Raw genomic sequence first — 57,671 nt, 5'->3', positions numbered from 1 at the left:
TTGCACCTAACAAAGCAGCAGCTTTATCGTAGTTAGCATTAGACTCTTCAATGATTTTTTCCTTCGCTACGTAATTTCCATTTGTCGAGCTTGACGCATTATTAATCAAACCAGCATAGTAAATTGAACCAATACGAGCATAAGCGAATCCTTTCCAAAGGTAAGCCCAAGCTTTTACAGTATTCTTTTTCGTTGCTGCATCACCAGAGAATGTTGTTTTTTCAACTACTTCCAAGATAGAGTTGGCAGCATTATTCAAACCGTACATCAAAGCCCATTCATGGAAACCTGGGTTACCACCTTGTTGAGCATTTACGTTGATATTGCGAAGCAACGTAATTTGCTGGCTTGGAGAGTTAGGGTTTGCCACAACAGTACCATCATCCAACGTAACTGAGTTGGGAGCAGACAAGTTGTTCATGTAAGTGTTCGCAGCTTCAGCAGCTACTACATCACCCATCATTTCGTGAAAACCTACAACGCCATTGTAGAAAGCACCTACAACGCCATCATAGTATTTGTCACCAGATGAAGTGAAACCATTAATATAGATTGCACCTTGAGCCAAACCAATCACACCAGATTCTGTTGCAGCACTGGCAGGTGTTGGTTGGTTAGGGTTTTGAATATCGAGTTGGTCTTTGCACGACATCATCATGCTACTCATGAGTAGCACCGAGAGTGCAGTAATTTTTATCTTTTTCATTCCTTGTGTCGTTTAAACTGAATACTTATTTCTGAAAATGAAGACTAAAAATAGCGTCTTCTATTGGAGAAAATTTGGCTGACTAGAAACCGATATTCAAACCAACTTGGTAAGAACGAAGGTTAGGCATAGTGTTGTGGTCTGTACCTCTATCCCAAGCAGAGCCGTTTGAACCAGAAGAAATCTCTGGATCTAAGCCCGTGTATTTTGTGATAGTAGCCAAGTTACGACCAGTCATTACCAATTGTAGTTTTCTGAAACCTTTAATACCGAATGCTTTTACTAAATCAACAGCAACAGAAAGGTTACGCAAACGAGCGAATGAAGCATCTTCGTAGAAATAGTTTTTCGTACCGTTACGAGAAACTTCAGCATAAACACCACGATAGAATGCAGACCATGCGCCAGTTTGTCCATTGATAGTAATTGGCACTTGGTAATCAGCGTGAATACCGTCACGATACATCCATTCTTTCGTTTGGTTGTACAAGTGTGAGCCATATACCCAGTCAACTTGGAAGTTGAAGTTTACGATACCTTTCCAGCTAAAGTCATTAATAAACGACATATTGAATTTAGGGTTAGGATCACCAAAAGCGAATTGTTTTGTAGAGAAATAAGGAGCTTTTGTTGTTTTGTTTACAACCCAACCATTACTTGCTACTTCAAAATTACCACGGTTTGCTTCTGCAATTGCGAAAGTTCCATCTGGCAATTTTTCATCTAAACTATGGATACCAAAGAAACCATACAACTGACCGATTTTTTCACCAGCTTTCAATACATAACCTGTCGAACCAGCAGCAGAAGTAATAACCACTTCAGCACCACCACGTACAGCTGTAATTTCAGAAGTTTGCTTACCGAAGTTAGTAGTGAAGTTCCATGAGAAATCACTGTTTTTGAAGATAGAAGCGTTCAATGAGAACTGGAAACCTCTAGATGCTAAAGAGAAAGCGTTATCTTTCAAAGTACCCACCCCTGTAGATGGAGCAGCATCAATGTTATAAATCGCATTGTCTGTACTTCTTTTCCAGTAACTAGCATTGATAGACAAATCATTCATCCAAGGTGTACCTTTTGCTAATGATAGACCTATATCTGTACCAATTTCAAGTTCTTTTGAAACCTCTACGTTCAAGCCTGGGTTAGACTGTGACAATGGGAAATAGAATGAGTTACTTGAACCAATTGTTTTAGTATTCAAGGTTACATAACGGTCAAATTGGTTTGGTTGGATACCTGCCTCACCATAAGCTGCACGAAGTTTGAATTCTTCAATAGTGCTTGCCACTTTTGAATCTTTCCAGAAATCAAATGCAGAAAGACGAACATAACCATCACCACGAGGGAAAGTAAATGGTGTTGAAGCAGCACCAAACGCAGAAGAGTAGTCAGTACGGAAACCACCAGAGATACCTGCTACTTCACCGTAATCAACACGTTGGTTAATCAAATAACCATACGTAACAAATGGAATTTTGTAATCGCTAGCAATACGGTTTGTTGGCGTTTGTGACGCGTTGAATGGCGTATATGTTGGCAAACCTAAACCATAAGTAATGTATTCTTTGTAATAGCGATCTCTCCAGTCAAATGATACTTGAGTTGATGTACGAATTGGCAAACTCAAACCGAAGTCTTTTTGGAAATCAGTTTTGAAATAAGCTGATGCCAAGAAGTTTTGGAAGGTTGTATTGTAAGTATAGTTATCTAATTCTCCTGAACCATCTGTACCATAGTTGCTATAGAAATACTGTTGATCTACTGCATTCTTATTGTTATTTTGGTTCAAATAAGTATAAACATTCTCCTGATGTTGATAGTTGATACCATATTTCGCATCCAATTCTACAAATTTCGGAAACTGGTAGTTCAATGAGAAGTTTTGAACTACATCAACTTTATTAATCAATGACGAAGTATATTGGTTTACGAAGTTCGGGTTTGCACCGTTTACCCCAACAGCATCTCCAAAATACACAGGATAGTTTCCATCAGCATCTTTGAAATCGTAGTTAGCAAATGGACGAGAGTTAAATACCGAGTAAATGATACTTCTACCAGTTGCGTCATTAATCGTATTTTTTGTATAAATCAACTGAGTGATTGAACGTAATTTCAAGCCTTTAGCTAATTCAACACCCATGTTTGCAGTAAAGTTTGTTCTACCAAGACCACCCAAGTTTTTGAAGTTAGTTTCTTGTTGAGCGTGTGACAATGACATACTGAAATCACTTTTTGCTGTACCACCTGCAATTGACACCGAATGTTGGTGGTTAGTTGAAGGTTGGAAGAACATCGAGAAGTGATCGTAATACTGCAAGTTTTTGTCGTAAGGCTTGTTGATTTGAACAGTTGGGTCAGTCGAGTTCCAAATAACGTTCTCTGAATAAGAACCGTAAGTAGGATCCAATGTCAATGGTTTACCGGACCCCCCAATAACTTCATTGTTAGCGTTTGTCACAAAACCGTGCATATTAGCTTTTTTCAAACCACCCACGTTCAAATATTCAGAACGGATTACGCTAGAAGATACGTCGATAGTCAATTGACCATTTTTGCCTTTTTTCGTAAACAATTGAATAACACCGTTTGCACCTTGCGCACCATAAATTGTAGCAGCAGCAGCACCTTGAACAACTTCAACACGGTCGATTGTATTCAAATCGATTGAGTTTATGTCTGTAGTACCTAACTGGATACCATCCAATAAAATCATTGGAGTTGTACCACGGTTGATTGTATTGATACCACGCAACAAAATGTTTACTGGCTGACCTGGCATACCATTACCAGAAGTGATTTGAGCACCTGCAATTTTACCAACCAAAGCTTGGTCAATAGAAGCAGATGGAACTGATGGTAGATTTTTGGCACTTACAGATTGTACGTCAATAGCCAATTTTCTTTTGTCTACCGCAGCACCTGTACCCGTTACCACAACTTCAGAAAGTTGTTTTGCATCCACAGCCAATTTTACGTCAATAACCGAACGGTTACCAATCGCTACATCTTGACTTGACATACCTACAAAAGAGAATGAGAGAGTACCACTTGAAGGCACTGCAATAGAGTAAACTCCATTTGCATCAGTTTGGGTACCTTTAGCTGTTCCTTTGAGTTGAACAGTTACTCCAGGAAGACTAGAACCGTCTTCAGCAGATGTCACCTTTCCTGTGACTTTGCGGTCTTGTGCCATGATAAGGACACTAGAAAGCATAGTCAACAAGAAAGTCATTAATAGACTTTTTCTCATGAACTAATTTAGTTAAGGTTGATAATATTTGTTAAGGTTATTTATGCCAAATTATGAAATTATCAAGAAACTCACAATAGGATTTCAAAATGATATTTTGCATTTTCATAAAATTACCTTCATTTTTCCCTTAAAATCTATCAAATAGCCAATTTTATTCCTGTTTATTTTAATGCGTTAGTACCTAATTTTTTCTATATACGATTCAAATTCAAGCATTTTTATAAGTATTAATTACTATAAAATATACCACTTAAGTAGTCTAATAACCGTTTAAAAAAAATTCTAATCAAATATTATTTTTTTTTAAATGTGTAGACCTGTTTATCCATTTTTTGTATCTATATCACGCTAAATCAAATATACATTTCCTCAAAATTGAACATTTCCAATGTGGCATCACTTATTTCAAACGGTCGTTTGTAATAGTCTTTAAAACAAAAAACCGAGCCCAAAATAGGCTCGGTTTTAGGTACAATTCAATTGTCAGTTATTGAATTACGTTTACCTTATAAAAAAATGGTGAACTATAAAAAGCTCCACCTGTAATATTGGGGCCAGTGTTTGTATTAGTATATGATTGGCCATTTGTAAGCTTCATCGTGCCTGTAATCTCAAAACTATCTCCTACTGATATATCGCTTGCCGCAAGTTTGGTTGCAGCCAACGCTTCGGCTGCAGTAATAGCAATCGTTGCACGCGGATACCCAGAAGTAGGGTCTTTCGTAAAACTTGAAGCAGGAATACTCTTCAAGGTTAATTGTGCCGTAGTTTTAGTACCATTAGCAGGCGTCGCATCTACAAATTTGATTACCAAGTCATAAGATGAAAACAAGGCTCCAAAGTTAGGGGTAACAGCCTCTGCCAAAAACTCCATTTTACTAGTCGTTATGGCTGATACTTTGTATGTAAACGAGCTTGAACTTACAGGATACGGAGACACTGTACGAATGTATCCTCCTGTTTCTAAGGCATTCAAGTCGATAGGCTCAATCATTTCGGTTTTGCAAGCTCCTACCAGAAGCCCCCAAACCAACAAAATTGAATATATCTTTAAATGTTTCATTGTATCAATTGTTAAACTTTAAAAAATTATCGCCTATTTGAATAAACTTGCAGGGTTATTGTCCCAAAATACAGGCAAAGTCATATTGGCTTTTTGTTTAGCATTTACGTTTCTACTCACAAACGCCGTTGGATAGTAGAACGAACGAATAAACGGTCCTGGATTAGGGTCAAGTGCTGGTTGCAAGTTGAGTGGCATACCAGTACGACGATATAGGTTATAAGCTTCGATACCATTACCATACAAAGCAAACCAATATTCTGTTGCAATCACGTTGAGTTTAGCCGAGCTTGTTGTAGCACCATCATAGGCAGTAAGTACTGCTTGTACATAGCTATTTACTTGGTCAGCCCACACAATGTTATTGCTAGTTTCAAATGCTGTAATTTTACTTGACTCAGCCGATGCCAACATAAACGCACGCACATCTGCCATTGATTTACGAAGCCCCGATTCTAATAAAGCTCTTGCATCGCCAGTTGTACCTAATGTCAAAGCTGATTCGGCCAACATGAAATCAGTGAAAGACGACATCAATATAGGTTGAATCCCTGCTCCTGCTGCTCCTGCTACTAGGGATACAGGTCTGCCAGCATCGTTATCATATAAACCCCCAGCAGGATATAACCCCCAAGCGGTTCTTTTCAAACCATCGGGTGGAATACCTTCGTTGCTTAGGTGGTCACGTCCCCAATAACCAACATTTGTTGGCAAACAGTAATAATCTGTAGCAGCATAGTGGTTAGGCTTTTGGTTAGTAATACAACGGATTTCATTTACATCTTTTGAATTCACCGTTACCTGACGATAAAAATAGGCTCTAATACGAGGGTCTTTTTTATCATACATCAAGCCCATATAGGCATTTGATTGGTAATCGCCTCCGCCTGTTGGCGAATATTGACCAGCATAACGTGGATGACGGTTGTCGGGGTTCACCTGATTGCTTCCATACTTAAAAGTCAAGTTTTGGGTAGTCGTCGAAATCAATTTATTTCCAGCAATCAACGTATTAATCCCTGTTTTTGAACCTGCTGCATCTATCAATTTTCTATTCAAATAGATTTTCAACTTCAAAGTATTTGCCGCACGAATCCAGTTATCAATTGTTCCTCCATAGTAAAGGTCTACAGTCAAACCTGATTTTGATTTGGCATTGAGGTTTTCGATTGCCTTATCCAAATCTGCTAACGCTACGGTGTACAAGGTTGCCCCACCATCTACTTTTGGGTTAAAGTTAGCGGGATCAAGCGCTTCGGTATAAGGAACATCGCCAAAAATATCTACGAAGTTCATCAATACGGACGCTCGTAAGATGCGTCCTACGCCTGCATGAACAAAAAACTCTCCTTGCTCTGCTAAAGGAATCAGCGTTTTAATATCATTCAAAATACCAGCGTAAGCATTGGTCCAAGTTCCGTCCATACCTCCTGGCGTTACAGCATTATCATAAATGGCTGCACCAGCGTTTAGCATACGAGTAAGGCGCATTCCGGGGTCGCCCACTTGGTTGAAGTGAGTAGCATAACTCACCTGAATTTGACTAGCCAAATAGTTAATATCTGTATTATTGGTAGTCACAGCGTTGGGGTTGTCTAATAAGTCGAGCTTACACGAGCTTATGACTATCGACATCAACGCGAGCCATAAAAAATGTATTTTCTTTATCATCATCTAATCAGATTTAAAGTAATTTCTACACCAAATTTCTGTGTAAGAATATTAGAATGATAGTTTGAGAGAACCACCGATTCTGCGTGCACTTGGTCCTGTCAAGAAATCAAAACCAAGACCATTTCCTACTCCTAATCCAAGGTTATCTGTATCCAAATTCAACCCTGTAGGAATATGGAGCGCTTTATACCAAAGGTTATTTCCTGTTACAGACAAACTTGCACCCTTGATACCAAAACGATTTAAGAAATTCTTAGGTAAGCTATATGAAAGTGCTACTTCTTGTAAACGAATCGTAGAGCCATCGTACATACGACCTTCGTCACCAAAGAAGAATACGTTGTTGAAGTACACGTCAGAACCAGTAATTTGAATATTATTAGGTGTTCCGTCTGCTTTTACCCCTGGAAAAACAAAGGTTTGTGCACGGTCATAACCTGTTTCTGGACCAGTTTCGATAGTCAGACCTCTACCCAACAAAGCTCCTGCCGTAGATGAGTAAATAGCGCCTCCATGACGATACGATACCATGACGTTCAATGAAAACTTCTTGTAATTGAAGGTATTAATCAAACTAGTTACAAAAGCAGGGTTAGGATCTCCCAAAATCACAGGGGTAGTTGTAGCCTGTAAGTTACCCGAAGCATCTATCAACAATCGTCCTTGTGCATCTCTACGGAAACCCGTGCCTTTGATAATGTTAAAAGGCTTACCAACAATCGCATAATTACCCAACGATGAACCAAAACCTGAGATTTGAACCTCTTGAATAGTTCCTCCCAAATCCAATACTTCAGGCGTATTTCTTGAAAAATTGAAAGTTGCATCCCAACTAAAATCACCTTTGGTAAATGGTGTTCCTGACAAGCTCAACTCAATACCTTGGTTACGGATTTTACCTACGTTGATGGTTGTACTGGTATAACCCGTTGCGGCATCCAATGGTGCTGAGGTAATCAGGTTACGGGTATCACGACGATAAACAGTTAGGTCGAAGCTTAGTTTGTTGTTGAATAATTTACCTTCCAAACCAAATTCTGTTTCAGTATGAAGCTCTGGTTTTAGATTAGGGTTACCCAAAGTATTATCTACAGAGTGTGTCTGAATTGGACCTGTTGTAAACCAGCCTCTAGCACTTTGATTCAAGATATTACGTGTTTGGTAAGGATTCGGGAAACCCGCAGAAGTACCAATCCCAGCACGTACTTTCAAGAAATTGATAGTGTTACTGGCAAATCCCTCAAAAGCTGTTGTTGGTACGAAAGACAAACTGGCAGAAGGATAAAAAATTTGTCTGTTTTCTTTCTCTACAGTCGATGTCCAGTCGTTACGTCCAGCTACGTTCAAGAACAAATAGTTGTTGTAATCGGCTGTAATTTCTCCAAATACCCCCAAGCGAGTTTGCTCACTTGTAAAATTACTCGCAACATTATCAATAAAATTAGAGTGACGAAACAAGTTTCTCGCCAATTGATTTTGGCTGGTAATACTATATGACGAAAATCTATCATTACGCATATTACCCCCTATTTTACCTGACATGGTCAATTTATCTGACAATGTCTTGTTGTATGACAAAATCAAAGAGTTATCCCAAATGGTATTCTTAAAATTTAGGGTATTATACAAACCATTCACATAAGACACGCCACCTTTGTTCAACATATATTCTTGCTGTTCGTCGTAAGTATCTAGACCTATTTTGTATAATAAAAGTAAGTCCTTAGCTAAATCGTAGTTGAAGGTCGTAGCTGCAAAAAAACGGTTTACGACACCTGTAGTTTTATAATTTGCCAAAATCCAACGTGGATTGGGTATATCATTACCACTTCTAAAGTAAACTGAACTTCCATCGACTGGGCTTTCGTAAGGCCAACCCATCAAATCTACTTGGCGTGGCGTAAACAATACATTTGCCAACACCGAAGGGAAATCATTGGCATTATTACCTTGTCCAGCACTCAACGGTGGTGCATATTGGTCGGTATTGGCAAAATTAAAGGACGTTGTTGCCGAAAGTTTTTTAGTTAATTGGGCGTTCAAACCTAAACCAATATTCAATCTTTTTAACCCATTTTCTGGAATAAAACCTTGTTCTGCATTATACCCTGCCGATACGTTGTAACTCACTTTTTCGCCTCCTCCTGAAATATTCAGTGAAGTATTCGAAATAAGTCCTGTCCTAAAAAAGTCGCTCACATTATTAGGGAAAATTTCCATTTTATAAGGACTCACCGACGCCACATAATCGGCCATTGCAGCACGAGTTGTTGTATTCGTAAAAAAAGCATAAGGGTGAGTATTTAAAGCAGTATTGGTATTTTGAGAAGGATACAAATACGATTCTGCCAATGATGGTCCCCAGTTACTAAAGAAATAACCTAAATTTTGTTGAAAGCCCCCTACATACTCATTTTGATAACGTGGTAAATGAGCGGTGTTGGTAAACAAAGATTGGGTTACCGAAAACTCTGTTTTACGGGCTTTTTTGGTGCCATTTTTAGTAGTAATCAAAATTACGCCATTGCGTCCTTGGTCACCGTACGTAACTGTTGCAGCTAAACCCTTCAACACTGTTACATTTTCAACATTGTTAGGATCAATATCCAAGAAACGGCTCGAAGAAGACTGTCCACCACCTGTAAAGCCTCCACGAGTGTTGGTATTGGAGTTAAATGGAACGCCATCTACCACAAACAAAGGTTGTACAGAGCCCGTAATAGAAGAATATCCACGAATCGTGATGTTGGTTCCCGTACCAGAGACCCCCGAGGTCGAAGTGATATTTACCCCAGGAATTTTTCCTTGCAGAACCCGACCAACATCGGCTTGGGGTCTGTCTTCCATCACTTTCTTGTCGAGCGTTGTGATAGAGTACCCCAAAGCACGTTTTTCTCGTACAATGCCTTGCGCTGTAACTACAACCTCTGATAGCTGTTTCGTATCACTACTAAGCTGTACATTGATAGTAGTTTGAGTACCAACAGTAACATCTTTGGATTCAAAACCAACGAAAGAAAATCTTAAAACGACATTTGTACCATTAACTGGGAGAGAAAAATTACCCGAAGCATCGGTTTGGGTACCTTTGGTAGTACCTAGTAGTGTAATAGATACACCTGGCAAGGTAGCTCCATCTTCGGCAGACGTCACTTTCCCCACCACCTTACGTTCTTGTGCTTGTAAAAACGCACAGGACAATAAGGTAGCGAGAAAAGTCAAAAGGAGACTTTTCTTCATAAATTGTAGTATTTAGTAAAGGTTAAAAATTTGTATTGCAGACTCAAATTATCACTTTTCTAATAAGACGCAAAACGACTTTTTAAGAAATTTGAATAAGTAGAATGGGGGTTTGAAGAGATTTTGGAAAGAGGTAAAAATCAAAGTGGCAATGTATTGCCGAGGTTTTGAGTAATTACTACCAATTGGCATTTTCTGTAGACGAATAGCCAATATGTGTCCAAGTAATTTCACTCAAAGCGTTTCTTATCATAGTTTTTTTTCAAAAAAAACTATTTTTTTTAGATTTCTCTCATTTATTACCAAATGTTAATTTATGATTAAAAAGCAATAAATTTCACAACAACAAAATATTACACTATTTCAAGTTTATTTAAAACAAATTAAACACCTAATAATCGAGGTAAATCAAGTGTGGTGGCAAAATCATAACCCGCTTTAAAAATCTCTTTTGCTTTTCTCACATCTTGAGGTTCAAAATTTACTAAGGCAGGAGGTTCTATCAGTAAATTACACTGTGCAAGACGAGGCTTAGAATTATTATTAATGGCCAGATAGAGACTTTTTTGTAGTACACTCGGTATAGACTTGATATTCGGATTTTTACCAAAAGGGTTACAGTGACTTCCTATAATAAAATCGCAATATGGCTGAAGCGGCTCAATAGGCATATTGTTTAATACACCCCCATCAACAAGTACTCGACTGTCAAAAGACACAGGTTCAAACAAACCAGGAATACTACAAGACGCCAAGACAGGCTTGATAAGTTCGCCTGAAGAATAAAAAACACTTTCGCCCTGCATGATATCGGTGGCGTTTACAAACAAAGGAATTTTAAGATTTTCAAAAGAATTATGCGGAAGGTATTTCAAATAAATTTCTTCCGCTTTTTGCATACGCAACAGCCCCAAACGACTAAATGCAGGACGAAAAGCTTTGAGGGTATTGGAAGAAACAACAATTTCAAAAATATGGTCTGGCGAGTACCCTGCTGCAAACATTACCCCTGCAATAGAACCCGCACTACATCCTGAAATGTAATCAATAGGTATTTTTTGCTCAACCAGCGCTTTGAGCACACCCAAATGAGCGACTCCTCTCGCTCCTCCTCCAGATAAAACTAATCCAATTTTTCTCATAATTTTCTATCCAATAGACGTTATTTGTGTACCTGTTATTTGTTATTCCTCCTTTTTCCCTATTCTCTTTTTCCCTATCCCCTTTTCCCTATTCCCTTTTCCCTATTCCCTTTTTCCCTATTCCCTTTTTCACTATTCCCTTTTTCACTATTCCCTTTTTCACTATTCCCTCCATAATTTACTCAACTTCTCTTATCTTGCAAATGTTTAACAAGACAAAACACAAGAACAGTTATGAATCTTTATAGTATCGATGCTGGCAACTTCAAATTAGACGGAGGTGCTATGTTTGGGGTTGTTCCCAAAACGTTTTGGAACAAATGGTCACCAGCCGACGAAAACAATCTTTGTACATGGAAAATGCGCTGTCTGCTCATCGAACAGGCTAATCGACTTGTGCTGATAGACACAGGTATGGGAGACAAACAAGATGCAAAGTGGCAATCCTATTATTATCGTCATGGCGAAGCTGACTTAATCAGTTCTATTCATAAAGCTGGTTTTTCAGAAAATGATATAACAGATGTAATCTTAAGTCATTTACATTTTGACCATTGTGGAGGAGCTGTCAAATGGAATCATAATCGAACAGGATACAAAAGTACCTTTTCAAATGCAAAATATTGGACACATTCTGATCATCTAGACTGGGCTCTAAACCCCAATATGCGAGAAAAAGCTACCTTTTTCAAAGAGAACATATTGCCCCTACAAGAAGCAGGACAACTTCATTATATTGATAAAGATTTGCCATCGTTTGAAAACATTGAATTTTTGTTAGCAGATGGGCATACTGAAAAAATGTTGATGCCCAAAATAAATTATCAAGGGCATACTGTTTTATTTGTAGCAGATACCATTCCTTCAGCTGGACATATTCCTGTACCTTATGTAATGGGATATGATGTACGTCCGCTCCAGACTATGGAAGAAAAAGCGCAAATTCTTTCGAAAGCTGTTGAAGAAAAATGGGTACTCTTTTTTGATCATGACCCCAATCATGACTGTGCAACGGTAGTTTCTACAGATAAAGGCTTTAAAATTGAAAATACATTTCCTCTAACAGACTTGTATTTGAGGTAAACAAAAGGCAGATAAATTTTATAAATAGCTTAGGTTAGTGGGCAAAATAAAAATAATTTTACCCGCTTTAAGCTCTAGGCTTTATGCGGTAGGCTAAAAGTTAAATAGTATTTCTCATGAAGTAATAGAAACTTTTTTGCCTAATGCCTACGGCTTACGGCCTAAAGCATATTAATGCAATTGTATTTTGCACGATTACTTAATCTCATTTATCTACCAGAGTGAGTACATTTTGCACCAACTAAATGCTATTTAGAGCCAATTCACGAAAAATTATATTGCATTAATACTTTGGCAAGGTTTTGGTGTTACCATTTACTCAGTTAGCAAAACAATCTGTGCATAACCACTATTTTTTTTTTAGATTAATGTAAAAATTAATATCTTTATAATGGCTAACAGCCATACCCATAAAACTCATTGATATAAATTTCTTACAAAAGTCCGCCCAACAAAAATCTTCGGATATAAGGCAAAATGTGATTGCTAACACCTTTTATTTTGTTACAAGAGCGCTTTCGCCTCATATACCACTGTCAAATTATGATTATCAACATGTTGAAGAAAGTTTTACTTGTAGACGATGATTCTGTCACTTTATCACTTTGTGATATGGTCATCAAACGCTTTACCTTTGCCGAAGAGGTAGATAAAGCGCAAAATGGGCAGGAAGCAATCGATTATTTCAACGATATTGTAGACGATAACTCTAACAATTCGAACGCCAATGTGCCTGCTATCATTTTCTTAGATTTGAATATGCCTGTGATGAATGGTTGGGATTTTCTAGATGAGTTTATCCGTAAAGGATTTAATAAACTTTTTCCAGAAACTCGCATTATTGTTCTGTCATCTAGTATTGACCCTAGAGATATACAAAGAGCTAGCAATTACGATATCATTATCGAGTTTATCAGTAAGCCCCTAACGTTGAAAGTGATTAAAGAAATCAAACAGCACTCTATATTGATGCCACATTTTTCTTAGTTAGGATAGCCAACATTTCACTGATATTACTCTATACAACAGTTTGTTAACTAGTCATAAATTTCAAAATTCGTATTAATTGAAGTATTTTATAGATTTTTTTTGATTTTATTTCCTTCCTGAAGAATTCGGATATTTCAATACTTATTCTATTTTTGTAACCGAGTGCAATGCAATCAAGACATTTCACTCGGTTTTTTTTATCTCTAATCAAAAAATTCAGCTTCGGTTTCCAATACCAAAGTTGATTTATGCCATTTTGTTATAAGTCCTAGAAGCAATTCGACAGACTGGTTTCTAGTGTACTGATACCGCATTTTATCAACCCCATTAAGAAACGCTCTTAGTTACAACTCATTGATTCGATGAAAATGAACCGCCTTTACTGGTCTGCTCAAATTTTGGGTTGGCTAGGTTTTAGTATATGTATTCTGTTGCTTATTCTCCAATCTTCGTTTACGATTTGGGAATGGATGATACTACTCATACCTTTCAATATTATTGGGCATACGATTGGCCATGCGCTACATATTATTCTTGCCAAATTTCAATTCAGCTTACATTTGCTTAATCGCAATATCAAGTATGGCTTTGGTTTTCTTATAATTTCAGCACTATTGTTTGCTCTTGCTTATAAAGGGTGCTTAACGCTTATTTCACCTTCTTTAGCTATTATAACTTGGTTCAAATCATTGGTTATTGGTCTGCTAGGTATTGGCATTTGGCTTTCTTTGTATTTGTCTATCCGTACGGTAAAACAGTTTTATGTCGACCTGCGTACAGAAGCAACGGTTCAAAATCTTATTAGAAGTACCGAATTAGACAGCCTGAAGAGCCAATTGAATCCCCATTTTTTATTCAATTCCTTAAACTCAATCAAGGCCTTAGTGAGAATTGACCCTCCTCTAGCACAAAAATCCATTATTCAGTTGTCAGATATTCTTCGAAAATCGCTCACCATTAGCGAAACGCCTATGATACAGTTGATGGATGAACTACTGATGATGCAACAGTATCTTGATTTAGAAAAAATTAGATTTGACAAAAGACTTACTTATCATTTCAAACTTGAAAATCAATCTCTGAATTTTCGTATTCCTTCAATGTCATTGTATTTGCTAGTCGAGAATGCCATTAAACATGGCGTCAGTAAGTTAAGAAAGGGCGGTGAGCTTTTTATTCACACACGAAGCGAAGAAACTCATTTGTACATTATTGTTAGAAATACAGGAGTTCTTGAAAAGAAGGAAAGCTTTTATGGTACAAGCCTTAAGAATCTTGAAAGAAGGCTCAATCACATGTATAATGGCAAAGCAAAATTAATTTTTAGCGAACAAGATGGCATGGTAATAGCCACTTTATGTATCCCGATTGAGTAAGAAAATTTCAGACATCGGATTTATGATTTGGAATTTCCTACAAAGGATCATTTTAAATTCAAAAATCCGACATCCGATATAATACTCAATTACCATTAATTAAAGTATTTCTTTAATTGGCTACTTTTTTTGAGTTCGTTCAAAATCTCCATCGTGAGCGGTTTGCTAATAAACTCAAGTACAATTTTATACTTCCCAGCCTTAACAAAGTCTTCTGGGTCAATAGTCGAAGAAAGAATACACACTTTGGTATCAGGATATTTGGTGGCAAATTTTTGAAGATAAGCTTTCAAAAAATCCCAACCATCCATTACTGGCATATTCAAATCCAAAAAAATCAGTGTAGGAACAATTCCATCTGGAGATGTACCATCTTCTAATGCAAAAAATACGTCTAGCGCTTCTCTACCATTCTTTACTGTCTGAACCTTCTTCGAAAAGCCACTATTCTTGATGGCAAACTCACAAAGTGAGAGCGCTATCAAATCGTCGTCTACAACGAGTACACTTTCAATCATCATTTTAAATTATAAATTTACGAACCTCAAATAATTAAGTTAGGGTAAAAATGAAGGACTTAACGACATCAACAAAGTATCAACTTTCAATAAGGTATTTGTTTATACTTGTTTATCAAATACGTCCGTTTTTCTACATCAATGAAGCCCTACTACTATTTTGAATTACTAATTAACTAATACTATTTTAGACTTTCATAAAAAATCGTATAAGCGAAGGATTTTCGTGTATAAACCAGATTTTCATTTATTTAAAAATTAAATCTAACGATAAAGAACATTCGCTTGTTTTATCTAATCATATCTATCCTAAGAATATGAGTATTTTACTCTATCAATATCAATTAATTTTTCTTAAAAGAAACAATAAACGTAGTTCCAACTCCCTCTTCACTCTGTACGTCTATCATTCCACCAAGAGCCCTAATCTGAGAATTAATGATATATAAACCCAGTCCTTTGCTGTCGGGATGGTGGTGAAATCGCTGATACAAGCCAAAGATTTTATCACCATGACGTTGTAAATTGATACCAAGTCCATTATCAGCAAAATAAAGTTTCAAAAAGCCTTTTGTTTCTTTGGTAAATATTTTTATTTCAAGATTACGCTCAGGTGCTTGATATTTAAAAGCATTTGTAATTAAATTTTGATACACCGACTCTAGATAAGTAGAATTAAAAATAATTTCTTTCCCGGCTGAAAAATCCATTGTTACAGTCGCTTCATTATCTTGACGCAAATAAGCGAGTCTTTCCAATGACTTATGAAATTCATCCTCTAAATTCAATGACTGCTGCTCAATATTAACATTATTTTTGATAACTAATATGTCCAGTAAATCATTTACCGTATGATTTAAGGCATGAGTAGATTCTTTAAATTTTTCTAACAAAAATAAAGTCATCTCATCTTTGATATTATTAGGATTTATTAAGTCCAATATTGCCAAAAGATTAGACAATGGTGCTCGTAGGTTATGCGAAGTAATATAGGAAAACTGTTTTAAGTCTTTGTTGCTTTCTCTCAATTCCTTGATTAACATTTCACGTTCTTCTTCGCTTGTTTTTCTACGAGTTATATCTCTACCAGAAATAAATATCAACTCCTCTGCTGGAATTTGAGTCACAGTACAATTAATCCACTTAATACTATTGTCTACCGCTACACAACGCAACTCGAATGGTGAACTAACCCTGTCATTACGTAATTCGTCCAAGGCATTTTGTAAAATTGGCCAATCTTCCTGATAAATAAACCGATGAATTGGCTTGGTAGTCAACGTATGTTCATCATAACCTAATATTTTCTTAAAGCCATTATTGACCTGTGTCATAAAACCACGAGTATTGGCCATTCCCATCAAATCTCGGCTAAACTTGAAGATATACTGAAGCTGCTCTTCTGAATTACGTCTTCGGATTTCGTAACCTAACTGGCGACATATACTTTCCACCAAATTGATTAGAGCGACATCTTTACGGCTAAGTTTATCGTTAAAAAAAATCACCCAAGCCACGTAATTATCTTTATAACTAATTGGTACAGAAAATGCCGAGCGTAAACCCAAGTCTTGAGCCAATTGTTTTCGACTAAATAGTTCTTCCGTTTTCAAATCTTCAATCCAATATGTTTTTTGATGTTTAGATTTTCGTCTAAAAACCGTTTGCTCGATAGGGATAGAAGTAAATGCAACAGGGTCTGCAAAAGCCTGTAAATCAGTGGACGCATTGGGCTCAAAATCATACGTAATCATTTTGATACTATCGCATGAAGCATTAGTCAGCCAAATTTCACCATATTGCCACTGAATATATTCCCTTACATATTTAAGAATTGCTTTGAGACCATCCAACAAACTAGACTCTTGCCGAAGCTTCTCTACGACCTCCAACACAAATGTTCTTTCATGACGCGCTCTTAGTTGCTCTGTTATGTCAATCACCATTACTTTGGTTGCCATAACATCTGCCAATTGAATATCAGTAGCAGTTACCTCCACATCTATGATTTCACCATTTTTTTTCTGGTGTCTTACCTGCCAATGCCTTACAGGATTGGCAGATACAATATCTTTCGGAAGATTTTTGAGTTGCACCAAATCTTGTGCTGGTCGAATATCCCTTAAGGTCATTTGAAGAAACTCATCTCGGGTATATCCATACTTTTGGATTGCGGCCGTATTTACCTCCAAAAATGCGTAGCTATCATTATCATAAATCCACATAGGATAAGGATTATGAAAAAAATACGCCCCCAATTGATGATCAAGGAATTGGATTTGCCCCTCCTTTTCCTTTCTGTCATTTATATCAATAATCGCACCAATGATGCGAAAAGGTCTACCAAAGGAATCATTTAATATATAACCTCGTTCGTTGACCCAAGTATAAGTGCCATCAGACTTACGAAAACGATATTCAACTTCCCAATAACGTTTGGTATTATCAGCCAAGGATTCTTGAATCGTACCTACTACTCTTGCGTAATCATTGGGGTGTAATTTTGCATCCCAAAAATCAAATTCTTTATTATATTCATTATCATTATAGCCCAATGATTCATAAAATTGTTTACCTGAGCGTTTGACTTGGTTATGTACCAAATCAATATCCCACACGGCACCAAGAGCAATACCATCTCCTAAAAACTCTCGGTTTTCGAAATATCCTCCTGTAGAATCTACAATAGAGAAACAGTCTTTTATCACTTTCTCGACAGATTGCTCGTCATAATCACCTTTAATCAGGTAATGCTTGGCACCATTAATCAAAGCCAACAAAGTAGTGGTTGGCGAAGCTACTTCGCATAGCGCTACAATTGGCAATTTATGATCAACCCAATCCATGATTTGTAAGAAAAATTCAGCATTATGATGATTTTTAAAATTCAAATCGACGAATACCAAGTCAAATTTCATTTCACCAAGTAAAAAATCCTTGGTTTTAGCAACAGTTTTGGCATGCACAATATGCCCAGTTAGGATACTAGAATTTTGAATACAGTCTAATAAAAGATTGTATTCTTCGTCATGATCCTCGACAACAAGGATATTTAGATTTTTAGTTAGTAAATTCATGGGAATCAGTGGTTATCTCATATCTTTTCATCGAAAGTTAAAGATACTCATCTGAAAAATTATTAATGAGAGTTTTAGTTTATACCAAGATAGTATAAACCTATTTTGCAAGAAGTTTAGGAGTGATAATTATGATGATTGATATACAGATTTTTAAGCATCCGCAAAATAAAAACGAGCTATTAAACATGAAGGCAACCTTGATGTTTATTAGCTCGTTCGCGTGCTATATGAAATACTGACGAAGACGGCGTTTTTTTATTATTAAAGAGCTTTTACGTCAAAATTTCATTTCATACCTCACCATCTCTCCCGATTGGTTTTCTGAAATTTTCTTCACTATCTAGAGCGGCGAGATGTAAACAAATCGCTTGTCTCTATAATCGCTTCGATACATGAAGAAGCAACAATAGCTGAAAGTAAAACAATTACGGTGGTCATTTTATTTAGTGATTATTTAAAATATTATTTAGTGATTACTTACTCTTTTATATATTAAAAATAGCAAAAATTCTTATTGACTCAAATTGTACAAATATTTCATACAATATTACAAAATATTAAGCATTTCATTTTAATCCAACAATATACTTTTAATACTTATTTGATAGTTGCAATATTTCTTATGCTATCGAAGAATATTCTCTATAATACTGGTAATCATGATGATGAATGTGCAAAAAAATCAGTTAACGCCGAATTGTTTAGGAAATTTTATCTACTCAAAACCCAATTACGTCTCTATTTTCTCAGATTAGTATGGACATATTGTTAAAAAACGAAGAAAACTCTATTTTTAGTAAGCATAGCTAAAAATTCTAATTAGCTTCTAATAACTTAACTTATCAAAAAAAATGAGATTTTATTAATTTTGCTCTCTTAATAGTAAATCTAAATTCAAGTGTAAGAAATATTTTCTCTGGTAATAAATTTGAGTTTTTCCACTGAGTTTATCTTATATTTGAGCTCCATACAAACAATTATTATAATGCTGTGTCTTGAGTTGGATTGGCAATCAAATATCCAAGTATTAATGCTAAATTATGAGTTGTGAATATAAATTTTTAATTATCAATATTTTATATTAAAAAAAAGCTACATATAATTTTGCACTAGACAGAGGCTTTTCAAATAGCCTAAAGCCAAGCAGGATTTTTATCAATTAGTTCGCTTATCCAAGTACTCATGCCATGTTATCTGTAAAAGCTAGAAGTATTGTTACTTTTGATTTTACATATCGCCTAAAGGGAGCAAAATAAACATAATCTTGCTCATTTTTTAAACTCTTTCTTTTAATTAATCTTATGTTTTCCTTCTTCAAATCCAAACAAAGTAAACAAAATCGAATTATCGAATTTCTATCAAATCAGGTGGTTGTTGATATCCATTCTCATCTTTTGCCTGGCATTGATGATGGCTCTCCCGATACTGAAACTAGTTTATTATTGATAGAAGAACTTCAAAATATCGGTTTCAAAAAACTTATTACAACGCCACATATTCGTATGGAGGTGTATCCCAATACACCAACTATTATTCGTGAAAAATTGGCTATTGTAAAAGAGGCAGCTTTTCAGAAAGGTCTAAAAATTGAATTAGAAGCGTCTTCAGAATATTATATTGATGATAATTTTACGGAATTGCTTCAAAATGAAGATATTATTCCATTTCCTCAACCACGATATATTCTGGCAGAGTATCCCATGATAGCGCCTTTGATGAACTTTGAACAAAGAGTTTTTGAGATGACAAAAAGAGGCTACACCCCTATCATTGCTCATCCAGAACGATATAGATATTGGCATAAGTCACCTGAAGCTTTTGCAAGATTAAAAGACTTGGGCTGCCTTTTGCAATTGAATATACTTGCTGTCGAAGGATATTATGGTCCCGACATCAAAGACTGTGCAAAGTATCTGTTAAAAAACAACTTATATGATTTTGTAGGAACAGACCTCCATCATGAACGTCATTTAGGAAGATTAAAAAAACTTGCTGAGATGAGCAAAGAAATGCAGCTATTAGAGAAATATGATTTTAAGAACAAAGACTTCTTTTCTAATTCTTAAGTTAGTAGGCAAAATTAAAATACATTTTACCCGCTTTAAGCTCTAGGCTTTATGCGGTAGGCTAAAAGTTAAATAGTATTTCTCATGAAGTAATAGAAACTTTTTTGCCTAATGCCTACGGCTTACAGACTAAAGCATATTAATGCAATTTTATTTTGCATTAATACTTAAGTAGTAAGAAAGATTAAACCAATAGTATATCTAAGGTTTCATTTGATTATAACATTTTGATTACAAACACTTTAAAATAACAGATATACTATTAACCAATAACGTCATCCTACTTAATAGAATTAGCGATTTACTTTTTTAGCTCTACCTGATTAACACTTTAATATTTTATGACAAAAAATTGCTACCCATATTTACTTGATCCTTGTCCACCTGAATTTAAAGACCGCCCTCGCTATGATGTTACAATTCCTTTTGACAATATCATTTACATTCAGGCTAGTGTCAATTATTCAATAATCAAGCAGATAGAACGTCCTGCCGAAATTTTTTCAATTACTCTCAAAAACCTTTTACCACGGCTAGTAGCCAAATCTAACAAGTTTATAAGAGTTCACAAAGCTTTTATTATTAATATCAAGTATGTGTCATCCTACAACAAAACTTCTATTGTTTTATCCGATGGCACCATTGTTCCTATAGCCAAACGACGATGGAAAGAGGTATTGCAGCAACTCCATTAATATTCATTACCTCCGTGGTGGGTGTCCCACTCGACAACTTGCGTCAGCAAAAGAAAGAATATATACCAAAGGTACTGACAGTGAGAGGCTAAACGGAAATGGTCAGTGAGACACTGAACATGGATACGAGTCAGCTACATCCGTGGCGAGTGTCCCACTCGACAACTTGCGTCAGCAAAAGAAAGAATATACCAAAGGTACTGATAGAAAGAGGCTAAACGGAAATGTTCAGTGAGACACTGAACATGGATACTGAACACGAAACTAACAACAAATAGCTCTATGAGTAGTCAAAACACCTATCAACACGGAATTCGTAATTCTTATATGTTCTTAAACGAGGTCTATTTCTGGACTGCAACGATTGTAGATTGGAAAAGATTGCTCAAACAAAATGATTATAAGAAAATTATCATTGATTGCCTTAGATTTCTTGTTGAAAAGGAAAAAGTGATTATTTACGGTTTTGTGATTATGCCTAATCATGTTCATATTCTTTGGGAATTAAAAAATCTAAACGGAAAAGAAAAACCTCACTCTAGCTTTTTGAAATATACTGCTCATCAGTTTTTGAAAGATTTAGAAACTAATCATCCAAAAGTTTTAGAAGTTTTTGAAGTTAACCAAAAAGAAAGAAAACATCAATTTTGGCAAAGAGACCCTCTTGCTATTGAAATGTACAATCGTACTATTTTTCAGCAAAAACTCGAGTACATACATTCAAACCCTCTACAAGAAAAATGGAGTTTGGCTAATAAACCTGAAGATTATTATTGGTCTTCAGCACTATATTATGAAACTGGAATTGATCATTTCGGTTTATTAACCCATTATCATGATAGATTTTGACAACTTCCTGATATTATCTCCGTGGCGAGTGTCCCACTCGACAACTCGCGTCAGCAAAAGAAAGAATACACACCAAAGACACTGACAAGAAGAAGCCAAACGGAAATGGTCAGTGAGACACTGACCATGGATACGAATCAGCTACATCCGTGGCGAGTGTCTCACTCGACAACTCGCGTCAGCAAAAGAAAGAATATATACCAAAGACACTGACAAGAAGAAACCAAACGGAAATAGTCAGTGAGACACTGAACATGGATACTGAACACGAAACTAACAACAAATAGCTCTACATCCGTGGCGAGTGTCCCACTCGACAACTCGCGTCAGCAAAAGAAAGAATATATACCAAAGGCACTGACAAGAAGAAGCCAAACGGAAATGGTCAGTGAGACACTGAACATGGATACGAGTCAGCTACATCCATGGCGAGTGTACCACTCGACAACTCGCGTCAGCAAAAGAAATAATATATACCAAAGGTACTGACAGTGAGAGGCTAAACGGAAATGGTCAGTGAGACACTGAACATGGATACTGATAGCGATCTCCGTGGCGAGTGTCCCACTCGACAACTCGCGTCAGCAAAAGAAAGAATATATACCAAAGACACTGACAGGAAGAAGCCAAACGAAAATGGTCAGTGAGACACTGACCATGGATACGAGTCAGCTACATCCGTGGCGAGTGTCCCACTCGACAACTCGCGTCAGCAAAAGAAAGAATATATACCAAAGGCACTGACAAGAAGAAGCCAAACGGAAATGGTCAGTGAGACACTGAACATGGATACGAGTCAGCTACATCCGTGGCGAGTGTCCCACTCGACAACTCGCGTCAGCAAAAGAAAGAATATATACCAAAGACACTGACAGGAAGAAGCCAAACGGAAATGGTCAGTGAGACACTGACCATGGATACGAATATATACTAATGGTACTGACAGAAAGAGGCTAAACGGAAATGGTCAGTGTGAGACACTGACCATGGAAACAATCTTATCAAAGACATTTATTATATAAAACAGCTATCTTTCTCGCCTGCATCGGCTACAAAGTCTTTTACTTTTTGTTCTTGATCTTTTGGACAAATCATCAAAACGTTGTCGTATTCGGCTACAATAAAGTTTTCCAGACCTTTAATTACAACTAATTTACCTTGTGGAGTTTTGATAATGCTATCTTTTACATCATAAAGCATCGTATTTCCATCTATAACATTGCCCAATTCATCTTTTTCGGATACTTCGTATAACGATTTCCATGTACCCAAATCAGACCAACCAATATCACCTAATACCACATATACATTATCTGATTTTTCCATGATAGCATAGTCGATTGAAATACTTTCACAACTTTGGTAAGCATTATGGACAAACTGCTCTTCGTGTGTAGTAAAATAAGCATCGTTACCAGCCTCAAAAATTTCGTGTAAACGTGGAGCATGTTTTTGAAATGCCTGGCAAATACTTTTGGCCGTCCAGATAAAAATCCCTGCATTCCATACATATTCACCACTAGCCAAAAATTCTTGTGCTACGGTAAGATTAGGCTTTTCTCTAAAAGATTTTACTTTTTTGACCTCCCCTTCATTTTGTACATATTGAATATATCCATATCCTGTATCTGGACGTGTTGGACTAATACCCAATGTCACCAACACATCTTCATTTGAAGAAGCTTCCAATGCAGTCAAAATTTTTGCCTCAAAGGCTTTTTCTTTGAGAATAATATGATCAGCAGGAGCTACAACAATATTTGCATCAGGATTTGTTTTAGCAATTTTATATGAAGCATACGCTACACAAGGAGCTGTATTACGACGGATAGGCTCTGCCAATACTTGCTCTTTACTCAGAAATGGTAACTGTTCCAATACCAAATCTACATAATCTTCACTTGTTACTACATAGATATTCTCTCGAGGACATACATCCTCAAAACGGTCAGCCGTTTGTTGCAACAATGTCCTGCCTGTACCAAGTACATCATGAAACTGTTTTGGATTAGAAATACGACTGAAAGGCCAGAATCTCGTCCCTACTCCACCAGCCATGATGATTACGTAATTGTTGTTGTTCATACTTCAAAAATTTCAATATCTAAGATTAAGAGCATCGTTGAATTACTAATAGGCGTTAGGCTCACCTTTAATCATATTATACGCAGTCATAAAAATGATTTTGATATCCAACCAAAAACTCCAGTTTTCAATATACCAAATATCAAAATGCACTCTTTTGCGCATCAAACTAAAATCTGTTGTTTCGCCACGGTAACCATTGGCTTGTGCTAAACCTGTAATACCAGGCTTTACCCAGTGACGTACAAGATAGTTATCAATTTTTTCCATAGTTTCTAGATTATGTTTGACAGCATGTGGTCTTGGACCAACTACTGACATATCACCCATAATCACATTTAAAAACTGTGGTAATTCATCAAAGTTTGACTTTCTTAAGAATCTCCCTATTTTAGTAATACGTGGATCATCTTGCCCTGCTTGCATAAATTTCCCTGTTTTATCCATATCTGGTGCATCTACACGCATAGAACGAAACTTAAAACATTTAATGGGCTTACTACCTCTCCCCCAACGTTCTTGTATAAAAAAAACAGGTCCTTTTGAGTTTAATTTAATTAGAATAGCTATTATTGGAAATAACCAAGAAAATATCAAGACACACACTAATAAACTAAAAACAATATCAAACCCACGCTTTAAAACTCGCCAATGCAAATAATCCAAAGGTTCATGACGAACAGTAACGATTGGAAACTTTCCAAACATTTCTACACTAAACCTGCTTGAGTTAAAACGAAAATAGTCTGGAATAATACGAGTACGAACAGCCAACTTTTCATTAGTTTTAATGATAGTGTCTAATTGCTCTTGATCAAACTTTTCTAAAGTAATAATTACCTCGTCTGCATCGGTATCATGTAAAACTCGCTCTAATTCCTCAGGTGTACCTTTGTACATCCCATTCAAATGGGCAGGCTTAAAAGTATCCACAAAACCCACTACTTTATACCCATATTGAGAAGAGTTATTAATCATTTCATAAAAAGACATTCCAGTATCACTTGCACCTACTATGACTACTTTGCGTACATTTTTACCATTGACTCTACGGAGCTGCGCTATTTTTTTAGCTAAGTATTTTTTGATAGTTAATATTATAGTACAAATAATTACAAAAAACAAAACTACTTTACGTGCATGCATTCGATCATCCAACATAAAGAAGGCTGTTACCAATACCATCATTTGAACCATAATGTTTGGTAGTATCAACAAGAACTCATCAATAAACTTTACTGTTCGAAAATCCTCATAAAGATTAGTTGCTTTACTCGAAAAATACCATGCTACCATCAAAAATATAACAATCCCCCAGTCTAATTTACTAGGCTCCCGACCACTAATAGTTGCTGCCATTATAAATGACACAACAACAAAAAGTATGTCTGAAAATAACCGATAGTGCCCTAAACTTTTCATAATTTCACTAATTTACCTATGGAACTTAATGGTAATAATAATCACTTTATTTATTTACAAAAACTCTTGTCTTCTATTTTATAGCTTATGTCCGCTTTATCAATAAGCTTACTATTTTCTTTATAAGGCCAAGTAACCCCTCCATCGGTACTGGCTCTAAAATCATAGCGTACATTTTTTAACACCCTGTAAGTACTTGCACTTGTTGATGTTCTGGTAAGTGTTACCAAATCTTTCCAAGTATTGGCACCTACAGCACTAATTTGTATTCTAAATACGGCTGGTAAAGCTGCCAAATCAACCGTTTTTCCTGCAGGACAAACAACATTAAAGGATGCAGAAATAGCTGGTGGAGACGAAAACTTACTTAGATCAATGTTTAGCGTTTTATCTTCACACAACCCAACCGTTGTTGACGTCCCTAAAATTTGGTTTCTATCCCCTCCTGTATAATTGTTCAATGCAGTCACCTTTAGTTGCACTTGTTGAACTTCCATTGGGACATAGCTTACTGTAAATCTAGCGCCGTCATTGATATTGAGATAATACTCTCGAAATACTTTCTGAGTTTGAGCATCTATTAATTGACAATAATAAACCAAATCTACATTTTTTAATTGACTTTTAAATACAAATGTTGGTCCTTTACTACAGATAGTTCTAGGCCATCCTGCTATCCAATACCCCAAGGTATTTACTTCAAATCGAACAAATAATGCTCCAGTTATGGTGTTTTTCTCTACTTTATAGGTTTGGAACAATTTCCATTGTCCAGTATCTATATCATAAGATATAATTGGAATGATATCTCCAACAGCCAAAGCTTTTCCTGTTTGTGGGTTTTGAGTAATATTACTCAAATCCATACTATAGTACAATGATTTTGATAAGGTTTTAGCCGTTTGTCCCAATTCATTTGCCATTTCCAAATACACAAAGCCTGCTATATTTGGTAAATCAAAAGGGTCTCCTAAAACTTTACCCTGAGCATCAACTGGATTTACAGCAACTCCTCCTCCGGGCAAATACCCCCTAGCGCGAGCATCGAAATAATGGGCAACCAAACTCCATGTTCCTGTTACAATATTTTGCCATGCATCTTTTACTATCGTTTCTGCAGCAAGGGTTATTTGGTTACTTGTAGATCTGCCTACAATTAGGGAACTAAACGTTTGGTTTGCTTTAAAATTCAAACCTTCCCATTCAGTTGCTGAAACACCCGTTGGTGCTGTACTTTCGCTGAATAATGGAATACTCAAACTTTTATTGGCTTGACTAGTATATACCAGACTTCTCACTACTTTGGTATAACCTGGGGCTTCTACAATGACAGAGAACTTAATAGGATTTTCTGTACTAGGAATCACCTCTGGATTTACTGCCACTATCATGACTCCCTCTGCACTTAATTTAAACTTTTTGGTATTGAGATTAGTCACTACCAAACTCGAATCTACCCCTCCAAATCGTACTCTTAAGCCTGTAGGTAGTGCTCCGTTTGTATTATATACTCGAATATCTAACTTAGCTTTATCAATCGGCTCTTTAAATCTAAGTGCAAATCCTTCGAGAGGATTATCGCAAGCCCAAATAAGCATAAAGCCTAAGAGTATGATAAAATAAATTTTACGTATCATAGTTTTAGTTTTTGGCATAAAGCGCTTAAAATTTCCAACCCAGTCCCATTGCCAAATAAGGATAATAAGAATAGTTACGTAAATTATGTTCTATTTTAGGAATTTCTTCATCAAGTGTCGTGGTTTCTAAAAAACCCTCATAAGTAATATCCAGACGAGGACTTCCCATATAATAGCTTCCCAAATCTACACTCAACCAAAGCTTATTTTTGTAGAGATTAGCCAAATATCCTACACCAATATAAGGCATTAGTGTATTCCAGCGCACTCCGCCTTGAATAATTCCAAAATCATTGGCTTCTATGACAATTCCTCCTAAAGACAGTCCTGTTTCAGTACTTGCTTCAAAACGATACCTTTGTTCAAGATTATAAGCTAGCCCAGCCGTCAAATGCCAAAATTTTCGTTTAAAAGGGAAATAGTCGACTAATAACTGTGTTACCTTTTTTTCTAAATTTGGCCTTAAATCAATGCTTTTTCCTTTGTCCATTCCAAACTGCTGTGCTTTATTAAAGCCAACGTGAGTATAAGTTCCTCTGATTCGCCAAGAATTCCAAGGGCTTGTATTGAACTGATAGCTTAATTCTGCTCCAATTCCTGTAGTAGAAGCATGTCCTCCCACTCGTAAGCCATTTAACGAATTTTGTGCAACTACAGGCAAAGCAAAAAGGACTAAATAAATCACCACCAATTTTGTAAACATGAATCTCTATAGGTTTTTCGTTTAAGGTTTACACATCCATACATTAAAGCAACCCAACAACGTAAATCTTAGAAAGAGAATTTTCTTTATAACTTAATCGAGGAGCACCTCTAAGGTAGAGTAATTACCTGCTTTTAAGTTAGAGAACGGAAATATATTCAGTAGCAAGGCGAATTGATGTCTTTGTTACTATTCAAAAGACAAATCAAACTTAGCCTTTTTCTATGAAAAATACAATTACAGTCTTTTCATTTTAGCTTATTTATGGCTAAAATTTATTGAACGGTAATTTTATTATTTTGATAAAAACAATCTTTATATTCGAAATTAAGCCTAAAAATCATAATAGGGTCTATTAGCATGCTAATAGACCCTATTATAACTAACAAAAAAATCTTAAAATACTACTATTTTATCTTTTACTATATACTGGTTTTCGACAATAAAATTACCCTACTTTTATGATACTGTAAAAATTACAACAATTCTATAGCTTTGATACATTGTTTAAGGCTTTCTCGCCAATATGGTATTGTAATAGCTAGATTTGCTTTAATTTTTGCTTTATCCATCACCGAAAATGCAGGACGACGCGCCTTAGTTGGATATTCTGTAGTTTTGAGAGGTTTTACGTGCGTGGACAAGCCCGCTAATTCAAAAATAGCTACAGCAAAATCGTACCAAGATGTAACCCCTTCGTTACTGTAATGATATAGGCCATAAGCTGTACTTTTTGTTTCGATAATATGTAAAATCACAGATGCTAAATCAACCGCATAAGTTGGAGAACCTACTTGATCTACAATAACACCTAATTCTGTTCGCTCTTTTCCTAAGCGAATCATCGTCTTAACAAAATTATTGGCAAACTCAGAATACAACCAACTGGTACGAAGTGTAAAATACTTTTGTGTTAATGTCGTAATATCTTGTTCTCCTTCTAGTTTTGTCAATCCATAAATTCCAACAGGATTAGCTTCGTCAGTTTCTGTTAGTAATTGAGGCACATTACCTTCAAACACAAAATCTGTAGAAATATGAATAAGAGTAGCGTCAAACTCGGCACAAAATTTGGCTAGGTTAGCTGCTCCCTCCTTGTTGACCTTACGAGCCAAATCTACTTCATCTTCTGCTTTATCTACAGCTGTATAAGCAGCACAATTGATTACATAAGCAGGCTGGAACTCTTGAAACAAACTTTTTAGCAAATCGGTATCTAAGATATTTCCTTGCTTTTCATCTAAATAAATGAAGCCTTGGATAGACTTTTGTTCTGCAATTTTTTGTATACATTGTCCTAATTGGCCAACGCCTCCAAATACTAGTATATTCATCAATTTTGTTTATTGTTTTTACAAATATACATTATTGTTATTCCTACAATGATGTTTTATACTAAAAAAGAGAAACTACAAAATAGTTTCTCTTTTTTATATTATTTTGAAAACAACTTAACATCAGCCTGCATCATATCTTTCACTAATGCAGGTAAGTCATATTTAGGCTCCCAACCCAATTTAGTTTTGGATTTAGTTGGATCACCAATCAATAACTCTACTTCTGTTGGACGGAAATAACGAGGATCTACCTCAACTACTACTTTGCCTATCTCAACTTGATAAAGTGGGTTAGTACAAGCTACTACTATACCTTTCTCTTCAACGCCTTCTCCTGAAAATGCAACCTCAATGCCTACTTCAGCAAATGCCATTTTCACAAAATCACGCACGCGAGTTGTAATACCTGTGGCAATGACAAAATCCTCAGGTGTTTCTTGTTGCAAAATCAACCACATTGCCTCAACATAATCTTTGGCATGCCCCCAGTCACGTTGAGCATCCAGATTTCCCAAATATAACTTTTGTTGTTGACCTAAAGCAATTTGGGCAACCGCACGAGTGATTTTACGAGTCACAAAAGTTTCACCACGTAGAGGAGACTCATGGTTAAATAAAATACCGTTAACTGCAAACATATTGTAAGCCTCACGATAATTTACCGTAATCCAAAAACCATACATTTTGGCTACTGCATACGGTGATCGAGGATAGAATGGAGTAGTTTCTGACTGTGGCACTTCCTGAACTAAACCATATAATTCAGAAGTAGAGGCTTGATAAATTTTTGTTTTCTCTATTAGCCCTAAGAGTCTTACCGCTTCTAATATACGTAAAGTACCGATACCATCTACTTGAGCAGTATATTCAGGCTCATCAAAAGAGACTTTTACATGAGACATAGCGCCCAAGTTATAAATCTCATCTGGTTGAACTTCCTGAATAATACGAATGATATTGGTAGAGTCTGAAAGATCTCCGTAATGCATAATAAAGTTTACACCTTCTTCATGTAAATCTTCATAAAGGTGATCTATACGTGCAGTATTAATTAAAGAGCTACGACGTTTGATACCATGTACTTGGTAACCTTTAGCTAATAAAAATTCTGCTAGGTAGGCACCATCCTGACCTGTAATACCAGTAATAAGGGCTTTTTTCATATTATATTAAAATTAATTCTCTATACAATAAACCATGTATTAAGAATAGCAAGAAATGAAGAATTATAATCTTAAGGAGCTATGATTTACAAGGAAATCATTATAAGCTAACGCAATACCTTCTTTTAAATCAATCGTATGTCTCCAGCCTGCGTTATGGAGTTTTGATACATCCATTAACTTACGTGGAGTTCCGTCAGGTTTAGTAGTATCCCATACGATATCACCCTCAAACCCTACAATTTCCCTGACTGTTTCCGCCAGTTCTTTAATAGTAACATCAACACCTGTTCCTACATTTACTAATTCAGATTCACTATAATTCTCCATCAAATACAAACACGCTGCAGCTAAGTCGTCTGCATGCAAAAACTCCCGCATCGGAGAACCTGTTCCCCAAAGTATAACATTCGGTAAACATTGATTTTTTGCCTCATGGAACTTACGAATCATGGCAGGTAATACATGTGACTTCTCAAGGTCATAATTATCATTAGGCCCATACAAATTAGTAGGCATGACAGAGATAAAATCACATCCATATTGAGCTCTATATGCCTCACACATTTTAATACCAGCGATTTTGGCGATGGCATAAGGCTCATTCGTATGCTCTAACGTTCCAGTTAATAGATACTCTTCCTTCAAAGGTTGAGGAGCTAATTTAGGATAGATACAAGACGATCCCAAAAACATCAACTTCTTCACTCCACTTAGATACGCATTATGGATAATATTATTTTGAATAGCCAAATTTTCATAAATAAAATCAGCTCGATAAGTATTGTTTGCGACAATTCCACCAACCTTTGCCGCAGCTAAAAATACATAGTCAGGCTTTTCTGCCTCAAAAAAGTCTCTAACTGCTAACTGATTTCTCAAATCAAGATCTTTTGAAGTTCTGGTTAGAATATTCATAAAACCAGACTTTTCCAAATTTCTCATAATTGCAGAGCCCACCATACCACGATGTCCCGCTATATATATTTTACTTTCCTGATTCATTATCTATTATTAATAGCTTTATTAATTACATCTTGTATTTCAACCTTAAATCTAGCAACTGAAAATCTTTCTGCATTCTTCCTAATTGTATAGGGATCAAATACTAACTTTTCAAACTCCACGACAGCATCACATATGGACACAACACTTTGCTCATGAAATAAATATCCTGTTTCTTTATGCTGAACAGTTTCTGCTGTACCGCCTTGTCCAAGACAAATGACAGGAGTTCCACAAGCCTGAGCTTCAACTGGAGCTATTCCAAAATCTTCAAGCGCAGCAAAAACAAAGCCTTTTGCTTTACTAATAACTTCAGCAACTTCATCACTAGGTAAGAAACCTGTAAATTCAATATTGGAAGAAGCCATTAGTCTCAATTCAGTATTCAATTCACCATCTCCAATAACAATTAATCGTTTACCAAGATGATTGAAAGCTTTAATTATTAAATCAAATCTTTTCTTGATAGCGAATCGACCTACAGTTACATAGTAATCCTCTTTGATTGCATTGAATTGAAATCCTTCAATATCTACAGGTGGGTAAACTAAATAGGATTCTCTATTATATCTTTTCTTAAGCCAATTTTGAACAAATCTAGAGTTCGCTATCATAAAATCTGGATTTTGAGCTAGCTGATAATCTTTTTTTTCAATCAACTTAAGAGCTGGTCTTAATAAAAATGCTAATTTTTTAAAAAATAGCTTACGTTCGTAATCCTCCCATACATACATTAAATTCCTTTGTTGAATATAACATATATGTATTTGGGAATCTGAAGTTTTATTAATTCCTTTAGTTGCTGTGTGTGAAGAACTAACTATAATCTCAGATTTAGAATCGACTTTTATCTGTTCCAGAAAGAATGGAAATAAAGGAAAAATAAATCTAAATCGTTTACCAAAAATTCGAAGAGAAGTTTGTTTTATTGTAACATTTGGAGTACCAAACAACCTGTTTTTTTCAGATTGACTCATAATATCAATCAAGCACCAAATTTCTTCAAACTTAAGCTCTTCGTATAACACAGCTATTACTTTTTCAGCTCCACCATACAAATCTAGCCAATCTACTACTAATGTTTTTCTCATATGTAATTTCTAAAAAACGCTTATCAAAATCATTAATTCTTGTAAATTAGCTATTTACTGTTTCTATAATTTTAAGCAATTGTAGTGTACTTTCTTTCCAAGAAAAACGTTTTATATTCACATTTCCAGATTCTATTAGACGCTCTCTTTGTTCGATATTTAATATTTTTAGCATCGAACTTGCGATATCTTCGATACTGTGTGGATTACAATAAAGTGCACTATTGAGAAAAATTTCTGGCAATGAAGTTTCCTTTGAAACAATGACTGGGCAGCCACAAGCTTGTGCTTCTAACGGAGGTATTCCAAAACCTTCATAAAAAGATGGAAAAACAAAAGCTAATGCCCCAGAATAATATTCAATAATCTTTTGATCTGAAACCCTTCCGATAAATCGAATATCTTTTCTGTTAATAAATTCCGAAATATCTAATTGAGCAAAGCTATTCGTCGAAAGGTCTCCAATTATTAATAGCTCTAAATTATCAACTGTTTCTTTAACCAAATTAAAGGCCTTAAATAGAGATATTAAATTTTTACGTTCGCTCAATGATGATAAAGCCAAAAAATATGGTTTTTCATTAATGATTCCTGTATAACTATGGCATTGAAACTCCTCGTTTACAGCATTATAAAGAACACTAATTCTTTTTAAATCGGTAGAATAATATTTGTTAATTTCCTTCTTAGAAAATTCACTTACTGTAAATACATGTTTCGCCTTAGAAAGGAGTTTTGGAACCATAAACTTGTACCAAAGTAGAAATTTTTTTGAGTAGGCGTTAGGGTATACTAGGTAAGCTACATCATGAATTGTAACAATATTGTTATTATATAAAAGCGGAGCAGTGTTTGTTAAATTTAACAATATTGGATTGTTTAAAGAATCTAGAAATATTGGTAATTCAAACTGCTCCCAAATTTGTCCTTTAAACCTACCTATAATCTTAATTGCTAATAATTCAGCAACCTCAGGGTGTATTATATCGAAAGGTGCAACAAAAAGCACATTAGGATATATGGATTTCAACTGTTTGCAAATTTCAATTGCAAACCGTTGAACTCCGGTGATTTTTTGAGATAAAAACCTACAATTTACTACGATCATTACTTTCTGAGAAATAGATTGATACCTAATTTTTTAAACTTATTTTTAATAAAAGTTTTTGTAAACTGTAGTATAAAATAATAATTTGCAATTAATGGATGAAGTTTTCCAGTTTTTATGCACGCTTTCCGATGTTCCAAAAATATTTTAGGTTCGTAACTTGCTCCACCTTCAGTCATTAACACGCTAACAGAATTAAAATACAGACCATTTAAACTTTGACCCGGTCTCAATAAAAGCTCATAATCACCACAAACCTTATAAGATGTATCGAATAGTCCATACTTTTCAAATATTTTTTTTGAATGTAATGCCCCTGGATGAGCAAGCATATTGATTTTTTGAAATTTACTCCACTTCCATGCCCAACCTATAGTACGTAGATAATTTCCTTGCGCATCTATTAATTCCAATTTTGAAGATATTAATAAGGAATTTTGAGTATTATGCGAATTAATAAAATTTACATAATCAACTAAACAATTTGAAGTCAAATAATCATCTGAACCTAAAAACAAAATCCAATCCCCAGTAGCCTTCTTCACGCCTTTATTCCAAGCATCATAAATCCCTTTATCTGGCTCGCTTAACCAATAGGTTATTTTGTCTTCGTATTTTTCTATTATACTTAAGGTATTGTCTTTTGACCCTCCATCTATAATTACATATTCAAAGTTTGAATACCCTTGATTTATAACACTTAAAATTGATTTTTCTAGTGTTCTCCCTGAATTAAAGGTTGCTGTTATTATTGAAATTTTGGGATTCTTATCCATAAAATTAATTTTAAGTTTATATATGTGAATTATAGACTTTTTTTTCTTTCAATATTGATAAAACCTGGAAAAATGCTACAATTACAAAGAAGAAGTACATCAAAAAATTCGGAAAATAGAACCCGATTAAGCTTTCTGTACTTCCTACTATACTACAGAATAAAACAATACCTCCAACAATAAATGCAACTTCTCTAAGTACTGGAAAATATTTTCTAACTTTTGAGGTAATTTCAAAATTCAATTTTATAAAGATAATAAGTCCAATATAGCCCATATCAAACAAAATTGAAAAAACTGAATTATGTGTTGTAATTAAATTATTGTTAGTCCAAGATGTAAAAATACTTGCCCACTGCTTAGAGGCATTTGAACCATAATGACCAAATTCTCCATATCCTATAAGATGATAAATATCGAAAGCAGCAAATACCTTCAGTGAAATTGCCCAGATGGTAAACCTAATGAATTCAGAATCATCTTCTCTTTGTACATCAGCAATATTTCCAGTTAGGAGTGGGAATATTGAAACAAGCATTATTGGAAATATAAAATAAATATATGGAACCGTAGAATATAAATTACAAATAAAGGGTGAGCTAATTTTCTTAAAAATGAATGTCAAACATATTATAATTAGAGGAACAAATATTGATACCCTAGAGTCAATTGGTACAAGAGTGCATAATAAGACGGTACAACAAAATATTTTTACTAATGAAAAAGGGTTAAATATTGTTATCAAAACTTGCAATAAAAATACTAGCCCAACTAATGCGGCAAAAGTATTATATCCAGTCACTAAAGGAAATTTTACTCGAAGCATCTCTATCCCAAATTTTGATAGTAATAAGGCAGGTCCAGCTTCTTGATAACTTGTAACTTCTGAATCATCAATTTTTATTTGTAAGAAATACAAAGCTAAATTGATTAAGCAGAATAAAATAAAAGGATAAATTGCTACTTTCTGTAACAACATTTGAACTTCTTCATATCTACCATACATAATGTAACGAGAACATATTGCAATCACATACAAAAAAACAAGAAATGTCGTAAGTAACTTGTAACCAATATTTACTATATCGGTATTGGGGTTGGTTGTACGTAATAACGATATAATGAAGAGTACCATTAAATACACAATTGTTCTATTTCCTTTGTATTTAATAAAACTTACTATTTTCGTTGATTCACCCAAAACTCTGTAAATCAAACATGTATTCATTATAACCTTTAAGATTATCAATTTCCCCAAAGATGAGCTATGGAGTAATATTAGGAAAACAGTAAGTGCATCGAAAACCATATATTTTATTATTTTTGTCTTTACTTGAGTACTTCGAGGATGATTAAATCTAGTTCTTACCAGATTTATCAAATGATTGGAGCGATGCTTTCTCCAAGATTATAAATAAGTTCGTGATTTCTTACACCAATTTTTTTTGCAGGGACGCCACCTACGATTGTAAATGGCTCAACATCAGATGAAACTACAGCACCAGCAGCGACAACAGCCCCTTTCCCTATTTTAACTCCTGGAAGTATTATTGCCCTAGAGCATATCCACACATAGTCTTCTATAATAACAGGTGCACCAACTTCTCTAAAGTCTAAACTTTGAACGTCATGGTGAAGTGTCCAAATTATTGCCTGAGAACTAATATTTACATTTTCATGAATAGTTAAACCTTTTCTCGCATCTAGAATACAGTCATGACCAATTATTGAACTATTACCAATTATAAGTTTGTTTGGGCTTCTTACTTCAAAGCCTCTATACAGACCTACATTATTACCTATCTTAGCTCCTAATATTCGTAATAATGTAATTCGTAAAGTATGAAAAGGTAATTTAGAAATAAACCTTACTATTATATATAAGAAAACAAATTTCATATGAAAAGTAGTTAGTCTTTTAGAAATTCTTTCAAACTCTTTCTTTCGAAAATCTCAAGTAATCCACCATCTGTTGAATTAAATATTTTTCTTCCTGCATTCATGTATGTTTCTCTAGCTACCTGATAATGATACTCCGAGCTTAATAAATCTGGAAGTTGCCAATTATCTTTTGTGGAAAAATAATTTGGATCAAAATGGTTATTATCGTGAGACTCAAGTTTAATTGTTTTATTTGGAGTTCCTTTAGTTGCAAAACTATGATCACATCCAACTAATGTAACTTCATGAAAACCAAAATGAAAAGCAAGTTGCAGAGCTACATAAGTTACTGTAGAACCTTGACAGATAGAAGATGAAATATCTCCTGCAAATCTTCCATGTAAGGTGGAGCTATGTAGTAAATGTAATTGAGAATTTTTATTAAAATCCTTATATTTAATTCCCGCTTGTTTAAATGCAGCAAAATCTAAAAAAAGGGGTATGGAGGTAGTACTAAAAAAATCCTTGTTTTGTTCTAATACGAAAGGATTTACACAAGCTATGTAATCTGGTCTAAAGGTAGTTCTTTCAAACAGTAAGTTAATTTTATTAAGTCCGATTGTTATAACATTAGAATCTTTTAAAATTTCAAAATCTACATTATTTAATGAAGGACCGTTACAAAGTATTACACATTTTTTTCCTTTATGTATATCTTTTAATTTTTTGATTTTTTGAAAGTTTCCAAAATATTGATTTATCAACAAATCAAATTTTAGTTTACCTAAAATAAGTCTCAATCCCTCTTTGTAATGATTGATTGTTGAAACTGTTAAATATTTTTCATACAATTGTTCCATACTATCACGAAATTTGGTTAATAAGTAATATTAAAAGTACTAAAAGAGAAGGCAAAAATCCTGAATATTCATATTTTATAAATTGCGTATTCATTAATTGATATGACTTAAATGGCGCATACCAAGAATAGCAAGCCAAATAACCTATAATCATACCTACTGGGAATGCATTTATCCCTAATGTAGGATAAAGTAGAAAAGAAGATAATAGTAATATCGTACCGCTTATTCCATTTAAATAATGCCAAATAATATGATTTGAAGTACTATAAATTTGAAGATGCATTGCTCCAAATCTTTCAATTAAAAAAGCTATTCCAAGTAATAACCAAGTATCTAATGAAATAAACTTTGATTTTGTCCCTAAAAACAGAAATATATCATTGCTAAAGAAATAGAAAAAAACGATTGAAAAAGTAAATAAAAGATAAACTAATCTAGTACTTTTCTGTGTTTCCTCACGTAACTTTATAATGTTTGAATCTTTATATAGCATGCTATAAATAGGAATTCTACTGTAAAATGGTGCTTGAGTAAAAGTTCTGATATTCTGCAAAAGATTTAAACTAATCAAATATGAACTTAAAATTCTAGGGTCAACAACTTGTTGTAGGATAAACGCAGAAGCCTGAATTATTCCCTGTGAAAATAGAATACCAACACCACTCTTAATTGCACTAGATAATACCTGATGTTTATCCACACCATCATAGTTTACATTCTCTATTCCAATTACTTTAGATTTTAAAGAAAAAACGATATTATTTGTTAAAAAATAATTCCTTAGGACTGCTACAATCAACCAAAATTGATTTAGCAATATTATGTAGCCTATGTCACACTTAATAAAGAGTAATACAAGTGAAATTATTATTGTATTGGTTATATTAAATATCGCATCCCATCTTCGAACTAATGCTACTCGGTTAGCACCCTGTAAAAGGTTTAAATAAACATTTCCCCATAATTGCAAAACAAAAGATAAACAAAATACCCACCACGTAATCCAAGACAAAATTGGATTATGTGTGTGATTTACTGTATCCTTAATAAGGAAACTACCAACTGTAGATAAAATTATGAAAGCTATCAAACATAGTATTTTATAAACACTTGTCATTAATTGATAGATATTTAATTGATAACTAATATCTAATACATTCCCAATGTTATTAAAAATATTAAGCCTGTAAGCAATCATTCTTACAAAAGTTGCTCCGAACCCTCCATCAAATAATGTCAAAAATGTGAGCCACAATGAAACGAAATACCAAAAGTTAACATCATGGGTATCATATTTTTTTAATATTAGAGGGGTTATCAATACTATTATTAAAGATTTTGATCCAAAACTCGCCCAAGTCATTAATGTGGGGGAGTTTAATATTCTACTTGATAATTTCAAAGTGTTTAATTTCATTGTTGATACTAGAAAAATAAACTATAAGTTTATTAGTATTTCTTCTATTTTTTCTCGCACTCAGAGTCGCTTTGACAATTAAGTTCTCTGTACTATCAATTTGCCAAGTACAATCATTTTTAAAGTTTGAAAAAATTACTTCGAGCAAATCATCCTCTATAAAGTATCGACTGTTTGATTCTTTCCCTTTTCCCACAAATACATCCCAAGGAGCTACAGCATTAAAATGATACTTTTTACACAAATTGAAGAAATTAATATAATCCAAAAAGTTATCTGAAGCTAATGTAAAGGTTTGCTCTTTTTTCAATGAATCACATGTACTCCTCTTTTGCAAAAAAAATGAATCCGTTAAATCTTTATTCCGAATTTCTGCAATTCCTCCATCAAACAATGAGTAAATTTCAGTCCATCTTCCTAAATAATTATTTGTGAATAGCTTAATATCTGGCCATTGACTCTTAATTTCATCTCTCCAATTTGATATAAATTTAACTACAGACTCATGTTGAAACTTCTTAAATTGCATTTTTAATTCAGCTAGAAGGTAAACCGAATCAACTTTATTCATATCTTTCAAATATGCTTTGTAATTAAAGTTTAAATAAGGAAGATTAACTCCGCTAGTACTTAAAAAATTAGTAAAACCATCCATGCAATATTCACAAAAACACCCCCCCCATTCTACAGCTTGATCATTCATTCTTGCATCATCTACAACCAATCCATAAGCTCCTAATGAAATCAATACTTGAGCTCGCTTTTTAAAAACCTCTTGAAAAACAGGCGAATTTACACATCCCCAATATGGATTATTCATTTTCCATTTTGACATCCAAGGTGCTTTCAACTTATTCCCATTAATATCCTGAACACGTCCTTTTATTGTGAATTGACCTGAATCTGGGACTTGGGGGTTCATAGCTAAACTAAACCTTGCATATTTTGAAAGTTCTTTCAATCCACTTTCAGAATCTGAATAAAGCCAATCAACTTTCTTGACTCCTAGCTTTTTTACTAGATTTATGGTGTTTAGAGTATCTTTCGAATTAATTGGATGCAAGAAACGTGATGATAACACCAATTCTTCGGAGTTTTGCCCTATAACGGAAAAGCATAACATGCAGAAATATATTAAATTTAAATACTTCATATTTCTTGCTATTTACAAATCCTTTAAAACAGAACTAATCCCTCCATCAAGTGTCAAATTTGCACCATGAATAAATCCTGAATTTTCAGAAGATAAAAACAATACTAATTTGGCTACATCTTGAGGATATCCTATACGTTGTACTGGATGTATTTTCCTTAATTCATCTAATGCTGCCTCGTTACCATTAAAGCCAGCTAAAAGCATCTCGGTCTGGATGGCTGCTGGACTAATGGCATTTACACGTACACGTCCTTCCAAGTCTACAGCTAAGGCTTTTGTTAGTCCAATCAGTGCACTTTTGGAAGTAGCATAACTAATAAAACGAGGTTTGGTCAATTGTTGGTGAATACTACCTATATTAACTATAGCACCTTGTACCGATTCTAAACGTTTTAAAAACATCTGACTCAAGAGTAAAGGTCCTGTTAAATTAACATTGAGTGTTTCTTGCCATTCGTCCAACTTCAAATCATCAAGTTTATCCAATAACTGCACTGCTGCGTTATTGACCAAAACATCAAGTCGAGGTAACTCACTATCTAAATAAGCTTTGTACTGCTCTCTGTATTCAGAATTAGTACAGAACTTATGAAGATCAAAAACTAGTAGTTTATCGAGAAAATCTACTTCTGCATGGCGAATATCTAATCCATATACGTAGTAATCATTTTCCTTAAACATCTTTGCGATAGCACTTCCTATACCACCTAATACTCCTGTAATAAGGATACACTTCTTCTGCATAGAAATTCTGTTTTAGTTTACCCCCAAAAATTCGAATAAATAACTAATAGCTTGATGTGTCGCCCTTCTTACGCCTTCAATGGTGTTTGAACCGTTGTGTGTACCAAAAATACACTTATCAAAATTGCGTAATTCTGAACTAATTGGTAAAGGTTCTATTTCAAAAACATCAAGAGCTGCCGCTTCAACTTTTCCAGATTTTAGAGCCTCAAGCAAATCTGCTTCATTGATAATACCTCCACGTGAGACATTTACGATATACACACCATCCTTCATTTTTGCAATGCTAGATGAATTGATAATGTTACGTGTCGAAGGAGTTAATGCACAAGTTGCGACTACAAAATCTGCTTCCTCCAACTTTTCTGGAAACTCACAAAAAGTATAGTTCTGTAAATCAGATTCATCTTTTTTAGCAAAAGGATCATAAACATTTATATTCATGTCCATTCCTTTTAAGAAACGAGCTGTAGCTTTACCAATATCACCGAAGCCAATAAGACCTACGGTCAATCCGCTGATAGATCTTCCTGCTGGCTTTACCCAATTTCCTTTTCTAACCTCTCTATCTATAAAATAAGTTTGACGAGCCAAACCTAGAATAAAAGCAGCTGCAACCGTAGCCACTTCAGCACCAAACATATTAGGTGTATTAATAATTGGGATACCTAGCTTTTTGCAAGCTGCAAAATCCACATTATCAACTCCTACACCCCATTTTACGGCGGCCTTTAGTTTTCCTGCTTTACCAGCCGTAAATACACGTTCAGTAGCAGGATCATCTCCAATAATCCAACCATCTACCTCTGGAAGAATTTGTTCTAGCTCTTCCTCTGAAAGTGTCTGTACAATATTTGGAATAACTAATTCTATATTTTTTTCTTCGAAAATCGGACGAAATTCGTCGATTTTTTTAAGCATTGGAGGACAGCTAACTAATACTTTCATGATTTCTATTTACCTGGATATAATTCTTTAAACAAAAATTCTGCTACTTTAAAATTTAATTCAACATCTATGTCCTGTGCTTCAATTTCAGGAATTTCATACATAAATGGTCTATCTCCGATACGATTGAACTTCTTAATTAGAGTTTCCTTTGTAAAGAGGTACATGCAAGAATTTTCCATGTATGTTGGAGGTAAATCTTGTGTTCTAAGCAGTATAGAAGGATTATGATTAATTGCTCTTGCTAATTGATCCCAAAGTCTTACCTGTAGTCTTGTCACGGTAAACATACTATCATAGATAGGATATGAAGCCATAAACTCTTTGATACCTTTTGAAATTGTGTCAGGCGAAAGAAGAGGATTTGTACTATGAGTTTGTAAATAAAATTCAGACTCCACTGTATTACATGTATTTAATAACACATTGTTCATTGGAATAGCACCATCTCTTAAATGTTCAGGGCGTTCTAAAAGCATAACTTGAGGATATAACTCATTGACCTGCTCCATAATAGTAGGACTATCTGTGTCTATTACTACACGATCTATTTCCTCACAAGCGAGCAAGCTATCAATTACACGATGAAAAAGAGGCTTACCTGCAAAGTCTCTATAATTTTTTCCTTTAACACGCTCGCTCGAATGGCGCATTGGAACAATAGCAACAACTTTGTATTTCATAAAATAATTTTTATATCGTTAAAATGGCTCTAACTGGTACTCCTTCAATGCCCTCTACTTTCAGAGGTAAACATATTAGCTGATAAATTCCTTCTTCCACATGCAATAAATCCAAACCTTCTAAAATTATCACAGCGTTTTTTAATAAAATCTGATGCGTATCCACAGGATCAAAAAACTTTTGTATCGAACAATAATCTATTCCTACTAGCTGAATTTGATGATCAACAACCCACTGAGCAGCACAAGCACTTAAGGCTACATAACTTATGTCAAATTCTTTTTTTGTCCAAAGCTGATTTGTCGAATTTGCTGTTTTAAATAATAATCTTTTTATTCCTTTATGAATTGATAATTGGTCTAAAAGTTCGGCAGTTATTACTGACCATGAATCTTCAATTTTAATTATCTGAGCTTCTCCACAGAGGGTCTGTAATGGGATATCATTTGTTGTTTTGCCATCAGCCACAAAATGAAGTGGAGCATCTATGTGAGTTCCTGAATGAACATCCAAATCTAGTCGGGATACGTTAGCCTCACTCCCATCTTCTATCTTTTGAAGAGATGAAATATGTAATCCATATCCACCTGGCCATGTTGGTAAGTTATTAGAAAGTGGTACTGAAATATCAATAATATTCATTCGTTAATATTCTATTTTTGCAGCTTTAATTTCTACAGGATTATGTTTTCTTAAAAAATTGGTAGGATAATAAAACCTTGTTCTCAAAGAGTTATCAATATTACCCGAATGATTGTACCCTTTAAGTGTTCCATAAAATTGTAAGATGCGGAATACAGGAATATCAATTAAATTTTTTAATAAAACCCCGTCCTTTAAAGCAAAATAATAATCACTGACAATGTTGGTTAACGATAAATATATAAAATCAAAAAAATTAAATTTAGCATAAGGAACAATTCGTTTAAAAGCAATTGCCTCACGATAATACCTATTATAAACCTTTTTAGGAGTTTCCTCATGAATATGGACAATGACAGCTTCTGCTTCATAGGCAATTCTGTATCCTTTTTTCAGAATCTTTGAAGCCCAATCCAAATCCTCCAGTCCGGTTAAGGTCTCATCATACGGTTGTTCCTCCCACAACGATTTTCTTACTGCTGTATTAGCATTGTTACAAAAAGGGTGATGTTGATTATGATTGGAAAAAGCAGGGAACCATTTCGCCAACAATCGATGCTCAGAGTATTTGCTTTTTTCATAGCCTATCTGGCGCCCATATACGCATGCTACTTTAGCATCTTCAAATGGCTTCAACATCATGTCTATCCAGTGAGTATATACTGGATAGACATGAGCACTAGCAAATAATAAGATGTCTCCTTTTGCGGTTTCGCAGCCTTTATTAAGAGCATACCCAAAAGAAAAATCCTCTGGTAATATTGAAACAACTTTAGCACCAAGACTTTGAGCAATAGATACAGTATTATCTGTAGAACCAGAATCAACCAGAATAACCTCAATTTCGTGCTGTGATATCTGAGCTAGAATACCATTAATCAGCTTTCCTATATGTTTATCCTCATTAAAGGCTCTTATTATAACACTACAGATCATCCAATATTTAGATTAAGATTTCTTCTTTTTTGATTTTTTATCATCACCAAAATACTCACCATAGCCATAACCGTAGCCGTAGCCATAACCGTAGCCATAACCGTAGCCATAACCATAACTAGATTTACTCATATCGACCCCATTAAATACTATATTAAGCGGCTTTAATTTCTGTTGAGCTACAAGTTCTTTTGGAATATTTAATTGTCCTTTCAGTGTAAATCCCTGACGTACAACATACATTGAAACATCCGCATGAGCTCCAAGTATGATAGAATCTGTAACCAAACCAATTGGGGGTGTATCCAATACAATGATATCAAATTCTTGCTTAAGATTATTAATTAACGTCTCCATCCTTCCATTAGACAACAATTCTGACGGATTTGGAGGAATCGGCCCACAACTAATCAAATACATATTTTCATTAATAGACAATTGCTTAATGATTTCCTTTTCTGTCGCAGTTCCAATCAGGTAACTTGTAATTCCTTTTCCATCTGCTCTTCGATCTTCACCTAAGTACTCAGATACCTTTGGCTTTCTTAAGTCCAATTCGAGGATAATTACCTTTTTACCTAAGATTGCATACGATTGAGCCAAATTTAAACTGATAAAACTTTTTCCTTCTCCACTCATGGAAGAGGTAAACAAAAACACTTTTGAGCTCTCGCCTAATTTTCCTACAAATTGTAAATTGGTACGCATCATCCTGAATTGTTCAGATAAAATGCTATTTCCAGACATATCTACCAATGATTCTATTTCATTTTTGGGTTTTAAACCAATCTCACCAATTACTGTTAAACCAGTTCCTTTTTCAATTTCTTTTCTATGAATCACCTTATTATTTAGGATATCTAACAGGTTTACCAGCCCAATTGGAACCAAAAATCCGAGTAAGATTGAAATTAAAATAACAACCATTCGGTTAGGACTCACAGGCTTTGCAGACACATATGGCTGATCAACAACTCTACTATCAGAAACAGCAGAGGCGTAGGATAGGGCTGTTTCTTCTCTTTTTTGAAGTAATAATAAATATAGACTTTCTTTAATAGCCTGCTGACGTTTTATACCTACAAATTCTCTTTCCTTGTGAGGAATACTTTTAATCGCTGACTCAATTTTACTGTTTACAGAAACCAAACCAGATTTAGCTGAAAGTATATTCTTTTTCTGGTTTTGAATATTTTCTTTAATAGCCTGTTTTGTATTGGAAATTTGGGTACTTACAGTTTCTAATAAAGGGTTAGCGGCTTGAGTAGTTTTTGCATATTTATCTTTCTGTAACTCTAGCTCCGAGAGTTTATTTACTAAACCTAGTAAAATGGGGTCATCAGACATTACCATTGAAGGAGCAATAGGACCTTGTGCATTATTAACATAAGATTCTATATTATTCAATAACCTCAATTTTATATCTACTTCATTCAATTTAACATCATTATCTTTAACTTTTTCTAGAAACAAATTAGCCTCTGCCCCTAAATCTGTAAATCCTTGACGACTTTTGTAACCTTCAACATCCTTTTCCACATCTACTAATTCCGAGGTTATCAACTTCAGTCGTCCTTCAATAAATCTTAGTGTATTAGAAGCTTCTTTATTCTTATCCTCTAAAGATGTCGACACATAAGTTTCTATCAGTTTCTCTAGAATTGTAACAGCTTTCTTTGGAGCTGTATCTTTAAATGACAAGCTCAATACTGTACTTTTTGCATTGACTAAACTAACATCTAGGGTCTTTAAGTACTCATCTGTAAGAGAACTTTTATCTGTTAAAATAAACTTTATTTTTTTTACAGAAGCGTTATAATATCGAGTATTTAAAAAAACTCTTAATTTGCAAAATGGGAGCTTTAGAGGTTGACTAAAGACACCTTCCATATTAATATCATTTGCCTTATTATAAACCCTGTAATGTAGATTATCTATTATTTCGACAAATAATGGTTGATTATATGCATCCTTTGATACCTGATCAACCTGTACCCAAATAGGTGAATTCCCAAACAATTCAGTACTTCTTCTAAGGCTTTCCTCTTTAAAGTAAAGAGTAGTTAAGTTCAATTGGGTTACAACTCGATCCATCAAGGTTCTCGATTTAAAAACCTCCATTTCATTTTCGACAATCTTGTTACCCCCGAAAAGTTCTAAGTCCTTTAAAATATCATTTCCACCTCCTAGACCCTTCTTTTCATCCTTAATTAAAACAATTGCCTTGGCCTGATAAACAGGTCTTTTATACCATAGATAGGCAAATCCAAGGCTTACACTTAGAGCTAAAGCCAAAATAAATAGATACCAGTATTTGAAGTATTTTAAAAGTAACTCAACCAAGTTGAACGAGCCTTCATCTTCCTCGAGTAAAACCGATTTATCTGTATTCATAAAAATATTTATTGTAAATATTGAATAATAATAAGTAACATATTACTATTCTTTTAATTTCTTAGATTTAATATTAGTATTCCCAATGCCGACACGATTCCGGTGAATATTGGAACTAATTGATAATTTTGATCTGTAGCTGTTGCTTTAGTTTTTAAAGGTTCGACATACAACACATCATTTTGCTCTAAATAATAATATGGAGATGATAGAATATCTCTACCTCTTAAATCTAATCGTATAAGTTCTCTTTTACCTGACTCTCGCTCTCTAATTAGTAATATATTATCTCTTTTAGCAAAAATTGTTAAATCGCCTGCCATCCCCAAAGCCTCAGGAACAGAAACTCTATCTTCGATTAGATTATATACACCAGGTCGAGCAACCTCACCAAGAACTGAAAACTTATGGTTAAGAATTCTTACACTTGCAGAAGGCTCCTTCAAATAAGTAGAGAGTCTTTTTGTAATTGTATCTGACGCAACATTCAATGTTAAATCTTTTACTTTTACACGGCCTATCAATGGCATTCCTATATAGCCCAATGAATCGACAATATAACCAGCTGGTTGTGCTCTCCCTACTCCAGGGTTGACAGAGAAATTACTATAAGTTAGTGCCGCAATGTTGGGCGAATTATAAATCACATTGGATTCTTCACTTAGACTACTTACCAATACTGCAAGAATATCTTTAGATTGGATAGTCTTGATAGGGGGTTTAGGAACTATCATGGAAATATATCTAGTAGTATCTCCTTGGAAATATACAATTTCTTTAGTCTGAACACAAGAGTTAAGAGTTGTTACGAATATAGAAATTGTAAAAAGTAATGTGAATAATCTCAATGTTGATTTCATTAGCTTAAATCATCAATAAATTGTAAAAAATATAGCAAAGTTACTTTTAAAAACCGTAATTAATCCCAAAAGATAAAGACTGAGAACTTCTTGATTCTAAATTTGAGGTCTGCGTTTGCGATGTAAACCCTACATTTAAAAATAGATCATGTATTATTTCATACTGGGATTTAATTGATAGAATACTAAATTCTTTTAAGTCCCCCCATAAGAATGGATAAATTGGCTTATCCGAAATTTGATCCATTCCAGTACCAACAGTTCCCTTTCTAATATATTCATAGTCGATAGTTAAATTCCAGCCCCGTTTTATTCGATAATTAGTTTGGATGAAAAAATTATCTGCGTTTGGTCCTAACCACGAGCCTAAATTATAATTATTATTAGCATAGGTTTGAGCTGGTATAAAATGTACATAGGCAAATGGTTGAATTTTGGTATATTCTGTTGTAATAGTCATATTTTTAATAGGGAAGTCTGCTACACTTGCTCCAATTAAATAGGCTGTATGGTTTCTAGCACTTTTTGAAGAATCGCTACCTGACAATCGGAGTTCGTCTATAAACATATTAAAATATAGATGTGTTTTTTTTATATGATTCCTTGAGCTCAACTGAAAAAAAAGCTGGGAATTTGATAAGGTATTATTTCCATCTAATTCTCCTAGATAATGATTCATAGCCGAAAATAGATTTATCGGAATTAAATATACCAACTGTATTTGGTCGTTGTACACCGAAGACTGTCCCATCGTAAAACTAGCTCCTTTAAATGGCCTAAACGTCAAAGAATTAATAGCCATATATTTTGCTCTGTCCTGATACTGTAACCTTCCTGGAACTGAAGTTGGATACATTTTTGTGGAATCCACAACTTTAGAATTCAACCATATATGAGCATAATTAACAGATAACCATTTAACTGGACTTATATCCAATCTAATTTGTGGGAAAGATGGTGCTTTCTGAGAAAGTATGATTTTATTACTAACTCCATAACCAATTGGCATATAGTTTTTACCAATTGTAGCACTACCCCATTTCCATTTTCCTGTAACGTTGACATTAGTCTCATTAAAGTCATAAACATTACCCGATCGAACTCCTATAACTCCTGTTTGAGGACTAAACTTTTGTAAATAATCATAGCCTTCATACAGTCCCTTTAACTTATTGGCTTTAAAGTCTAAACTAAAACCAATATATTTCCCTATATATCCATATCCCCAAACTCCATAAGTAAATTGACTTAACGGATTACCATCTACAGATTGAAACTGCTGTCCAACAATCGGCTGAACATTTACTGTAAAATTATCATCCTGATATGATAGGAATCTAAATCTATCTCCTATTTTGGTTTTAAATAAACTTTTATATTCTCCCTCGAAGCCTGATTTGGGATCTTTGCGCCACCATAAAGTATATTCTTTAAGATAAAAAGCTAATTCCTCTCTTTCTAAAGGTGTTAAGGCTGTAATATTCTTAGATAATTCGTCTAGTTTTTTATAAATATAGTCTTTGGATAGTGGTAATACTACATCATCCAACTCAATCACTCCTTTTTGTGCTAAACGACTAAGGTATGGATAAACTGTATGGTAGGTAGGCTCATATACCACTTGTGCAAGGGTATTCCACGTGAGGATCAAGCAACATAGTAAACTAAACGCTTTTTTGTGCCACTGCATACGATTGATAGAGCTAATTTATAGTTATTAAAATTTTGGGACAGATAAGTATTAATACTAAATTATGAGTTGTGAGTGTATTTTTTTAAATTGTCATTATTATATATTCAAAACTGGTCAAATCTCATCTTGCATTATTTCCTAACATTAAAAAAGTATCAAATCCTTCGAACGAACGTTTGTTAAAATATTCACTAGATAACGGCAAGATATTATGATTAATCAGATTCAGGATAAAGTAGTGATTTTGAATATAAATTTAATTTAGCAATTTGTGGAAAGGAGCGATAATGTAATTATATAAAGTAGTCTTTATAGTAATTTATTGATTAAATTCTAATTAAAGACATCTATTATGTACATTTATCCGTTTGTATTGTGTCTAATTTTTGTGCAATATTCTTGAAATAATTCAAAAAACCTAATTTTATACTATTACAAACTATCTATTGTTTAGCTATATCAGCTCAAAACAAAACATAATTAAATCGTTTAATTAGTAGTGCTTTATTTTGTTTTTCTTGAATCAAATTTAAGAATACACTTTTAATTTTTAACTACAAGCACTACGCATATTTATTAAACGGCAAGACATTATCTACAAAAGCCTAAATAGTATTGGTAAAATACAAAAATGTATATTCTTATTTTTTGTCTCTTACACTATAGATTCTAATATTGACGTTTGTCACTTAAAATCTTTCTATACAAAGTACTTAAAATAGGAGTGTTAAAATCAATAATAAGAGTGTAATCTCTTATGTTTTTCTCTGTACTCTTTATTATTTATCAAACGAAAGTACACATAAAAAGTCATACCTTTGTTAGGTTATTGAGCAAATAAAAGGATAAGTGATTCAACGGTAATTTAAAAGAATAGCCCGATTATCTGCTTTATAAGTGTTTGTGATTATTTTTGAACTCATTTTGGTCGTATAGACTCTTGCTTTATTTGAAGACTTTATCCTTTATATATATGTTGCCTCGTACAAACAATATTTTCTGCAAGTATATTCTGCTTTTATTATTACTCCCTAATATTTCTTGGGGACAAAATAGGTTTTTTGTTCCACATAATACTCTTACTTTTGGTATTGGTTCAAGTAGTTATTATGGCGATTTATCTAGTTACAGTCGTCCAATTCAATCTACTTTAGATGAAGTCCGCTGGAACGTTGGGGGGTATTACACACATTATTTTACCAGTCGTTGGGGTGCACGTGTGGGACTTAGGTATGTGCGTATAGCTGGCAATGATTTTAATATGCAAGGTGTAGATGGCAAGCTAGATCGTTTTGCTCGAAATCTCCATTTTAGAAATGACTTAAAAGAATTGAGTGCCGTAGGGATTTATAACCTAAATCCAGCGCCACGGTATTATAATAAACGCCAAGCTTTTAGTACCTATTTGTTGGGGGGTATTGCAGTTTTCTTGCATGACCCAATGGCTAAAACTCCTACAGGAGAGTGGGTCAAGTTACGTCCGCTCAATACCGAAGGACAAGGCTTGCCAGGGTATGATAGTCCTTATAAAGCATGGGCTGCTGCGGGTGTGGCAGGTGCAGGTGTCCGTTTCAAACTCAATGATCAGTGGGATTTGGGGCTTGAGGGTTTACTACAATATTCTTTTACTGATTATTTAGATGATATTAAAGGTAGCTACGCAAATCCTAATGATTTGGCAATTTATGGAAATTTGACGGTTACAATGGCTAATCGTTCTAGGGAGGGTGTTGATGCCTACACAGGTAAAAATCGTACTACGGGTATTCGTGAGTATGTATTAGACAAACAGCCTAATTTTGACCCATCTCAAGATCCTTTTACCTCTGCTACGATGCAAAATTATGGTCAAACGGGGCAATTGAGAGGTAGCTCTCAACTCAAAGACAGTTACATGACAATGAGTATTCATCTGATTTATCACCTTCCCAATGGCATAAGATGCCCTAGCTATTGATTTAGTGATTTAGTGATTTAGTGATTTAGTGATTTAGTGATTTAGTGATTTAGTCGATAGTCTTGATTCTCATAGTACGTTCCTCAATTCATTTCTTTTTACGATTTTTTAGTTCTGATTATACAGAAGAAGATTCCATGATGTTTTTTCTTCTGTATAATCAGAATAAAATCAGATAAATTATCATTCATCTACTGTATTTTCAAATAGAAGTCCTTCCTTTCTTTTTGTTCTGGATAACAAGATTTCCAGTCTTTTTCGGTGATTTGCCCTGTAATCCAACGGTTGTTGATTTTCACGCGCCATTGACAGTTTAGGGGTTCCACTCCATAAGGTCGACAAGCAAAAACTGCTATTTTGCCATCAGGGGTATAACCTATTCGTAAAGGTAAAATCGTTGGCGAATCTTTAAAGTCTATTCCCTTGTGTTTTTGCCATGTTTGTCCTCCGTTATAAGAAACCTCGGTATTCCATAAAGTAAAAGTAAGCGAGGGTCTAAGTTCTAATAAAGAATAGTTAGAATTCGATAGTTTTACTTTTGCGCCAAGATAAGTTAAAGCTCCAATAGTGCCGTTGTAGGCATCTTGATTAAGCCCTTCTTTGGGTCTATCCCAAATATTCCAATAATCTGCTCCAGAGAAAAAAATCATCATCCCTTGCATAAATGCAAGATGACGAGGAAGAAAAGCCCCAAATCCCTGTGGGTCGTAGCCTACATAATCATTGTAGAGATACCCACCCGAAGTGTTGTTCGAAGGCGAAACACCATCGGCAATTATCTTGGCTTGGGAGCAGTACTTTCGACCATCTAAGTGAGCACGATACGCTCCTGTTTCTACAAAATGTATGACTTTAGCTAAAGGGTGACCAGCATTGGCATTACTACCAAAATGATTAATAGTACGTTGTGGATGTCCTTCTTTATTTTTTAATACCAAATTTTGATTGTACCCATCTTCTGCATACAAGGCTAATTCTTCTGTTTCTACGATTCTGGGATTGTCAGACAAGCGCCAGCCTTTTATAGGCTCTACATCTCCTTTTTCTGTCCAAATGGGATTTTCTCGAATATTAGCATAATCAGATTTGTTGAGAGGATATCTTTCTTTTTGAAATCTTCCTACTCCTGGAAAGGTATTTGAATACATAATAAGTGCATAACCTGTTGTGGCATCTCCTATACCCTTCAAAAAGGCCATATATTTATTTTTTGACTTATTGTCGGAACCATTGACAAGGTTTAATTCTGTGTCCATGGTTTGAAACATAACCTGAGCTCGCCCACCAATAGCATCTCCTCTTCCAAAAGCTCCATGATAATCAAGGCCCGATTCATAGAGTTTTTGCTCTGGCTGATTCAAGAAAAACTGCTCTCCTATTTCGTTGTTGCCTTTGGGTGGATATGCAAAAAAACCTCGACGTGATGGTTCTATCGTAGAAATAAACTCTTCATACGTGATATTTTTTCCTGAAGTACTAATACAAGGCGCATCAAATTGAAGATTGGGGAAATATTCATGACAAGGGCGATAATCTGGACGCACCAAACTTACATATATACCTCTTGAACGGTGATCTAATCCTTTTTTAAGGAATACATCTACGGGTTTATCATAAATCACCCCAAAAGTAGGTGTCGGCAATCCTCCCATTAATGAGTCGGGAGCTAATGCAATTTGTGTTGCGGGAAATTTTTCTGGAGAATAGGTATCTGTTTGGTTTTCAAATGCTACATTCTCAAAAAAGTTAGGATAGCTGTCATATACTGTAAATACTTGTTTTGACAAGCTATTATTTTCGTTGATAGGTCTAAAACGAAAAGGTATTTCGCTGGTTCCACTACAATTTATACCACTGAGTCTAGCTATGTAATTTCCTTCGGGAAGCGTTCCTAAATAAGCTCCTACAGCAGAGGTAATGGGTTTTGCCGTTCCGCTCAAAAGCACTCGACTATCTTTTACTATTTCCCATTTGACTTGATATGCTTCACATGAACCAAAAAAAATATTGATAAAATTTGAATTGATTACCTGCTGTACTTTCAACACTTTAAACAATGGCTTTCCATCGCATGAGCAAGGCTGAATAGGTTCTTGTACAAGCGTACTTTCACGATTGGCACAAGATAAAGTGGCTAAAGCAATAAGAAAAATGAGTTGTTTCATTGAGAATAACTAGGAATTATAAAAGGTGAATTTAAGACATTCATTGTTTACTATCTAAACGACAAAATATCATTATGCAAAATTATGAGTTGTGAATGAGTAGTGTACAAAGGATTATAAAAATCATTCATATCGGAAGTATAACCTATTTTTTAAAATTTTATTTTGAAAAAATAGAGGTATTATTCTTCATTTCCGAAATCAGAAATCTACAATAGTTTGAAATCCTTCGTACGAATAGGCTTTAGGCAGTAAGCCGTAGGCAGTAAGCGAAAAATGTAATCATGATTTCTACTTTCAGCATACGGCTAAAAGTTAAATAGTATTTCTCATGAAGTAATAGAAACTTTTTTGCCTAATGCCTATGGCTTACAGCCTAAAGCATATTAAGGCAATTTTATTTTGCATTAATACTTATAAAAGATACTATTCACTTCTTCGATAGGTAATCTTAAATCATAGAGTAATGCTTTTATTTTTTCGCTACGGGCATATTCATAATACTGTTCGACTTCAAAACCAAACAATTGTTTAAATCGTAGAAAAAACAAAACAGGTGACAGTTTGGACTGAGCAATAATTGGCCTCAACTGGTGTGGAGACATAGTTATGGCATTTCTTAAAAGCCCTTCTGCGCAGAGCAGGCAATACATCTGCCAAAGATTGATGGCTTTTTGCTTCATTTTACGACTTCGTACGGCGTTAGCAAACAATTCGTCTAACATTCTCAAAGGAGATTGATAGGCATTGGGATAAAACACATCTATATGTGAAAATTTTGCTTTTTCGTGAAAGGCAATTCTTTGTGGCCAGTAATAAAAGAAAGGCATTCGGGCTTGCACAATATTTCCAAACGGCCACTGATTAATCCAATGATTGAGCGAATGAATATTTCGAATAGTCACTACTTTAAATTGGACAAAGGCATTTTGGGGTATCATGATTGAGAGATTTGTAAAGGAACTCAAAAAAAGAACTCCTTCTTTCCCCTCCGAATCTAGGGTAATATCATGTAGGCAATGGTGATTCATTCGAAGTTTCATCGGTGCCAAAGACTGAAAGAATATCATAGTGAAGGCACGATGGTTAACTCGATTAGAATGAGTTAGTACGACAGAATCTGAAGTGAAAAATTTACCCTCCCAAGATTCATATTGTGTATTTTGTTGCCCATAGATAATCTGCCCAAACATTGTATTTGTCTGGAATGGAAAAATATTACCTTCAACACTACCTTGACTTTTGTGTCGTAGCAAATGAAGTAATTCAGATAAATCTGTTAGAAATGATACATCAAACGTAGTTATCATAGCTGTTGCAATGTACTCGTTCCGAGTTTTTTATAAAGAAGGACTACTTAAGTGTGTATGCAGACCTAAAAGAAATGAATCTATTATTCAAATCTTAAACTCTGCATTTATAATTAAACTAATGGCTGTATTATTTCTGTTACTTTGAAGTAGTTAAAACTTCAATAATTAGGCAAAATGGTTCTATTATTTGATGAGAATCACTTTGCAACTTTTAACTTTCTGCATAAAGCCTTTCGTTGTAATAGTCTCAACTCAGTGCTCTCAATTCTCGACTTATACTTAACGGATATAGTAAAGGAATAATTATTTTTTTAGTTAAGTAATAAAATAAGATTATGCTGTTAGGCTATAAGCTTTTATTAAAATAAGCCCCCAATCAAAAATCAGAGGCTTTACCAATCGGACTTGAAGGATGCTCCGCTCGCATGGTTCATTCCTTCCTATTTACTGTATTTATTTTTAGCTTTGAGCTTCCAGCATTAATACAGAATTCAGAGTTTAATTTTTGATTATCAAATCATTAACTTACCAAACAGACAAATTACGGATTGACTATTTTTAATAACTCATCATTCTTAACTTATAGGATACTTTCTCAATAAAGCTTAGGACATTGAATTCCTGGAATAAAAATGTATCTAAGTTTGAGCGTAAATGTTGCGTACGAATCATTTCCATCTACTGTACCCCTTGGCGAATTGATACTCTGGTTTTGACTAATGGCAATACCTGTTGGGTCATTGACAAAAGTGTTCAATTTAGCTAGTCTATCCTTGCCTGTTGCGGCCGCAATACCTTCAGTCGTTCGTTGAGACATAGCAATACCAATACTTCTTGTTGGCTCTGTAAACTGATTGTAGACCACTATGGGTTGTGCATAAACGCCACTCACATCATCAATATAATCAAAGAAGAGCATTCTATAGTTGAGTTCTGCTATTAGATCCAAATTTTTAGTGAGCTTTGTTTTTAAACCTAGGCTGATAGGAACATTAATACCCCAACTTTTATATTCTTTTATATCAGGATAATTGGGACTTCCCTGCCCTTCTGTTATCAAGGGTTTTAAATCGACCCATTCATTTCCCATTGATACAGGTAATTTGGCTTGTGGATTATGCAAAAAAGCCCCTACTCCTATACCAATATATGGTTCAAAAGTAGCACGTTTTTGAGGAGAACTTGCTTTGTTAAAAGGCGTCCATCTGCCTTGTAAAGTAGCTTCTTTTACATTATTCCTAAAATGTAAATTTCTTAGAAAATCTGATAAATTGTTTGAGTAGTAATCGTCTGCTCCTAATACTATCCATGAAAGATTTAGTCCAATTTCTATCTGACGAGTCATTTGTCGACTTAGCCCTATAGTAGCTGTCCAACGCAAGGAATTGGCTGTGGAGTTGACAAATTGGCTCATTGGAGCTAAGTCACCATAGTAACTAGATACCCCCCCGCCAAATTCGATAGAGGTATATTGTTTAAAAGGTGGTCTATATTGTGAAAAGCTTGTGTAGCTTAATAACAATAGCAAGATTAGGCCGGTTAGTTGCCTCATAGGTAATGATTAAATAATGAGTGAGTGAAATATAACAGCGAATCACAAAAGTAAACGAAGCTACCAAACTGATTAGTCTTTACTAGACTCAGTTAATTATAGCTCTGATGCGTTATGTTTTCTATCATTCTTAGCTAGTTAAATTTACTCCTTCACCTACTTTAGACATTGCTTGGATTTCAGATTTCGATTAAGGTGAGCTTATTTGATTGGTGCACCCTCTACTTTGTCTGTGTATATTTATAATTCTTTTGAATTGAAATTTCGAATTAAGTGCTTATTTCTTCTTGGCAAAATTTGTTTGAAAGTCGTTCCAAGAAACGGTTTTATAAACATTGTCTCCAAAATAATGAAGCACCATTTCTACGTTGGGGGCTTCATAATATCCTTGGAGGAAGTTGAGCATTTTTAGTTGCTCGTCTACAAATACTAATGTTGGAAATTTGATAGTTCCTTTTAGTAAATGTGTTGCCATGGGATTCATTTTATCTTTTGATTCGTAAGTATGACCTGCAAAGGTTATAGGACTAGCATCAAAAGCATCTAATAAAACTGGGTAATAGTTTTGATTGATATAACTTGCAATAGCTGGTATTTTTAGCACTTTTTCTTCAAAATCATGGCAATAGTGGCAATCTTTTGAATATATCTTCCATAAAATCTTTTTAGGATTTTTGGTGTACAATTTATCCATTTGTTCTACTGACAACCATTTTACTTGTGTTTTTTGTTGTGAAAAACCTCTTGTATTGATGACCAGAAAAAGAATGAGTAAGAGATATGAGTTGAAGCTTTTCATGTGCTACTTGGGGTATTTTAATGAATAATCTATCAGATTATGTATTGCTGATGCAGACTTATTTAAGCGCCTAAGCTGAAATTTTGATTTGTCAATTTCAAAGTAAGTATTAATGTAGAATTGCGAATGGTAGAATTACCCAAACTTGTATAAATGTATCCTCTATTACTTATAATAAGTTATTTGACTAGTTTTAAAACTGTCATTGGTAAACAAATCACAGGGGCACATTCGGCTACACATACTACATAAGGTAACGGAATGGGCTCGCACAAGTCACTTGTCGTTACGAGTTTAATATTACTTCCTACCAATAAATTAGGAGCTGTTCCTATTCCACAAGCTACATATACATTATATACGTCATTTGTTAATCCCGAAAATGTAGTTGAAGATTGAATAGCTTGAATCACACCTCTACCATTGGTTAATACATACTGAGGATTCAATCCTGTAGAAACAGGTACAGTGATACTATTTGTAGTAGTATTACAGTCACAAATTGACATATCTACAGCTATACTTTTCCAACAATGGTTTACATTGTTTAAGTTTAAACCTATCTCTAACACAGGTGCATTTGCTTGTGTATTGTCCCAAGTAACTGCTACAGCTTTATAGCTTCCAACCACTACGTTGTCAATTGTGGTTGCATTCAAGGCTGATTTGTATTTAATGATATTTCCTCCATCTACAAGCACAATATATGTAACTATATTCGATCCTTGGCTCTGTCCTGTCAAGTTCAACGTGATTGTTCCTGGCTTAAAATTACAGCCTAAATTTTGTCCTATTACGACAGTATTTGCAAAAGCTACAAATAAGATTATTTGTAAAACTTTTGCGATGACAAAATATTTCTGTATTAACTTTTTCATAAGATTATTTTTAGCAAATTTTCTAGCTAACTCCAAAGTAAAGAAAAGAAGGGGAAAGCCTAAGCTTTCCCCTTAGACCTTCTTAGAATCCAAGCACCCCTGGATTAATATCAGTTGGACAGTTCACAGTTGTGGTTGTCTCATTTGATGATTTTGGAGTACCACCATTCGAGCTTATCGTAGCAGTATTTTTGAATACTCCACTGAAGTTAGCCTTCACATTGAAGCTCAAGTTGATACTTTGTCCTGCTGGGATTTGAGTTGAACCATTATTGGTACAACTCACTACTTGTCCTACAGCACTACAAGTAAATCCACCTGTTGTTGGCCCACTTACAAATTGCAATCCAATTGGTAAGTTATCGGTTATAGTAATTGTACCTGTTGTTGCGCCAGTACCACCGTTTGCGATATTAAATGTATAGGCAAAGTTCGTGCCTACCGTTGCTACCACTGGAGCGCTCTTGGTTATCGTCAAGTTAGCTTGTGGAAGAGCGTTGATTGTTGTTGGTACTTCGTTAGATGGCTTAGGTGTCGTTACTGGATCTCCACCGCCTGTTACATAAGCAGTGTTCTTCACTGGTAAGCCCGAAGCTGGTGCCGTCGTTGGATTCACTGTCAATACGATAGTGCTACTACCATTAGCCACTATTGAAGTAGTTGTTGTACAAGTTACAGCTTGACCTGTTGCAATACAGGTCCAACCTGATGCACTGAA

The 57,671-nt window shown here is 34.7% G+C and carries 44 protein-coding genes (1 of these 44 running past the window's edge); 7 read left to right on the top strand and 37 right to left on the bottom strand.

The window, feature by feature from the left end; translation table 11 throughout:
* The 6 genes from QM491_RS11660 to QM491_RS11635 all read right to left on the bottom strand — a co-directional run.
* A protein-coding gene (locus QM491_RS11660) for a RagB/SusD family nutrient uptake outer membrane protein (protein WP_283327671.1) crosses the window boundary here: on the bottom strand, positions 1-706 show its start. 929 nt of this gene lie to the left of the window's left edge; only the first 706 of its 1,635 coding nucleotides appear in the window; the start codon lies at positions 704-706; the stop codon falls past the left edge of the window.
* 82 nt (positions 707-788) lie between these two features.
* Positions 789-3,965 (bottom strand): SusC/RagA family TonB-linked outer membrane protein, encoded by a 3,177-nt coding sequence (locus QM491_RS11655; RefSeq protein WP_283327670.1) that lies wholly within the window; start codon positions 3,963-3,965, stop codon positions 789-791.
* A 490-nt stretch (positions 3,966-4,455) separates the two neighbouring features.
* Positions 4,456-5,031, bottom strand: a complete 576-nt coding sequence (locus tag QM491_RS11650) for a hypothetical protein (RefSeq protein ID WP_283327669.1) — start codon at positions 5,029-5,031, stop codon at positions 4,456-4,458.
* A gap of 33 nt (positions 5,032-5,064) precedes the next feature.
* A complete protein-coding gene (locus tag QM491_RS11645; RefSeq protein ID WP_283327668.1) occupies positions 5,065-6,705 on the bottom strand; it encodes a SusD/RagB family nutrient-binding outer membrane lipoprotein in 1,641 nt (546 codons plus the stop codon).
* Positions 6,706-6,753: 48 nt separating this feature from the next.
* Positions 6,754-9,945 carry a SusC/RagA family TonB-linked outer membrane protein gene (locus tag QM491_RS11640; RefSeq protein ID WP_283327667.1) on the bottom strand — a complete coding sequence of 1,064 codons (3,192 nt, stop codon included), beginning with the start codon at positions 9,943-9,945 and terminating at the stop codon, positions 6,754-6,756.
* 383 nt (positions 9,946-10,328) lie between these two features.
* Entirely contained in the window at positions 10,329-11,087 is a 759-nt protein-coding gene (locus tag QM491_RS11635; protein WP_283327666.1) for a patatin-like phospholipase family protein, read from the bottom strand.
* 234 nt (positions 11,088-11,321) lie between these two features.
* On the opposite strand from QM491_RS11635, the gene QM491_RS11630 reads away from it, so the two are divergent.
* The 3 genes from QM491_RS11630 (at position 11,322) to QM491_RS11620 (ending at position 14,536) form a co-directional block, all read left to right on the top strand.
* Positions 11,322-12,170, top strand: coding sequence for an MBL fold metallo-hydrolase (locus QM491_RS11630; RefSeq protein WP_283327665.1), 849 nt, complete (start codon positions 11,322-11,324; stop codon positions 12,168-12,170).
* A gap of 543 nt (positions 12,171-12,713) precedes the next feature.
* Positions 12,714-13,157 carry a response regulator gene (locus tag QM491_RS11625; protein WP_283327664.1) on the top strand — a complete coding sequence of 148 codons (444 nt, stop codon included), beginning with the start codon at positions 12,714-12,716 and terminating at the stop codon, positions 13,155-13,157.
* Positions 13,158-13,522: 365 nt separating this feature from the next.
* A complete protein-coding gene (locus QM491_RS11620; RefSeq protein WP_283327663.1) occupies positions 13,523-14,536 on the top strand; it encodes a sensor histidine kinase in 1,014 nt (337 codons plus the stop codon).
* Positions 14,537-14,631: 95 nt separating this feature from the next.
* On the opposite strand, the gene QM491_RS11615 is transcribed toward QM491_RS11620, so the two are convergent.
* Complete coding sequence (locus QM491_RS11615; protein ID WP_283327662.1) at positions 14,632-15,057, bottom strand: response regulator; 426 nt, start codon at positions 15,055-15,057, stop codon at positions 14,632-14,634.
* A 341-nt stretch (positions 15,058-15,398) separates the two neighbouring features.
* Positions 15,399-18,131, bottom strand: coding sequence for a PAS domain S-box protein (locus QM491_RS11610; protein WP_283327661.1), 2,733 nt, complete (start codon positions 18,129-18,131; stop codon positions 15,399-15,401).
* Positions 18,132-19,435: 1,304 nt separating this feature from the next.
* Between QM491_RS11610 and QM491_RS11605 the strand changes: the two genes are divergently transcribed.
* The 3 genes from QM491_RS11605 (at position 19,436) to QM491_RS11595 (ending at position 21,744) form a co-directional block, all read left to right on the top strand.
* A complete protein-coding gene (locus tag QM491_RS11605; protein WP_283327660.1) occupies positions 19,436-20,200 on the top strand; it encodes a tyrosine-protein phosphatase in 765 nt (254 codons plus the stop codon).
* 341 nt (positions 20,201-20,541) lie between these two features.
* Complete coding sequence (locus tag QM491_RS11600) at positions 20,542-20,895, top strand: LytR/AlgR family response regulator transcription factor (protein ID WP_283327659.1); 354 nt, start codon at positions 20,542-20,544, stop codon at positions 20,893-20,895.
* Between the two features lie 282 nt (positions 20,896-21,177).
* Entirely contained in the window at positions 21,178-21,744 is a 567-nt protein-coding gene (locus QM491_RS11595) for a transposase (RefSeq protein WP_283327658.1), read from the top strand.
* A 1,014-nt stretch (positions 21,745-22,758) separates the two neighbouring features.
* Here QM491_RS11595 and QM491_RS11590 read toward each other — a convergent pair.
* The 23 genes from QM491_RS11590 to QM491_RS11480 form a co-directional block, all read right to left on the bottom strand.
* Complete coding sequence (locus tag QM491_RS11590; RefSeq protein ID WP_283327657.1) at positions 22,759-23,829, bottom strand: mannose-1-phosphate guanylyltransferase; 1,071 nt, start codon at positions 23,827-23,829, stop codon at positions 22,759-22,761.
* A 45-nt stretch (positions 23,830-23,874) separates the two neighbouring features.
* Entirely contained in the window at positions 23,875-25,251 is a 1,377-nt protein-coding gene (locus tag QM491_RS11585; protein ID WP_283327656.1) for an undecaprenyl-phosphate glucose phosphotransferase, read from the bottom strand.
* 50 nt (positions 25,252-25,301) lie between these two features.
* Entirely contained in the window at positions 25,302-26,888 is a 1,587-nt protein-coding gene (locus QM491_RS11580) for a hypothetical protein (protein ID WP_283327655.1), read from the bottom strand.
* 25 nt (positions 26,889-26,913) lie between these two features.
* A complete protein-coding gene (locus QM491_RS11575) occupies positions 26,914-27,591 on the bottom strand; it encodes a hypothetical protein (RefSeq protein WP_283327654.1) in 678 nt (225 codons plus the stop codon).
* A 476-nt stretch (positions 27,592-28,067) separates the two neighbouring features.
* Positions 28,068-28,925 carry a dTDP-4-dehydrorhamnose reductase gene (rfbD, locus tag QM491_RS11570; protein WP_283327653.1) on the bottom strand — a complete coding sequence of 286 codons (858 nt, stop codon included), beginning with the start codon at positions 28,923-28,925 and terminating at the stop codon, positions 28,068-28,070.
* Between the two features lie 101 nt (positions 28,926-29,026).
* On the bottom strand, positions 29,027-30,091 hold the full coding sequence (gmd, locus tag QM491_RS11565) for a GDP-mannose 4,6-dehydratase (protein WP_283327652.1): 1,065 nt from the start codon (positions 30,089-30,091) through the stop codon (positions 29,027-29,029).
* Between the two features lie 63 nt (positions 30,092-30,154).
* The gene (gene fcl / locus QM491_RS11560) at positions 30,155-31,096 is read right to left on the bottom strand and encodes a GDP-L-fucose synthase (RefSeq protein WP_283327651.1); all 942 of its coding nucleotides are present in this window, start codon (positions 31,094-31,096) and stop codon (positions 30,155-30,157) included.
* Positions 31,096-32,187 carry a glycosyltransferase gene (locus tag QM491_RS11555; protein WP_283327650.1) on the bottom strand — a complete coding sequence of 364 codons (1,092 nt, stop codon included), beginning with the start codon at positions 32,185-32,187 and terminating at the stop codon, positions 31,096-31,098. Before QM491_RS11555 ends, fcl begins: the two co-directional genes overlap by 1 nt.
* Before the next feature lie 46 nt (positions 32,188-32,233).
* Positions 32,234-33,217 (bottom strand): glycosyltransferase family 4 protein, encoded by a 984-nt coding sequence (locus QM491_RS11550; protein WP_283327649.1) that lies wholly within the window; start codon positions 33,215-33,217, stop codon positions 32,234-32,236.
* Positions 33,218-33,294: 77 nt separating this feature from the next.
* Complete coding sequence (locus QM491_RS11545) at positions 33,295-34,071, bottom strand: glycosyltransferase family 2 protein (RefSeq protein WP_283327648.1); 777 nt, start codon at positions 34,069-34,071, stop codon at positions 33,295-33,297.
* A 16-nt stretch (positions 34,072-34,087) separates the two neighbouring features.
* The gene (locus tag QM491_RS11540; RefSeq protein ID WP_283327647.1) at positions 34,088-35,077 is read right to left on the bottom strand and encodes an O-antigen ligase family protein; all 990 of its coding nucleotides are present in this window, start codon (positions 35,075-35,077) and stop codon (positions 34,088-34,090) included.
* 371 nt (positions 35,078-35,448) lie between these two features.
* On the bottom strand, positions 35,449-35,970 hold the full coding sequence (locus QM491_RS11535; protein ID WP_283327646.1) for an acyltransferase: 522 nt from the start codon (positions 35,968-35,970) through the stop codon (positions 35,449-35,451).
* An 11-nt stretch (positions 35,971-35,981) separates the two neighbouring features.
* Positions 35,982-36,812, bottom strand: a complete 831-nt coding sequence (locus tag QM491_RS11530) for a 6-hydroxymethylpterin diphosphokinase MptE-like protein (RefSeq protein ID WP_283327645.1) — start codon at positions 36,810-36,812, stop codon at positions 35,982-35,984.
* Positions 36,813-36,816: 4 nt separating this feature from the next.
* Complete coding sequence (locus QM491_RS11525; RefSeq protein ID WP_283327644.1) at positions 36,817-38,232, bottom strand: lipopolysaccharide biosynthesis protein; 1,416 nt, start codon at positions 38,230-38,232, stop codon at positions 36,817-36,819.
* Positions 38,201-39,385, bottom strand: a complete 1,185-nt coding sequence (locus QM491_RS11520; protein WP_283327643.1) for a hypothetical protein — start codon at positions 39,383-39,385, stop codon at positions 38,201-38,203. Before QM491_RS11520 ends, QM491_RS11525 begins: the two co-directional genes overlap by 32 nt.
* A gap of 12 nt (positions 39,386-39,397) precedes the next feature.
* Positions 39,398-40,132 (bottom strand): SDR family NAD(P)-dependent oxidoreductase, encoded by a 735-nt coding sequence (locus tag QM491_RS11515; RefSeq protein ID WP_283327642.1) that lies wholly within the window; start codon positions 40,130-40,132, stop codon positions 39,398-39,400.
* Positions 40,133-40,144: 12 nt separating this feature from the next.
* Positions 40,145-41,080, bottom strand: coding sequence for a phosphoglycerate dehydrogenase (locus QM491_RS11510; protein ID WP_283327641.1), 936 nt, complete (start codon positions 41,078-41,080; stop codon positions 40,145-40,147).
* Between the two features lie 5 nt (positions 41,081-41,085).
* Positions 41,086-41,763: an acylneuraminate cytidylyltransferase family protein gene (locus tag QM491_RS11505; protein WP_283327640.1), complete on the bottom strand. Its 678-nt coding sequence runs from the start codon at positions 41,761-41,763 to the stop codon at positions 41,086-41,088.
* A gap of 10 nt (positions 41,764-41,773) precedes the next feature.
* Positions 41,774-42,406, bottom strand: a complete 633-nt coding sequence (locus tag QM491_RS11500; protein ID WP_283327639.1) for a cyclase family protein — start codon at positions 42,404-42,406, stop codon at positions 41,774-41,776.
* Between the two features lie 3 nt (positions 42,407-42,409).
* Positions 42,410-43,342, bottom strand: coding sequence for a glycosyltransferase family 2 protein (locus QM491_RS11495; RefSeq protein ID WP_283327638.1), 933 nt, complete (start codon positions 43,340-43,342; stop codon positions 42,410-42,412).
* A 12-nt stretch (positions 43,343-43,354) separates the two neighbouring features.
* Positions 43,355-45,736: a GumC family protein gene (locus QM491_RS11490; RefSeq protein ID WP_283327637.1), complete on the bottom strand. Its 2,382-nt coding sequence runs from the start codon at positions 45,734-45,736 to the stop codon at positions 43,355-43,357.
* Positions 45,737-45,789: 53 nt separating this feature from the next.
* Positions 45,790-46,596, bottom strand: coding sequence for a polysaccharide biosynthesis/export family protein (locus tag QM491_RS11485; RefSeq protein WP_283327636.1), 807 nt, complete (start codon positions 46,594-46,596; stop codon positions 45,790-45,792).
* Between the two features lie 46 nt (positions 46,597-46,642).
* Positions 46,643-48,286, bottom strand: coding sequence for a capsule assembly Wzi family protein (locus QM491_RS11480; protein WP_283327635.1), 1,644 nt, complete (start codon positions 48,284-48,286; stop codon positions 46,643-46,645).
* 976 nt (positions 48,287-49,262) lie between these two features.
* Between QM491_RS11480 and QM491_RS11475 the strand changes: the two genes are divergently transcribed.
* A complete protein-coding gene (locus QM491_RS11475; RefSeq protein ID WP_283327634.1) occupies positions 49,263-50,246 on the top strand; it encodes a hypothetical protein in 984 nt (327 codons plus the stop codon).
* 191 nt (positions 50,247-50,437) lie between these two features.
* Here QM491_RS11475 and QM491_RS11470 read toward each other — a convergent pair whose 3' ends face one another.
* From QM491_RS11470 to QM491_RS11445, 6 genes are all read right to left on the bottom strand, one after another.
* Complete coding sequence (locus tag QM491_RS11470) at positions 50,438-52,411, bottom strand: hypothetical protein (RefSeq protein WP_283327633.1); 1,974 nt, start codon at positions 52,409-52,411, stop codon at positions 50,438-50,440.
* Between the two features lie 407 nt (positions 52,412-52,818).
* Positions 52,819-53,721, bottom strand: a complete 903-nt coding sequence (locus QM491_RS11465) for a hypothetical protein (protein ID WP_283327632.1) — start codon at positions 53,719-53,721, stop codon at positions 52,819-52,821.
* A gap of 598 nt (positions 53,722-54,319) precedes the next feature.
* Positions 54,320-55,276: a hypothetical protein gene (locus tag QM491_RS11460; RefSeq protein WP_283327631.1), complete on the bottom strand. Its 957-nt coding sequence runs from the start codon at positions 55,274-55,276 to the stop codon at positions 54,320-54,322.
* A gap of 277 nt (positions 55,277-55,553) precedes the next feature.
* Positions 55,554-56,075 carry a thioredoxin family protein gene (locus QM491_RS11455; protein WP_283327630.1) on the bottom strand — a complete coding sequence of 174 codons (522 nt, stop codon included), beginning with the start codon at positions 56,073-56,075 and terminating at the stop codon, positions 55,554-55,556.
* Positions 56,076-56,254: 179 nt separating this feature from the next.
* Positions 56,255-56,953, bottom strand: coding sequence for a hypothetical protein (locus QM491_RS11450; RefSeq protein WP_283327629.1), 699 nt, complete (start codon positions 56,951-56,953; stop codon positions 56,255-56,257).
* A gap of 82 nt (positions 56,954-57,035) precedes the next feature.
* The coding region (locus tag QM491_RS11445) for a hypothetical protein (protein WP_374761253.1) at positions 57,036-57,671 on the bottom strand (636 nt) is incomplete at its 5' end.

Origin of the sequence: Flectobacillus longus, from assembly GCF_030056705.1 — a bacterium.
GTDB classification, from domain to species: domain Bacteria; phylum Bacteroidota; class Bacteroidia; order Cytophagales; family Spirosomataceae; genus Flectobacillus; species Flectobacillus longus.
Note: the sequence above shows the minus strand (reverse complement) of the source record. Positions and strands in the feature narration are given on the sequence as shown.

Bases quoted from the DNA above. Each gene is read 5' to 3' on its own strand.
- QM491_RS11480 (WP_283327635.1), bottom strand. From the start codon at position 48,286: ATGCAGTGGCACAAAAAAGCGTTTAGTTTACTATGTTGCTTGATCCTC.
- QM491_RS11515 (WP_283327642.1), bottom strand. From the start codon at position 40,132: ATGCAGAAGAAGTGTATCCTTATTACAGGAGTATTAGGTGGTATAGGA.
- QM491_RS11455 (WP_283327630.1), bottom strand. From the start codon at position 56,075: ATGAAAAGCTTCAACTCATATCTCTTACTCATTCTTTTTCTGGTCATC.
- QM491_RS11450 (WP_283327629.1), bottom strand. From the start codon at position 56,953: ATGAAAAAGTTAATACAGAAATATTTTGTCATCGCAAAAGTTTTACAA.
- QM491_RS11645 (WP_283327668.1), bottom strand. From the start codon at position 6,705: ATGATGATAAAGAAAATACATTTTTTATGGCTCGCGTTGATGTCGATA.
- QM491_RS11605 (WP_283327660.1), top strand. From the start codon at position 19,436: ATGTTTTCCTTCTTCAAATCCAAACAAAGTAAACAAAATCGAATTATC.
- fcl (WP_283327651.1), bottom strand. From the start codon at position 31,096: ATGAATCAGGAAAGTAAAATATATATAGCGGGACATCGTGGTATGGTG.
- QM491_RS11580 (WP_283327655.1), bottom strand. From the start codon at position 26,888: ATGATACGTAAAATTTATTTTATCATACTCTTAGGCTTTATGCTTATT.
- QM491_RS11610 (WP_283327661.1), bottom strand. From the start codon at position 18,131: ATGAATTTACTAACTAAAAATCTAAATATCCTTGTTGTCGAGGATCAT.
- QM491_RS11615 (WP_283327662.1), bottom strand. From the start codon at position 15,057: ATGATGATTGAAAGTGTACTCGTTGTAGACGACGATTTGATAGCGCTC.
- QM491_RS11590 (WP_283327657.1), bottom strand. From the start codon at position 23,829: ATGAACAACAACAATTACGTAATCATCATGGCTGGTGGAGTAGGGACG.
- QM491_RS11635 (WP_283327666.1), bottom strand. From the start codon at position 11,087: ATGAGAAAAATTGGATTAGTTTTATCTGGAGGAGGAGCGAGAGGAGTC.
- QM491_RS11500 (WP_283327639.1), bottom strand. From the start codon at position 42,406: ATGAATATTATTGATATTTCAGTACCACTTTCTAATAACTTACCAACA.
- QM491_RS11650 (WP_283327669.1), bottom strand. From the start codon at position 5,031: ATGAAACATTTAAAGATATATTCAATTTTGTTGGTTTGGGGGCTTCTG.
- QM491_RS11555 (WP_283327650.1), bottom strand. From the start codon at position 32,187: ATGAGAAAAACATTAGTAGTAGATTGGCTAGATTTGTATGGTGGAGCT.
- QM491_RS11585 (WP_283327656.1), bottom strand. From the start codon at position 25,251: ATGAAAAGTTTAGGGCACTATCGGTTATTTTCAGACATACTTTTTGTT.
- QM491_RS11510 (WP_283327641.1), bottom strand. From the start codon at position 41,080: ATGAAAGTATTAGTTAGCTGTCCTCCAATGCTTAAAAAAATCGACGAA.
- QM491_RS11575 (WP_283327654.1), bottom strand. From the start codon at position 27,591: ATGTTTACAAAATTGGTGGTGATTTATTTAGTCCTTTTTGCTTTGCCT.
- QM491_RS11505 (WP_283327640.1), bottom strand. From the start codon at position 41,763: ATGAAATACAAAGTTGTTGCTATTGTTCCAATGCGCCATTCGAGCGAG.
- QM491_RS11600 (WP_283327659.1), top strand. From the start codon at position 20,542: ATGACAAAAAATTGCTACCCATATTTACTTGATCCTTGTCCACCTGAA.
- QM491_RS11630 (WP_283327665.1), top strand. From the start codon at position 11,322: ATGAATCTTTATAGTATCGATGCTGGCAACTTCAAATTAGACGGAGGT.
- rfbD (WP_283327653.1), bottom strand. From the start codon at position 28,925: ATGAATATACTAGTATTTGGAGGCGTTGGCCAATTAGGACAATGTATA.
- QM491_RS11640 (WP_283327667.1), bottom strand. From the start codon at position 9,945: ATGAAGAAAAGTCTCCTTTTGACTTTTCTCGCTACCTTATTGTCCTGT.
- QM491_RS11475 (WP_283327634.1), top strand. From the start codon at position 49,263: ATGTTGCCTCGTACAAACAATATTTTCTGCAAGTATATTCTGCTTTTA.
- QM491_RS11525 (WP_283327644.1), bottom strand. From the start codon at position 38,232: ATGAAATTAAACACTTTGAAATTATCAAGTAGAATATTAAACTCCCCC.
- QM491_RS11620 (WP_283327663.1), top strand. From the start codon at position 13,523: ATGAAAATGAACCGCCTTTACTGGTCTGCTCAAATTTTGGGTTGGCTA.
- QM491_RS11540 (WP_283327647.1), bottom strand. From the start codon at position 35,077: ATGTATGGTAGATATGAAGAAGTTCAAATGTTGTTACAGAAAGTAGCA.
- QM491_RS11655 (WP_283327670.1), bottom strand. From the start codon at position 3,965: ATGAGAAAAAGTCTATTAATGACTTTCTTGTTGACTATGCTTTCTAGT.
- QM491_RS11460 (WP_283327631.1), bottom strand. From the start codon at position 55,276: ATGAGGCAACTAACCGGCCTAATCTTGCTATTGTTATTAAGCTACACA.
- QM491_RS11495 (WP_283327638.1), bottom strand. From the start codon at position 43,342: ATGATCTGTAGTGTTATAATAAGAGCCTTTAATGAGGATAAACATATA.
- QM491_RS11490 (WP_283327637.1), bottom strand. From the start codon at position 45,736: ATGAATACAGATAAATCGGTTTTACTCGAGGAAGATGAAGGCTCGTTC.
- QM491_RS11625 (WP_283327664.1), top strand. From the start codon at position 12,714: ATGATTATCAACATGTTGAAGAAAGTTTTACTTGTAGACGATGATTCT.
- gmd (WP_283327652.1), bottom strand. From the start codon at position 30,091: ATGAAAAAAGCCCTTATTACTGGTATTACAGGTCAGGATGGTGCCTAC.
- QM491_RS11465 (WP_283327632.1), bottom strand. From the start codon at position 53,721: ATGATAACTACGTTTGATGTATCATTTCTAACAGATTTATCTGAATTA.
- QM491_RS11595 (WP_283327658.1), top strand. From the start codon at position 21,178: ATGAGTAGTCAAAACACCTATCAACACGGAATTCGTAATTCTTATATG.
- QM491_RS11545 (WP_283327648.1), bottom strand. From the start codon at position 34,071: ATGGATAAGAATCCCAAAATTTCAATAATAACAGCAACCTTTAATTCA.
- QM491_RS11535 (WP_283327646.1), bottom strand. From the start codon at position 35,970: ATGAAATTTGTTTTCTTATATATAATAGTAAGGTTTATTTCTAAATTA.
- QM491_RS11470 (WP_283327633.1), bottom strand. From the start codon at position 52,411: ATGAAACAACTCATTTTTCTTATTGCTTTAGCCACTTTATCTTGTGCC.
- QM491_RS11520 (WP_283327643.1), bottom strand. From the start codon at position 39,385: ATGAAGTATTTAAATTTAATATATTTCTGCATGTTATGCTTTTCCGTT.
- QM491_RS11485 (WP_283327636.1), bottom strand. From the start codon at position 46,596: ATGAAATCAACATTGAGATTATTCACATTACTTTTTACAATTTCTATA.
- QM491_RS11530 (WP_283327645.1), bottom strand. From the start codon at position 36,812: ATGGAACAATTGTATGAAAAATATTTAACAGTTTCAACAATCAATCAT.